The 57671-nt window shown below is 68.7% G+C and carries 46 protein-coding genes and 1 pseudogene (1 of these 47 running past the window's edge); 19 read left to right on the top strand and 28 right to left on the bottom strand.

Going from position 1 to position 57671, the window contains the following annotated elements; genetic code table 11:
* Window positions 1–808 carry the 3' portion of a manganese catalase family protein gene (locus tag FZN60_RS15205; RefSeq protein ID WP_158874347.1) on the top strand. It extends 74 nt beyond the left edge of the window, so the window shows 808 of its 882 coding nt (coding positions 75–882); the start codon falls outside the window, past its left edge; the stop codon is at window positions 806–808.
* Window positions 809–882: 74 nt separating this feature from the next.
* On the opposite strand, the gene FZN60_RS15200 is transcribed toward FZN60_RS15205, so the two are convergent.
* The 4 genes from FZN60_RS15200 to FZN60_RS15185 form a co-directional block, all read right to left on the bottom strand.
* A complete protein-coding gene (locus FZN60_RS15200) occupies window positions 883–2574 on the bottom strand; it encodes an MHYT domain-containing protein (protein ID WP_158874346.1) in 1692 nt (563 codons plus the stop codon).
* Between the two features lie 182 nt (window positions 2575–2756).
* The gene (locus tag FZN60_RS15195) at window positions 2757–4382 is read right to left on the bottom strand and encodes a phytoene desaturase family protein (RefSeq protein WP_158874345.1); all 1626 of its coding nucleotides are present in this window, start codon (window positions 4380–4382) and stop codon (window positions 2757–2759) included.
* Between the two features lie 257 nt (window positions 4383–4639).
* Window positions 4640–5134: a methylated-DNA--[protein]-cysteine S-methyltransferase gene (locus FZN60_RS15190; RefSeq protein ID WP_158874344.1), complete on the bottom strand. Its 495-nt coding sequence runs from the start codon at window positions 5132–5134 to the stop codon at window positions 4640–4642.
* Window positions 5131–6072 carry a DMT family transporter gene (locus FZN60_RS15185; protein WP_422570279.1) on the bottom strand — a complete coding sequence of 314 codons (942 nt, stop codon included), beginning with the start codon at window positions 6070–6072 and terminating at the stop codon, window positions 5131–5133. The genes FZN60_RS15190 and FZN60_RS15185 overlap by 4 nt, the downstream gene beginning before the upstream one ends.
* A gap of 118 nt (window positions 6073–6190) precedes the next feature.
* On the opposite strand from FZN60_RS15185, the gene FZN60_RS15180 reads away from it, so the two are divergent.
* Window positions 6191–6841 (top strand): bifunctional transcriptional activator/DNA repair enzyme AdaA, encoded by a 651-nt coding sequence (locus tag FZN60_RS15180; RefSeq protein WP_158874343.1) that lies wholly within the window; start codon window positions 6191–6193, stop codon window positions 6839–6841.
* Here the strand turns inward: FZN60_RS15180 and FZN60_RS15175 are convergent.
* From FZN60_RS15175 to FZN60_RS15160, 4 genes are all read right to left on the bottom strand, one after another.
* Entirely contained in the window at window positions 6780–7601 is an 822-nt protein-coding gene (locus tag FZN60_RS15175; protein WP_246726859.1) for an ABC transporter permease, read from the bottom strand. The genes FZN60_RS15180 and FZN60_RS15175 overlap by 62 nt on opposite strands.
* Window positions 7602–7627: 26 nt before the next feature.
* Window positions 7628–8302 (bottom strand): ABC transporter permease, encoded by a 675-nt coding sequence (locus FZN60_RS15170; protein ID WP_158874443.1) that lies wholly within the window; start codon window positions 8300–8302, stop codon window positions 7628–7630.
* Window positions 8303–8373: 71 nt separating this feature from the next.
* Entirely contained in the window at window positions 8374–9156 is a 783-nt protein-coding gene (locus FZN60_RS15165) for a transporter substrate-binding domain-containing protein (RefSeq protein WP_158874342.1), read from the bottom strand.
* A gap of 26 nt (window positions 9157–9182) precedes the next feature.
* Entirely contained in the window at window positions 9183–9968 is a 786-nt protein-coding gene (locus FZN60_RS15160; protein WP_158874341.1) for an ABC transporter ATP-binding protein, read from the bottom strand.
* 161 nt (window positions 9969–10129) lie between these two features.
* Here FZN60_RS15160 and FZN60_RS15155 point away from each other — a divergent pair, with 161 nt between their 5' ends.
* The gene (locus FZN60_RS15155) at window positions 10130–10978 is read left to right on the top strand and encodes a dimethylarginine dimethylaminohydrolase family protein (protein ID WP_158874442.1); all 849 of its coding nucleotides are present in this window, start codon (window positions 10130–10132) and stop codon (window positions 10976–10978) included.
* Between the two features lie 117 nt (window positions 10979–11095).
* Complete coding sequence (locus tag FZN60_RS15150) at window positions 11096–11875, top strand: class II aldolase/adducin family protein (protein WP_158874340.1); 780 nt, start codon at window positions 11096–11098, stop codon at window positions 11873–11875.
* A 34-nt stretch (window positions 11876–11909) separates the two neighbouring features.
* On the opposite strand, the gene FZN60_RS15145 is transcribed toward FZN60_RS15150, so the two are convergent.
* The 3 genes from FZN60_RS15145 to FZN60_RS15135 form a co-directional block, all read right to left on the bottom strand.
* Entirely contained in the window at window positions 11910–12551 is a 642-nt protein-coding gene (locus FZN60_RS15145) for a cupin domain-containing protein (RefSeq protein ID WP_246726830.1), read from the bottom strand.
* 73 nt (window positions 12552–12624) lie between these two features.
* Window positions 12625–14100 (bottom strand): carnitine 3-dehydrogenase, encoded by a 1476-nt coding sequence (locus FZN60_RS15140; protein ID WP_158874339.1) that lies wholly within the window; start codon window positions 14098–14100, stop codon window positions 12625–12627.
* A 5-nt stretch (window positions 14101–14105) separates the two neighbouring features.
* Window positions 14106–15011: a beta-keto acid cleavage family enzyme gene (locus tag FZN60_RS15135; RefSeq protein ID WP_158874338.1), complete on the bottom strand. Its 906-nt coding sequence runs from the start codon at window positions 15009–15011 to the stop codon at window positions 14106–14108.
* 95 nt (window positions 15012–15106) lie between these two features.
* On the opposite strand from FZN60_RS15135, the gene FZN60_RS15130 reads away from it, so the two are divergent.
* From FZN60_RS15130 to FZN60_RS15100, 7 genes are all read left to right on the top strand, one after another.
* A complete protein-coding gene (locus FZN60_RS15130; RefSeq protein WP_158874337.1) occupies window positions 15107–16096 on the top strand; it encodes a GlxA family transcriptional regulator in 990 nt (329 codons plus the stop codon).
* Window positions 16097–16382: 286 nt separating this feature from the next.
* Window positions 16383–17972: an ABC transporter substrate-binding protein gene (locus FZN60_RS15125; RefSeq protein WP_158874336.1), complete on the top strand. Its 1590-nt coding sequence runs from the start codon at window positions 16383–16385 to the stop codon at window positions 17970–17972.
* The gene (locus FZN60_RS15120) at window positions 17972–19093 is read left to right on the top strand and encodes an ABC transporter permease (protein ID WP_158874335.1); all 1122 of its coding nucleotides are present in this window, start codon (window positions 17972–17974) and stop codon (window positions 19091–19093) included. The genes FZN60_RS15125 and FZN60_RS15120 overlap by 1 nt, the downstream gene beginning before the upstream one ends.
* 10 nt (window positions 19094–19103) lie before the next feature.
* Entirely contained in the window at window positions 19104–19934 is an 831-nt protein-coding gene (locus FZN60_RS15115) for an ABC transporter permease (RefSeq protein WP_158874334.1), read from the top strand.
* A complete protein-coding gene (locus FZN60_RS15110) occupies window positions 19934–21565 on the top strand; it encodes an ABC transporter ATP-binding protein (protein WP_158874333.1) in 1632 nt (543 codons plus the stop codon). Before FZN60_RS15115 ends, FZN60_RS15110 begins: the two co-directional genes overlap by 1 nt.
* 3 nt (window positions 21566–21568) lie before the next feature.
* Window positions 21569–22411, top strand: a complete 843-nt coding sequence (locus tag FZN60_RS15105) for an alkaline phosphatase family protein (protein ID WP_158874332.1) — start codon at window positions 21569–21571, stop codon at window positions 22409–22411.
* A gap of 79 nt (window positions 22412–22490) precedes the next feature.
* Window positions 22491–24485, top strand: coding sequence for a CocE/NonD family hydrolase (locus tag FZN60_RS15100; RefSeq protein ID WP_158874331.1), 1995 nt, complete (start codon window positions 22491–22493; stop codon window positions 24483–24485).
* Here FZN60_RS15100 and FZN60_RS15095 read toward each other — a convergent pair.
* Window positions 24478–25386 carry an alpha/beta hydrolase gene (locus FZN60_RS15095; RefSeq protein WP_158874330.1) on the bottom strand — a complete coding sequence of 303 codons (909 nt, stop codon included), beginning with the start codon at window positions 25384–25386 and terminating at the stop codon, window positions 24478–24480. The two genes, FZN60_RS15100 and FZN60_RS15095, sit on opposite strands and share 8 nt — an antisense overlap.
* A 143-nt stretch (window positions 25387–25529) precedes the next feature.
* Here FZN60_RS15095 and betC point away from each other — a divergent pair, with 143 nt between their 5' ends.
* Window positions 25530–27044: a choline-sulfatase gene (gene betC / locus FZN60_RS15090; protein WP_158874329.1), complete on the top strand. Its 1515-nt coding sequence runs from the start codon at window positions 25530–25532 to the stop codon at window positions 27042–27044.
* Window positions 27045–27047: 3 nt separating this feature from the next.
* Here the strand turns inward: betC and FZN60_RS15085 are convergent, their stop codons facing one another.
* Window positions 27048–28319, bottom strand: coding sequence for a DUF5996 family protein (locus tag FZN60_RS15085; RefSeq protein WP_158874328.1), 1272 nt, complete (start codon window positions 28317–28319; stop codon window positions 27048–27050).
* Window positions 28320–28491: 172 nt separating this feature from the next.
* Between FZN60_RS15085 and FZN60_RS15080 the strand changes: the two genes are divergently transcribed.
* The 4 genes from FZN60_RS15080 to FZN60_RS15065 all read left to right on the top strand — a co-directional run bounded on the left by FZN60_RS15080 (window position 28492) and on the right by FZN60_RS15065 (window position 32675).
* Window positions 28492–29340 (top strand): SDR family NAD(P)-dependent oxidoreductase, encoded by an 849-nt coding sequence (locus tag FZN60_RS15080; RefSeq protein ID WP_158874327.1) that lies wholly within the window; start codon window positions 28492–28494, stop codon window positions 29338–29340.
* Between the two features lie 34 nt (window positions 29341–29374).
* The gene (locus tag FZN60_RS15075; RefSeq protein WP_158874326.1) at window positions 29375–30367 is read left to right on the top strand and encodes an aldo/keto reductase; all 993 of its coding nucleotides are present in this window, start codon (window positions 29375–29377) and stop codon (window positions 30365–30367) included.
* An 81-nt stretch (window positions 30368–30448) separates the two neighbouring features.
* Entirely contained in the window at window positions 30449–31432 is a 984-nt protein-coding gene (locus FZN60_RS15070) for an SMP-30/gluconolactonase/LRE family protein (protein ID WP_158874325.1), read from the top strand.
* A 31-nt stretch (window positions 31433–31463) separates the two neighbouring features.
* Entirely contained in the window at window positions 31464–32675 is a 1212-nt protein-coding gene (locus tag FZN60_RS15065) for an SMP-30/gluconolactonase/LRE family protein (protein WP_158874324.1), read from the top strand.
* A gap of 15 nt (window positions 32676–32690) precedes the next feature.
* On the opposite strand, the gene FZN60_RS15060 is transcribed toward FZN60_RS15065, so the two are convergent.
* From FZN60_RS15060 to FZN60_RS15030, 7 genes are all read right to left on the bottom strand, one after another.
* The gene (locus tag FZN60_RS15060) at window positions 32691–33590 is read right to left on the bottom strand and encodes an MBL fold metallo-hydrolase (RefSeq protein ID WP_158874323.1); all 900 of its coding nucleotides are present in this window, start codon (window positions 33588–33590) and stop codon (window positions 32691–32693) included.
* Window positions 33591–33664: 74 nt separating this feature from the next.
* The gene (locus tag FZN60_RS15055) at window positions 33665–34633 is read right to left on the bottom strand and encodes a cation diffusion facilitator family transporter (RefSeq protein ID WP_158874322.1); all 969 of its coding nucleotides are present in this window, start codon (window positions 34631–34633) and stop codon (window positions 33665–33667) included.
* 223 nt (window positions 34634–34856) lie between these two features.
* A complete protein-coding gene (locus FZN60_RS15050; protein WP_158874321.1) occupies window positions 34857–35537 on the bottom strand; it encodes a sugar transferase in 681 nt (226 codons plus the stop codon).
* Window positions 35538–36083: 546 nt separating this feature from the next.
* Window positions 36084–38360: a polysaccharide biosynthesis tyrosine autokinase gene (locus tag FZN60_RS15045; protein WP_158874320.1), complete on the bottom strand. Its 2277-nt coding sequence runs from the start codon at window positions 38358–38360 to the stop codon at window positions 36084–36086.
* Window positions 38361–38486: 126 nt separating this feature from the next.
* Entirely contained in the window at window positions 38487–39020 is a 534-nt protein-coding gene (locus FZN60_RS15040) for a hypothetical protein (RefSeq protein WP_158874319.1), read from the bottom strand.
* A gap of 104 nt (window positions 39021–39124) precedes the next feature.
* Entirely contained in the window at window positions 39125–40369 is a 1245-nt protein-coding gene (locus tag FZN60_RS15035; RefSeq protein WP_158874318.1) for a glycosyltransferase family 4 protein, read from the bottom strand.
* 75 nt (window positions 40370–40444) lie between these two features.
* The gene (locus tag FZN60_RS15030) at window positions 40445–41503 is read right to left on the bottom strand and encodes a polysaccharide pyruvyl transferase family protein (RefSeq protein ID WP_158874317.1); all 1059 of its coding nucleotides are present in this window, start codon (window positions 41501–41503) and stop codon (window positions 40445–40447) included.
* A 432-nt stretch (window positions 41504–41935) separates the two neighbouring features.
* On the opposite strand from FZN60_RS15030, the gene FZN60_RS15025 reads away from it, so the two are divergent.
* Entirely contained in the window at window positions 41936–45712 is a 3777-nt protein-coding gene (locus FZN60_RS15025; protein ID WP_158874316.1) for a S8 family serine peptidase, read from the top strand.
* A gap of 96 nt (window positions 45713–45808) precedes the next feature.
* Here the strand turns inward: FZN60_RS15025 and FZN60_RS15020 are convergent, their stop codons facing one another.
* The 8 genes and pseudogenes from FZN60_RS15020 to FZN60_RS29425 form a co-directional block, all read right to left on the bottom strand.
* Window positions 45809–47296, bottom strand: a complete 1488-nt coding sequence (locus FZN60_RS15020) for a lipopolysaccharide biosynthesis protein (protein WP_158874315.1) — start codon at window positions 47294–47296, stop codon at window positions 45809–45811.
* Between the two features lie 174 nt (window positions 47297–47470).
* Complete coding sequence (locus FZN60_RS15015) at window positions 47471–48898, bottom strand: HlyD family type I secretion periplasmic adaptor subunit (protein WP_158874314.1); 1428 nt, start codon at window positions 48896–48898, stop codon at window positions 47471–47473.
* A gap of 20 nt (window positions 48899–48918) precedes the next feature.
* Window positions 48919–50619: a type I secretion system permease/ATPase gene (locus FZN60_RS15010; protein WP_158874313.1), complete on the bottom strand. Its 1701-nt coding sequence runs from the start codon at window positions 50617–50619 to the stop codon at window positions 48919–48921.
* A gap of 137 nt (window positions 50620–50756) precedes the next feature.
* Window positions 50757–52232 (bottom strand): hypothetical protein, encoded by a 1476-nt coding sequence (locus FZN60_RS15005; RefSeq protein WP_158874312.1) that lies wholly within the window; start codon window positions 52230–52232, stop codon window positions 50757–50759.
* 201 nt (window positions 52233–52433) lie between these two features.
* Window positions 52434–53540: a glycosyltransferase gene (locus tag FZN60_RS15000; protein ID WP_158874311.1), complete on the bottom strand. Its 1107-nt coding sequence runs from the start codon at window positions 53538–53540 to the stop codon at window positions 52434–52436.
* Between the two features lie 128 nt (window positions 53541–53668).
* Entirely contained in the window at window positions 53669–54949 is a 1281-nt protein-coding gene (locus FZN60_RS14995; RefSeq protein WP_210253419.1) for a polysaccharide biosynthesis/export family protein, read from the bottom strand.
* Window positions 54950–55069: 120 nt separating this feature from the next.
* A complete protein-coding gene (locus FZN60_RS29430) occupies window positions 55070–55546 on the bottom strand; it encodes a glycosyltransferase family 2 protein (protein WP_422570322.1) in 477 nt (158 codons plus the stop codon).
* A gap of 120 nt (window positions 55547–55666) precedes the next feature.
* Window positions 55667–55894, bottom strand: a pseudogene (locus tag FZN60_RS29425) (glycosyltransferase family 2 protein); the annotation flags it as partial.
* 582 nt (window positions 55895–56476) lie between these two features.
* Between FZN60_RS29425 and FZN60_RS14985 the strand changes: the two are divergent.
* Both FZN60_RS14985 and FZN60_RS14980 read left to right on the top strand, forming a co-directional pair.
* Window positions 56477–57301 (top strand): metallophosphoesterase, encoded by an 825-nt coding sequence (locus FZN60_RS14985; RefSeq protein ID WP_158874308.1) that lies wholly within the window; start codon window positions 56477–56479, stop codon window positions 57299–57301.
* 246 nt (window positions 57302–57547) lie between these two features.
* On the top strand, window positions 57548–57671 hold a 124-nt coding region (locus FZN60_RS14980), incomplete at its 3' end, for a sugar phosphate nucleotidyltransferase (protein ID WP_158874307.1).

Below are 57671 nucleotides of genomic sequence, written 5' to 3'. Positions count from 1 at the left end.
CCAGCAGGCCATCGGCGGCGTCGAGGGCGAGATCCGCGTCGCCATGCAGTACATGTTCCAGGCCTTCGGCGCCCGCGGCCCGTCGAAGTACCGCGACATGCTGCTCAACACCGCGACGGAGGAGCTCGGCCACATCGAGATGCTCGCGACCGCCGTCGCGCTGAACCTCGAGAACGCGCCCCTGTCCTTCCAGGAGGAGGTCTCGGCCGACCCGATCGGCGGCGCGATCCTCAACGGCGTCGACATGCGCCAGATCCTGTCGACGGGCCTCGCGGCGCTGCCTTCCGACGCCAACGGCGTGCCCTTCGACGCGTCCCACGTCTACGCGTCGGGCAATCTGGCCGCCGACATGTACGCCAACGTCACGGCGGAGAGCTCCGGCCGCGTTCTCGCGGTGCGGCTCTACAACATGACCGACGATCCCGGCATGAAGGACATGCTGTCCTTCCTGATCGCCCGCGACACCATGCACCAGCAGCAGTGGCTCGCCGCGATCGAGGACATGGGCGGCGAGGCGATGAACCTGCCGATCCCCAACTCCTTCCCGCAGAGCCAGGAAGCGCAGGAGTTCTCCTACGCCTATTTCGGCCACATGACGGACGGCACGATCCCGCAGGGACGCTGGAGCGAAGGCCCCTCCATGGACGGCAAGGGCACCTTCTCCTCGCAGGTGTCCAAGCCCATGGGCGGCAAGCCGAGTCTTGCCCCGGCGCGGCCCGACGGCGGCGGCCAGGTGCAGCAGACCTCGAAGTCGGGAGCCGGCGGCCTCCTCGGCCAGATCGAGGGCGCCATCGAGCGCAACATCTGATCCGGCCCGACGCCGGCGATCGCGCGAAGCGGTTCCGCCGTCGCGTGCCCGGCTGAGACGATCCGGCCGGGCCGCTACCCCGCGGCCCGGCCGAGATGCTGCTCGACGTCGAGCGGCACGCAGAAGCGGCAGCAGAAGCCGTTCGGCTCGAAATCGAGCTGCACCTTGCCCTCCAGCTCGTCCTCGACGCTGCGGCGGATGAGGCGCGAGCCGAAGCCCGCCCGGAGCGGCGCCGCCTGCAGCGCCGCCACGCCCTGCTCGCTCCATTCGAAAACGAGCGCCTCGCCCGCAGGCCGGAGCTCGACGCGCCAGCCGATCCGGACATGGCCGTCGGGGCCGGCGAGCGCGCCGTGCCGGGCGGCATTGGCGGCCAGCTCGTGGATCACCATGCCGAGCGCCAGGGCGTGGCGGGCGCTGAGCGCCACGTCCTCGCCGGTCAGCGTCACCTGCGTCGCGGGATAGGCTTTCAGCTCCCCGACGACGATTTCCGACAGGCTCGCCTGCTCCCAGCCATGCCGGGTCAGCGCGTTGTGCGTGGCCGACAGCGCCTGCAGCCGTGCCTCGAAGCTGCGGTGGAAGGCGGCGGCCGACTGCGTGCCGCGAGCGGTCTGGCGCGAGATCGACTGGACGGTCGCGAGCGTGTTCTTCACCCGGTGGTTCAGCTCGTCGACGAGGAGGCGCTGGCGCTTCTCGCTGGTGATGATCCGCTCCACCGCCTGCCGGCGCTCGGTGACGTCGATCACGACGCCGACCATCCGCGCCGCCCGCCCGCCGCCGGCCCGCACCGTGCGCCCGCGCGCGTTGACCCAGCGCCCGCCCCCCGCCAGCGGATATTCCACGTCGTAGTCCGTGCCGGTGCGGATCGCCTCCATCAGCCGCGTTTCGCGCGCCGCCCGGCTGTCGGGGGCGATGCGGCTCAGCGCCTCGGCATAGGTCAGCCCCTCCTCGGGCGGGAGGCCGAAGATCGCCTTGCCCTTGGGCGAGATGTGCAAGCGCCAGCTCCTGAGGTCGAGCTCCCAATAGCCGACGCCGCCCGCTTCCAGCGCGGCCAGGATGTTGCCGCGCTGATCGTAGAGCGAGGCCATGAGCGCGAGAAACAGGATCAGAACCGTGGTGCCGGCGACGCCGAAGGCGAGCGGCAGGGGGGCGGGCCCCACCGGATGGACGTCGGCGCCCTCGGCGGGTGTCAGGCGCAGCGCCGCCATGGCGGTGTAGTGCATGCCGACCACCGCGAGGCCCAGGACGAGCGCCGCGACCCCGCGCAGCTGGGTCGAGCGCTCGCCCCGCGCGACAAACAGCGCGGCCGTCGAAGCGACCACGGCGATGCCGAACGACAAAGCGACGAGCGGCGCGTCGTAGCCGAGCGAGACGGCGGTCACCACCGCGGCCATGCCGACATAGTGCATGGTGCAGATGCCAGCGCCCATCAGGACGCCCGCCGCCGCGACCTGGGGCGCGCCCGCACGCTCGGACGCCGCGACGAAGAAGGCGACGGCCGTCGCGCCGATCGCCAGAAGAAGGGAGGCGACCGTAAGCCACGGGTCGTAGCTGACGGCCGAGCCGGGATCGAAGCCGAGCATGGCGACGAAGTGCATCGACCAGATGCTGAGCCCCATGGCGAAGGCTGCGGCCGCCAGCCAGCCGGCCCGCGCCCGCCCGAAATTGCCGGTGACGCGCCGGAACAGGTCCAGCGCCGTCCAGGAGCCGAGCACAGCGACGATCAGCGATAGGACCACGAAGACGGGACTGTGATGGCTATGGGACATCCAAGCTCGTTCCGGCTTGCGGGCGTACGAAACGTTCGCCCTGCCATGAAACAAGTAAGAGGCGCTGGCAACAGAAAAGAGCCAGCGAAATCAGCCCGCTATGTCCACATGCCTGGAAATTCCCGCGGAAGACCGTGCGGGATCAAGGTCCTGCGACCGAACATTGCGGTCGCGCGAACGCATCAGCGTCCGGCAGCCCTCGCGCCCGGCTTCGTCTTGAGGTCCTTCAGGATCTCGCGCGCAGCGTTGGCGCCCGGGATTCCCGAAACGCCCCCGCCCGGATGCATCGACGAGCCGCAGACGTAGAGGCCCTTGATGGGCGTGCGGTAGTCGGCGTAGCCCGAGACCGGCCGCTGGAAGAAGAGCTGGTCGGCCGACAGCTCGCCATGGAAGATGTGGCCCTGCGGCAGGTTGACGATCCGCTCGATATCGGGCGGCACGAGGAGCTGCGCCTCGATCACGTCGTCGCGGAAGCCCGGCGCGAACTCCTCGATCGTGTCGAAGACGGTGTTCTTGAAGTTCTCCTTCTCGCTTGCCCAGTCGTCGCCCTTCAGCTTGTAGGGCGCGTGCCCGCCGAAGAGGTTGACGACGTGCTTGCCGGCGGGCGCCAGCGTGTCGTCGACGATCGTCGGCACCACCGGCGTGAGAAAGGGCCGGCTCGAATACCGGCCGTACTTCGCGTCGTCGTAGGCGCGCTCGAGATAATCGATGTCGGGCGCGATGTGCATGTAGGTCGGATAGGGAAAGCTGCCGATCGCCCCGTCGGCGCGCACCTTGTCGAGGATCCTGTATTGCGGCGGGCGCTCGCAGGCGATGTTCATCTTGAAGGCGGTCGAGAAGGTCCGGTAGTTGTCGATCTCGCGCTTCACCTCCGGCGGCACCAGGGCCGGATCAAGCATGTCGCGGTAGAGGAGCTTGGCGTTGACGTTCGAGGCAATGGTCTTCGCCTTGTAGGTATGCCCGTCCGCCGTCACGACCGAAACGGCGGCGTTGCCGGCCACCTTGATCTCGCGGATGTCGGCATCGGTCACGATCTCGACGCCGAGCTTCCGGTCGGCGTCGGCCAGCGCCTGCGTGATCGAGCCCATGCCGCCCCGAACGAAGCCCCAGCCCCCAGCCCCTTCGTGCTCGCCCATGACGTGGTGCATGATCACGTAGGCCGAGCCCGGCGTCTTCGGGCCGGCAAAGGTGCCGATCGAGGCGTAATAGGCGAGAACCGCCATGATGCGCTCGTCCTCGAACCATTCGGCGAGGAAGTCGTAGGCGCTCATCGTCATGAGATCGGCGATGCGGTACATCTTGCGGCCGATCTTGCGGTACTTCCACAGGAGCTGCGCGCCGTCCTTGAAGGTCTTCCAGTCGCGTTTCGTCGGGTCGACCGGCGTTTCCCACAGGAGCTTCCTCACGATCGCGGCCGATTCCATGAGGTAGGTGTCGAACTCCGGGTAGATGGCCGCGTCCGCCTTCGAGAACTTGGCGAAGGAGGCCTGCGTCCTCGCGATATTGTCGGAGAACAGGATGTAGTCGTCGCCGCCGACCGGCGAGACCATGTCCGAGCAGGGCAGCACCTCCAGGCCATGGGCTTTCAGGTCGAAGTCGCGGATGATGCGGGGATGGAGGAGGCTCATGAGGTAGGAGAAGATCGAGGCGCGGAAGCCCGGCGCGATCTCCTCCGTCACCGCCGCTCCGCCCACCACGTGCCGGCGCTCCAGCACCAGGACCTTCAGCCCCGCCTTGGCGAGGTAGCCGGCGCAGACGAGCCCGTTGTGACCGGCGCCGATGACGATCGCGTCGTATTCTGCCGACATGAAAACTTCCCGACCCACCGCGCGGCGCCGATTCTCCAGCCCGCGACGTCTTCACCTATGTGAAATCGTGTCCGAGACGCGTCGCCCGTGCAAGCCAAATCCAGGCAGACGGCTCGATGCTGCGCAGCGAAGTCGGCCGATGCGCGATCCAGGCCCAATATTTTTCATTAATGTGAAAACGACGCTCCTCTCGCGTCTTAGAACCGCGAGCTGGTCCGGGCGCGTCCGGCTTGGCCAAGCGGCTTCGCCCTGGGCTTTCAGAGCATGGCGGGCAGGATGCCGCGCTCGAGGTCGAGGAGCCGGCGCTTGGTGTCCAAGCCGCCGCCGAACCCCGTCAGGGTGCCGTTCGCGCCGATGACGCGGTGGCAGGGCACGACGATCGGCAGCGGGTTGGCGCCGTTCGCCGCGCCCACCGCCCGGCTCGCGGCCGGTCGGCCGATCCGTCGCGCCAGCTCGCCGTAGCTGATCGTCTCGCCGGCCGGAATGTCGAGGAGCGCGCGCCAGACTTCCAGCTGAAAGGGCGTGCCGACCGGATCGAGGGCGAGGTCGAAGGCGTGGCGGCGTCCGGCGAAATAGTCGCCGAGCTGCGCCCGCGCGCTGGCAAAGGCGCCGTCCGCCCGCCGCCAGTCCGGCCGCGGCGCGACCACACCCTTGCCCGAGGGAAAACCGATCCGCGACAGGCGCTCGCCGTCGCCGGCGAGCAGCAGCGGCCCGATCGGGCTGTCGAGAAAGGTGAAGAGCGTTTCGCTCATGCGCGTCCTCCCGCGGGCGGCTGCGACCGGACGAGGCGCAGCATCCGCCCGTCGATGACGAGAAGGCCGAGCGCGATCAGCGCCATGCCGGCGAAGTGGTTGGCGGTCAGGCGCTCGTTGAGGACGAGGGTGCCCAGAAGAATCGCGCTGACCGGGATCAGCAGCGTGACGAGCGAGCTGTTGGTCGCCCCGCCGACCGCCAGGATGCGGAAGAACAGGACGTAGGCGAGCGCCGTCGAGAGCAGCGCGAGGCCGGCGAGCGCGGCGAGCGTCGCCGGTCCCGGCGCCGGCAGGGTCCAGGGCGCGTCGACCGCGGCGGCGATGGGGATGGCCAGGAGCGTGGCGCAGGCGAGCTGGCCGAAGGCGACCACGACCGGCTCGACGCCCATGCGCCGGAAGCGCCGGCCGTAGACGCTGGCGAAGCCGTAGGACAGCGCCGCGCCGAGGCAGGCGAGGAGCGCCCAGAGCGGCGGCGCGTCGCTGACGAAGGCGTTGCCGCCCATCAGCACCGCGACGCCGGCGAGTCCGAGCCCCACCCCCGTCAGCTTGGCGCGGGTCATCCTCTCGTCGGCGGTCAGGCGATGGGCGATGAGGATGGAGAAGATCGGCGTTGTCGCGTTGAGGATCGAGGCGAGGCCGCTCGGGATCGCCGTCTGGGCGAGGAAGATCAGGCCGAAGGGTACGATGTTGTTGAGGAGCGCCATGCCGAAGAAGGCCGTCCACACCGCCCTGCCGCGCGGAACGACGCGCCCCGTCGCGGCGAGGAAGACGAAGAGCGCCAGGGCCGCGAGGCTCACCCGCGCCAGCACGACGGTGAAGGGCGGCAGCTCGCCGAGCGCCACCTTGGAGAAGAAGAAGGCGCCGCCCCAGAGGATCGAGAGGATCAGGAGAAGCGCCCATTCGATCGGGCCCATCTTCGGGGTGTCGCTCATGCTCATGCTCATGCCGCCGGCCTTCGCGATGTCACGCCCGACCATCGCCCCTCCCCGCCCTGCCGGCTCGCCGGATTCGGACGCCGATGGGCGCGCAGGCTAATTCATCGGCTAGGATGCCGCCATGGTTCTCGACATCGCCCTCTGCGAAGCCGCCTGGCGCTCGCGCGATCCCGCCTTTGACGGCCGGTTCTTCGTCGGCGTGCGCTCCACCGGCATCTATTGCCGCTGCATCTGCCCGGTGCGCCCGCCGCTGCGACGGAACATCGAATTCCTGGCGAGCGCCGCGGCGGCCGAGCGCGCGGGCTTCCGCCCCTGCCTTCGCTGCCGGCCGGAGAGCGCGCCCTTCTCGCCGGCCTGGAAAGGGTCTCTCGCGGCCGTCGAGCGCGCGGCGCGCCTCATCCGCGAGGACGGCGCGCTCGACGGCGAGGGGCGGAGCGTCGAGGCGCTTGCGGCGCGGGTCGGCATCGGCCCGCGCCACCTCTCGCGCCTCTTCGCCAAGCATCTGGGCGCGAGCCCCGGCGAGGTCGCGCGCAATGCTCGTGTGGCGCGCGCCAAGCGGCTGCTCACCGAAACCGATCTTCCGATGACCGACATCGCCCTCCAGGCCGGCTTCGGCAGCCTCAGGCGCTTCAACGCCGTGTTCCAGGAGGTCTACCGGCGCCCGCCCTCCGCGATCCGCCGCGCCGCCGATCCCGCCTCCGCCAAGCCGATCACCGCCGTGCCGGGATGCGGTTCTCCAGAACACGGAAGAGCGACACGAGAATCGCGGTGAGGACGAGGTAGATCAGCGCGAGGAGGAGAAGCGGCTCGTAGGTGAGGAAGGTGTCCTGGCGCACGCGCGAGAAGACGGCGTAGAGATCGACGACGGTGATCGTCGCGACCAGCGGCGTCGCTTTGAGCTGCAGCACCGTTTCGCCTGCGAGGGTCGGCAGCGCGCGCTGGACGGCGCGCGGCAGCCAGATGCGCCGGAGCAGCGTCCAGCGCCCCATGCCGTAGGCCCGGCCCGCCTCCAGTTCCCCCCGCGGGACGCCCTTGAAGGCCCCGCGCATCACCTCGCCCTCGTAGCCGGCGAATGACAAGGTGAGGGCGAGCACCGCATAGGGCCAGGCCTGGCGCAGATATGGCCACAGGAACGAGTCGCGAATCTCCGGGATCAGCGGAAAGAGCGAGCCGAGGCCGTAGTACAGGAGCCACATCTGCAGGAGCAGCGGCGTGCCGCGGATCACCGTGCAGAAGGCCGTGGCGGGCGCGGCGAGGAACCAGGGCCCCGCGGCCTGGGCGAGGCCGAGGGGCACGGCGAGAAGGAAGCCGAGGATCGTCGTCGAGACAAGGATCAGAAGCGTCTGCCACAGGCCGGCCGCGATCATCGGCGCGTAGGTCGCCAGCCAGTCCCAGCGCATCGAGAGCGCGGCCCAGACGACGAGCCCGAGCGCGACGAGGATCAGGACGATGCGGTGCGGCTTGAGGAGCGCCGAAGCGTCGAGGCGCCGGCTCGGCGTCGGGGCGAGCGACTCGACGGGCGGCGCCTCGATCGCGGGAAGGCCGGGGCTCGGCGCGCTCACGACGCGCCCGCCTCCCGGCGCTGGCCGCGCCGGGCGTAGGCCTCGATCCGGCCGAAGAGGAGGTTCGAGCCGAGGGTGAGGAGGAGGTAGAGAAGGCCCGCGGCGCAGAAGAACAGGAAGTAGGCCTTGGTCGCGCCCGCCGCCTGACGCGTCGCGAGCGTCAGCTCGGTGAAGCCGACGACGGCGAGAAGCGCGGTGTCCTTCGTGGCGATGAGCCAGAGGTTGGACAGGCCCGGAATCGCGTGGGCGAGCATCGCCGGCAGGACGATGCGCCGCGCGAGCAAGCGCTCCGACATGCCGAAGGCGCGGCCGGCCTCGACCTCGCCCGCCGGCACCGCCTGGATCGCGCCGCGGATCACCTCGGTCGAATAGGCGCCCTGGACGACGGCGATCACGAAGACGCCGGCGGCAAAGCCGCTGAGCTCGACCGGCCCGGCCCCGAACAGGGCGAAGGCCCGGTTCAGGAGGTCGCCTCCGGCATAGTAGAGAAGGACGATCAGGACGAGCTCCGGCACCGCGCGAACGAGCGTGGTGTAGCAGGCGAGAAGGTCGCGGACGACCGGCCCGCCGTTCAGCTTGCCGAGCGCGCCGGCCATGCCGATCAGGAGGCCGCAGCCGAAGCCGCCGACAGCGATCTGGATCGAGGCCCAGAAGCCGGCCAGGAGGGTCATGCCCCAGCCGGGCGGCCAGGGCGAGAGAAGTTCGAGGCCGCTCGGCACGGATCGCGTCCTGGTTTGCCGGCTCAGCTCCCGTAGATGTCGAAGTCGAAGTAGGGCTTGGCGATCGCCTCGTAGGTGCCGTTGTCGCGGATCGCCTTGATCGCGGCGTTCAGCTTCTCCTTCAGCGCCTCGTCGCCCTTGCGCAGGCCGAAGCCGACGCCGGGACCGAGGACGTCGACGTCCGGCGCGACGTCGCCGGCGATCTTGCAGCAGGCCGAGCCGTCGGGCGAGGACAGGAAGGCGTCGAGCGCGATCTTGTCGGCCTGGGTGGCGTCGATGCGGCCGGCGACAAGGTCCTGGTTGGCCTCGTCCTGCGTCTGGTAGACCTTGATCTCGGCGTCCGTGAAGTGCTTGCGGGCATAGGCCTCGTGGACGGTCGAGACCTGGACGCCGACGATCTTGCCGGCGAGGCCCGCGGGGCTGGCGTCGAAGTCGGCGTCCTTGGCGGCGGCGACCGAGGTCGGCGTGTTGTAGTACTTGTCGGAGAAGTCGATCGTCTGCTGACGCTCGGCGGTGATCGACATCGAGGCCGCGATCATGTCGATCTTGTTCGAGGTCAGCGCGGGGATGATGCCGTCCCAGGACACCGGCGTGATGACGCAGTCGAGCTTGGCCTCGGCACACACCGCCTTGGCGAGGTCGACCTCCCAGCCCGTCCAGTTGCCCGATGCGTCGGGCGAGGCGAAGGGCGGGTAGGGCTCGGCGGCGATGCCGACGCGCACCTGCTCCTGCGCGCCCGCGCCGGCGGCGAGCCCCAGGAGCGCCGCGCCGGCGAGAAGAACGATCGACCTCAAGGTGGCTTTCATCGGCGACTTTCCCGTTCAGCTTCGGATCAGTGGATGGACTGGATGAAGCGCTTGAGGCGCTCCGACTTCGGGGCGCCGAAGACGGCGTCCGGCGGCCCCTCCTCCTCGACGAGCCCGCCATGGAGGAAGACGACGCGGCTCGCGACTTCGCGGGCGAACTTCATCTCGTGGGTGACGAGGATCATGGTGCGCCCCTCCGCGGCCAAATCGCGGATGACGGCCAGCACCTCGCCGACGAGTTCGGGATCCAGCGCGGAGGTCGGCTCGTCGAACAGCATCACGTCCGGCTGGATGGCGAGTGCCCGCGCGATCGCCGCGCGCTGCTGCTGGCCGCCGGACAGGAAGGCGGGATAGCTGTCGCGCTTGTCGTAGAGGCCGACGCGGCGCAGCAGCGCCTCGGCGCGCGCGCGGGCTTCGTCCTTCGGCACTTTCAGGACATGGATCGGCGCTTCGACCACGTTGCCGATCAGCGTCATGTGCTGCCAGAGATTGAAGCTCTGGAAAACCATGGCGAGGCGCGTGCGCACCCGCCGTACCTGCGCGCCGTCGGCCGGCGTCAATCCGCCATGCCCGTCGCTTTTCAGCTTCAGAACCTCGCCGTCGATGGCGATCTCGCCGCTCGTCGGGGTCTCCAGGAGATTGATGCAGCGCAGAAGCGTCGACTTGCCCGATCCGGATCCGCCGATCACCGCCACGACCTCGCCACGCCCGGCCCGGAGCGACACCCCCTTCAGCACCTCGAGCGCGCCGAAGCGCTTGTGAAGGCCGGTGACGGCGACGGGTATGGGGTCCGCGGTTGAGACCGGGGCCATGGCTGCTCCGCTGCTCCGAGTGCCTGCCCAAATCGCGATCAGGCACCCCATTTGCCGGATTAATGCACTTGCGCGAAGCGGATGCAATCGGCCATTTTCACTTCGGTGAAACGGGGAGATCTCTGATGGACGTCGCGCTTCCGCTTTTCGGTGCCCAATCGATGGCCGCGCCGCTGCGCCGCGTGCTGATGCGCCGGCCGGGCGCGAGCCTGTCCGGGGCGGATCCGAAGGCTTGGCATTACGGGGCGGGCTTCGACGGTGCGAAGGCGATCCGCCAGCACGCCGCCTTCGCGGAGCTGGTGGCGGCGAGCGGCGCCGAGATCCTGTGGGTCGAAGACGAGGGCGATGGCCTCGCCGACGCCGTGTTCACGCACGACCCCTCGCTGGTGACCGAGAGCGGGGCGGTGATCTTCGCCATGGGGAAGGCTCTGCGCCGGCCCGAGCCCGCGCTTCACGAGGCGGCCTATGCCAAGGCCGGCGTGCCGATCCTCGGCCGGATCGAGGCGCCGGGCACGGTGGAGGGCGGCGACTGCGTCTGGCTCGATGCGCAAACGCTCGTCGTCGGCCGGGGCGTTCGCACCAACGAGGCGGGGATCGTGCAGCTGCGCGCGATTTTGTCGCCGCTCGGCGTCGAGGTGCTCGGCTTCGACCTCCCCTTCTGGCAGGGCGAAGAGGCCTGCCTCCACCTCATGTCGGTGATCAGCCCGCTCGCCGACGACCTCGCCCTCGTCCACGCGCCGCTCCTGCCGGCACCCTTCTGGCAGCTCCTGCGCGCCCGCGGCATCCGGCTCGTCGAGGGCGACCCTCAGGAGTTCGCCGAAAGCTTCGGCCTCAGCCTCAACGTCCTGCCGCTGAGCCCCCGCGACCTCGTCGCCGTCGCCGGTTTTCCGAAGACCCGCGCCGCCATGGAAGCGGCGGACTGCCGCGTTTCGACCTTCGAGGCCGACGCCCTCTGCATCGCCTGCGAGGGTGGCCCGACCTGCCTGACGCGGCCCGTCCTGCGCGGGTGACGGCGCGGGTCACCTTCATTCTGGTGAATACCGCCGCCGCTAGACGCCGCGTTCTCGTGGCAAACCGTGCAACTCAGGCCGGATGCCGCTCACCTGCGTGAAACGAAGGAAGATCTCATGTCGAGCCTCGCCACGGCGACAAACACCGCGCCCGCGGCATCCATGTCCGACGCGGAATGGCGGACGCGCGTCGAGCTCGCCGCCTGCTACCGGCTCGCCGCCCATTACCGGATGACCGACCTCATCTACACGCACATCACGGCCCGCGTGCCGGACGAAGACGGCCGCTTCCTGATCAATCCCTACGGCCAGCGCTGGGAGGAGATCACGGCCTCCTCGCTGTTGAAGATCGACGTCGACGGGAACAAGGTGGACGGGTCGGCGGCGCGGGTGAACCCGGCCGGCTTCACCATCCATTCGGCCGTTCATCGGGCCCGGCACGACGCGGCCTGGGTCATGCACACGCATACCCGCGCCGGCGTGGCCGTGGCCTCGATGGAGGAGGGTCTCCTGCCGCTGAACCAGACCTGCCTGCAGTTCTACGACCGGATCGGCTATCACGACTTCGAGGGCATCGCGCTCGACCACGAGGAGCGCGAGCGGATCGTCGCCGATCTCGGCTCCCATTCCGCCCTGATGCTGCGCAATCACGGTCTTCTTACCGTCGGGCGCACCGCCGGCGAGATGTTCAACGCCATGTTCTATCTGAACCAGTCCTGCGAGATCCAGGTCGCGACGCTGTCCATGGGGCGGCCGGTGCGCCTCGTGCCGGCCGACATCGCCGCCAAGGTCGGCCGGCAGTTCGACCAGATGGCCTATGACGACGGCGACCTTCTGCTCGAATGGGCGGCGCAGATGCGGCTCGTCGAGTCCCTCGACCCCTCCTATCGGAGCTGAGTGTTCCGTGGTGAGCCGGCGATGCTCACCACCCTCAATAGGTCGGCGGCGTGATCGCCCAGACGAGCTTCAGCGGTTCCGCGCCGGTGTTGCGATAGCGGTGGGGCTCGGTGGAAGCGAAGGCGAAGCTGTCGCCGGCCTTCAGGTGGTAGCGCCGCTCCGACACGAAGAGCTCCATCTCGCCTTCGAGCACTAGGCCCGCCTCGGCACCCTCGTGGGTGTAGGCTTCCGGGCCGCTGCCCGAGCCGGGCTCCAGCGTGCAGTGGAGAAGCTCCAGCGGCCCGTCGAGGTCGGGCACAAGGAGCTCGTCGACGAGGCCGAGGCTCGGCATCTCGATGCGGCGTCGCTTGTCCGCTCTGACGACGACGCGGCCGTCCTCGTCGTCCGGGCCCCGCTCCTCCTCGCCGCGGAAGAACCAGCCGATGGTGACGCCCATGGTCCTGGCGATGGCCTGGAGCTGGCGGATCGTCGGCGTCGAAAGCCCGCGCTCCACCTGACTGAGATGCCCGACGGAGAGGCCGGCCTGCTCGGCGACCTCCGACAGCGTCATCCCCTTGCGCCGACGCAGGTCGCGCATCTTCGGCCCAAGGGCGTCCACCGGATCCTCGCCGGCGCCCACCGCGGGGCCGTCATGCTGATCGAGGGCTTCGGCGATCTCGGCGCGCGGATGCTCCACGGGACGCTCCGTTTTTCACGTCCGTGAACCTTATGCCCAGGGGCCGCCGCGAGGCAAGCGAGGCGGCGGGACCCTACACCGGCTCGCCGACCCGCCGCCCCGCCGCGGCCGGCACCGCCAAGGCGCCGTGGTCGCGCGCGAGCGCTTCGAGCCGCGCCGCCATGGCCTCGCCCGCAGGGGCGGCCCGGCCGCTCGCGGCGTCGACGTGGAGGAGGAGGTGCTCGCCCGTCGCCACCACGGTGCCGGTGGTCTCGTTCGAGATCGTGTGGAAGAGCTTCAAGCGCTTGGCGTCGGCGGCGAGCACCTGCGTCTCGACCGCCAGCACGTCGCCCTCACGTGCTTGGCCGAGGTGCCGGATGTGGCTTTCCACCGTGTAGAAGCTGTGGCCGCCCGCGACGTAGTCCTTGTCGAGGCCGAGCTTGAAGAGAACCGCGTCGGTCGCGTCGCCGAGCACCTGGAGGTAGCGGAACTCGGTCATGTGGCCGTTGTAGTCGATCCAGTCCGGCGAAACGCTCGCGCGGTGCAGCCGCAGCGGCTCGGCCTTGGTGTCGCCCTCGCCGCCGCGCAGCCGCGCCTCGTAGGCGTTGAGCAGCTCGCCCGCGCCCCAGCCGGCGCCCTTCTGCGAGCGGGCGAGCGATCGCATGATCGAGACGAGGTTGTCGTCGCGGATGCGCTCCAGCTCGCGGATCGACAGGCCGCGCGCCTGCGCGTCGGACTGCTCCGCGATGGTGTCGACGAGTTCGTCGGTCAGCTCCGGCACGTCGGTCAGCTTCGTCCAGGGCCATTGGAGGCATGGGCCGAACTGCGCCATGAAGTGGCGCATGCCCGCCTCGCCCCCGGCGATGCGGTAGACCTGGAAGAGGCCCATCTGGGCCCAGCGCAGGCCGAAGGAATAGCGGATGACGTCGTCGATCTCCTCGACCGTCGCGATCCCGTCCTTCACCAGCCACAGCGCCTCGCGCCACAGCGCTTCCAGGAGCCGGTCGCCGACGAAGGCGTCGATCTCCTTGGCGATCACGATCGGCTTCATGCCGAGCGAAGCGTAGAAGGCCCGCGCCCGCTCGACGGCCTGCAGTGCCGTCTTCTGCCCGCCGACGAGTTCGACCAGGGGCACGAGGTAGACGGGGTTGAAGGGATGGGCGACGAGCAGGCGCTCGGGATGCGCCATCGGCGCCTGGAGTTCGGTCGGAAGCAGGCCCGAGGTCGAGGAGGCCACGAGGACGTGCGGCGGGGCCAGCGCGTCGATCTGAGCGAACAGCCTCTGCTTGAGATCGAGGCGCTCGGGGGCGCTTTCCTGGACGAAGTCGGCGCCGGCCAGCGCCTCCTCCAGGCTCGCGCGGAAACGCAGGCGGCCCGGCGCCGGCTTCGGTCCCTCGATCAGACGGGCGAAGGCGCGGCGGGCGTTATCGAGGAGACCGCCGAGCTTGCGCTCGGCCTCGGGGTCCGGGTCGTAGACGTCGACGTCGATGCCGTTCTGGAGGAAGCGGGCGACCCAGCCGCCGCCGATGACGCCGCCGCCGACGACTGTGACCTTGCGGATGTCGGTCATGGCTCTCAGCCCCTCTTCTCGAGCTTCAGCTTCGCCCGCGTCTCGGCGGGGCTCAGCACCTTGGCGCCCATGCCCTCCAGCGTCTGCTTGGCCGCCACGACGAGGTCGCCGTTCGACGCCAGCACGCCCTTGGCGAGCCAGAGATTGTCCTCCAGCCCGACCCGCACGTTGCCCCCGGCGAGCGCGGCGAGCGCGGCGTAGGGCAGCTGGTTGCGCCCGATCGAGAAGGCCGAGAAGACCCAGTCCTTCGGCAGGTTGTTGACCATCGCCATCAGGGTCCCGATATCGTCCGGCGCGCCCCAGGGAATGCCCATGCAGAGCTGGACGAGCACCGGCCCGTCGAGGAGCCCCTGCGCGTGCAGCCACTTGGCGAGGACGAGATGGCCGGTGTCGAAGACCTCGATCTCCGGCCGCACGCCGAGGTCGCGGATCTGCCGGGCCATCTCCTTCAGCATGGCCGGCGTGTTGGTCATGACGTAGTCGCCCTCGCCGAAGTTCATCGTGCCACAGTCGAGGGTGCAGATCTCCGGGCGAAGCTCGGCGACGTGGGCGAGGCGCTCGGTGGCGCCGGCCATGTCGGTGCCGTCCTTGGCGGGAGGAAGCGGCTGCTCGACGGAGCCAAGCGTCAGGTCGCCGCCCATGCCGGCGGTGAGGTTGAGGATGACGTCGGTGCCGGACTCGCGGATCAGCCGCACCGCCTCGCGATAAAGGGCGACGTCGCGCGCGCCCTTGCCCGTTTCGGGATCGCGCACGTGGATGTGAGCGACGGCGGCGCCCGCCTTCGCCGCCTCGATCGAGGCCGCGGCGATCTCGGCCGGCGTCACCGGTACCTTGTCGGACCGTCCCGCCGTGTCGCCGGCCCCCGTGACGGCGCAGGTGATGAAGACCTCGCGGTTCATGGCGAGCGACATGGGGTGCCTCCTCTTCGGTCGATGTCGAGGCGCAGAGTGGCGCGCGGCGCGACCTTGAGCGATACCGATTGCGAAGCCGGTGAAACAGTTCGCGCATGGTCCCGTCGATCTTCCGCCCCGATCCAGCAGTGCTCGTGCTCGACATCCTCGTCCTGCCGGGCTTCTCGCTCCTCACGCTCGCCTCGACGGTGGAGCCGTTGCGCGCGGCGAACCGCCTCGCCGGCCGCCCGCTCTTCCGATGGCGCCTGGTTTCGCCGGACGGCGCCGAGGTCCCCGCGTCGAGCGGCCTGCGGCTCGGGGTCGACGCAGCCTTCGATCCGGCGGAAACGGCGGCCGAGGCCCTTCTCGTCGTCGCGGCCTTCGATTGGGAGAGCGCGGCGGGTCCGCCCCTTCTCGCGGGCCTGCGGGCGCTCGCCCGGCGCGGCATCGCGCTCGGCGGCATCGAGGCGGGCACCTGGGTTCTCGCCAAGGCCGGCCTCCTGGCGAATCGCCGCGCGACGACGCACTGGGAGGACTTCGAGGCCTTCGCCGCGGCCTTTCCACAGGTTTCGCTCGCTGTCAGCCGCTTCGTCGTCGATGGCGACCGCTTCACCACCGGCGGCGCCTCGCCGGCCCTCGACCTGATGCTGGAGCTCATCCGCGCGCGGCAGGGTCAAAGCCTCGCGCTCGGGGTCGCCGGCATCTTCGTCTACGACCCGCGCCATGCCGGCGAGGATCCGCAGGCGAGCCTTTCGCTGGCGCGGTTGGCCGCCCGCGAGCCGCGGGTGGCGGCCGTGCTCCAGGCGATGGAAGCGCGGATCGAGCGTCCGCTCTCCGTGGCCGCGCTCGCCAAGCGTGCCGGCCTGTCGCGGCGCCGTCTGGAAACGCTGTTCCGCGAACTCTTGAACCTGTCGCCCGGCGAGGCCTTCGAGCGGCTGCGGCTGGAGCATGGCCGGCGACTTGTGCTTGAAACTCGCGACGAGATCGCGTCTGTTGGCCAGGCATGCGGATTCGGGTCGGCATCCGCCTTCGCGCGCGCCTTCCGGCGCCGCTACGGCGAGAGTCCGACGCAGGCAAGACGGGCCCGCCGGGAGGGCACCTCATAGAAGAGCGCGAACGCTGCGACGACCCAGCAAGGATCGTTTCGGCGGCAGGATTCTATAGTCTTGATCATGCGATGATCAAGACGCGATCATCACAGCATCGGCAACTGGAGCGCCGCCCGCAGTTCTCAATATTTGCATGCGACACCGCATGTCGCAAAAATATGTTCTGCGGCAAACTTCCGCGCGCTAGCCTCGATGATAGAAATCGCGCAGCATTCTTCGACACGCCGGCGGGGGTCGGCGCGGATCATCGCACGCTTCGCGGCCGGGGCAGGAGTTTTCGAACATGAGCGATTTCACGAAGCATCTCGGCCACGAGGTCCGGCGCGGCGGCATGAGCCGGCGCGAGTTCATGGGCCGCGCGCTCGCCGCCGGCGTCAGCCTGACGCTCGCCTCGCAGCTCTACGCCACCAGCGCGGCGGCGCAGGAGCCCCAGCGCGGCGGCGCGCTCAAGCTCGGCCTCGAAGGCGGCGCGGCCACCGACGTGCTCGACCCGGCCAAGGCGCTCTCGCAGGTCATGTTCGTGGTCGGGCGCAACTGGGGCGACACGCTGGTCGAGTCCGACCCGCTCTCCGGCGCGGCCGTTCCCGCGCTGGCCGAGTCCTGGGAGCCCTCCGCCGACGCCAAGACCTGGACCTTCAAGATCCGTCAGGGCGTCACCTTCCACGACGGCAAGGCGCTCACCGTCGACGACGTCGTCGCCACCCTCAAGCGCCACACCGACGAGAAGTCGGAATCGGGCGCGCTCGGCGTCATGCAGACCATCGGCGACATCAAGGCCGATGGCGGCAACCTCGTGATCACGCTCGCCGAGGGCAATGCCGACCTGCCGCTGCTCCTGTCGGACTACCACCTCATCATCCAGCCGAACGGCGGCAATGACGATCCCAACAAGGCGGTCGGCACCGGCCCCTTCAAGCTCGCCAGCTTCGAGCCGGGCGTGCGCGTCACCTTCGAGAAGAACCCGAACGACTGGCGCCAGGACCGCGGCTACGTCGACTCGGTCGAGATCATCGTGATCAACGACGCCACCGCGCGCGTCGCCGCCCTGTCCTCGGGCCAGGTCCACTACGTCAACCGCGTCGACCCGAAGACCGTGTCGCTCCTGCAGCGCGCGCCCACCGTCGAGGTGCTCACCACCTCCGGCCGCGGCCACTACGTCTTCATCATGCACTGCAACACGGCGCCCTTCGACAACAACGACCTGCGCCTCGCGCTGAAATACGCCATGGACCGCGAGGCCATGCTGAAGACGGTCCTGTCGGGCTACGGCAAGATCGGCAACGACTTCCCGATCAACGACACCTACGCCCTCTTCCCCGAAGGCATCGAGCAGCGCGCCTACGATCCGGACAAGGCGACCTTCCACTACAAGAAGTCCGGCCATTCCGGTCCGGTGCTGCTGCGCACCTCCGACGTCGCCTTCCCCGGCGCGGTGGACGCCGCCGTTCTCTACCAGCAGACCGCGCAGAAGGCCGGCATCACCATCGAGGTGCGCCGTGAGCCGGGCGACGGCTACTGGTCGAACGTGTGGAACGTCCAGCCCTTCTCCACCTCCTACTGGGGCGGGCGGCCGACGCAGGACCAGATGTATTCCACGGCCTACTACTCCAAGGCCGACTGGAACGACACGCGCTTCATCCGGCCCGACTTCGACAAGCTCCTCCTGGAGGCGCGCGCCGAACTCGACGAGGCCAAGCGCAAGGACATGTACCGGACGATGGCCACGATGGTCCGCGACGAAGGCGGCCTCATCCTGCCGATGTTCAACGACTTCGTGAACGCCGCGCAGAAGCGCGTGAAGGGCTACGTCCACGACATCGGCAACGACATGTCGAACGGCTACGTCGCGACCCGCGTCTGGCTCGAAGCCTGATGGCCGCAGTGCCGGGTTCATCCCAGAACCTCGACGGGACCGCGCGCCTGCCGGCGGGCGATCCCCTGGCGGTGCCCGGCGCACCCGGCAGCCTTCTCGTCTCGGTCGACCCCGCGGTGCCCGGCACCGCGGGAAAGCGCCCGGCGCTCGGCCGCTTCGCCGCCCGCCATCCGCTGGCGGCGATGATCCTCCAGCGGCTCGGCATCTCCTTCCTGCTTCTGATCGCCGTCTCGGCCGTCCTGTTCATCGGCGTCGAGGCACTGCCCGGCGATTTCGCGCAGACCTATCTCGGCCAGTCCGCCACGCCCCAGGCGGTGGAGAACATCCGCCGCGACCTCGGCCTCGACCAGCCGGCGGCGACCCGCTACTTCGCCTGGCTCGGCAATGCTCTGACCGGCGATTTCGGCACCTCCTGGGCGAGCCGCAACTCGATCACCGAGCAGGTCGGCCGGCGCCTGGGCAACACGCTGTTTCTCGCCTTCTTCGCCGCCCTGATCTCCGTGCCGCTCGCCGTCGGCCTCGGCATGATCTCCGTGCTCTACCGCGACCGCATCGCCGACCGCCTCGTCAACGTCTTCTCGCTCGCGGCGATCTCGCTGCCCGAGTTCTTCATCGGCTACGTCCTGATCTTCGTCTTCGCGATCAACTTCGGCGTGGTGTCCTTCCCCTCCACCGTCTTCGACGGCATGCCGTTCCTCGACCGGCTGGAGGCGATCGCGCTGCCTTGCGCGACGCTCGTCCTCGTGGTCCTCGCCCACATGCTGCGCATGACGCGGGCCGCGATCCTCAACGTCATGGAAGCGCCCTATATCGAGACGGCGGAGCTGAAGGGCCTGTCGCGCGCCCGCACCATCCTGCGCCACGCCGCGCCCAACGCCCTCGCGCCGATCATCAACGTCGTCGCCCTCAACCTCGCCTATCTCGTCGTCGGCGTCGTCGTGGTGGAGGTCGTCTTCGTCTACCCCGGCATCGGCCAGTACATGGTGGACGCCGTGACGGTGCGCGACATGCCGGTGGTTCAGGCCTGCGGACTCCTCTTCGCCGCCATCTACATCTTCCTCAACATGGCCGCCGACATCCTGGCGATCCTGTCCAATCCCCGCCTGCGGCATCCCAAATGAGGCCCGCCCGATGAACTGGCGCTCCGTGCCCTTCAGCGCCTGGATCGGCATCGCCGGGCTCGCGATCGCCTTCGGCTGCGCCGTCTTCGCGCCGTTCATCGCGCCTTACGGCGAGAGCGAGATCGTCGGCGGCGTCTGGGAGCTGCCCGCCTGGAGCGGGGGCACGTTTCTCCTGGGTACCGACAATCTCGGGCGCGACCTCCTGTCCCGCCTGATCTACGGGGCGCGTACGACGATCTTCGTCGCGGCCGCCGCAACGCTCCTCGCCTTCTCCTTCGGTGTCCTCCTGTCCTTCACGGCGGCCGTGCTGAAGGGCTGGACCGACCAGGCCCTGTCGCGCCTCAACGACCTGATGATGGCGATCCCGACCCTCATCTTCGCCCTCGTCGTCCTCGCCGTCCTGCCCCAGCAGCTCTGGATCCTGATCCTCGTCATGGCGGTTCTCGATTCGACGCGCGTCTTCCGCCTCGGCCGAGCGGTCGCGACCGACATCGTCGCCATGGACTTCGTGGAAGCCGCGCGGCTTCGCGGCGAGCGGACCTCCTGGATCATCTTCCGCGAGATCCTGCCCAACGCCCTGTCGCCGCTTCTGGCCGAGTTCGGCCTGCGCTTCGCCTTCGCGATCCTGTTCCTGTCGACGCTGTCCTTCCTCGGCCTCGGCATCCAGCCGCCGGCGGCCGACTGGGGCGGCATGGTCAAGGACAACAAGGACGGCATCATCTTCGGCGTCTCGGCGGCACTCATCCCCGGCACCGCGATCGCCTTCCTCGCGGTCTGCGTGAACCTCGTCGTCGACTGGCTGCTCAACCGCACCGCCAGCCTCAAGGGAGGGCGCGCCTGATGGCCGAGGACCTGCTTCGCGTCCGCGACCTCAAGATCGAGGCCGAGATGCACACGCCCGGCGAGACGGCGCGCATGCTCACCATCGTCGAGGGCGTGTCCTTCGATCTGCCCAAGGGCCGCGTCCTCGGCCTCATCGGCGAGTCCGGCGCCGGCAAGTCGACCATCGGCCTTTCGGCGCTCGGCTACGGCCGCGGCTCGGTGCGCATCACCGGGGGCGAGGTGACGCTCGGCGGCACGCAGCTCGTCGGCCTATCGCAGCGCGGCCTCCGGCGCCTTCGCGGCGCCAAGGTCTGCTACGTCGCCCAGTCCGCAGCCGCCGCCTTCAACCCCGCCTTCCGGCTCGGCGACCAGATCGTCGAGGCGGCCCTCAAGCACGGCATCCTGACGCGCGCGCAGGCCCACGAGCGCGCCGCCGGCCTGTTCCGCACCCTCGGCCTGCCCGATCCCGAGAGCTTCGGCCGGCGCTATCCGCATCAGGTCTCGGGGGGCCAGCTTCAGCGCGCCATGACCGTCATGGCCCTCCTGCCCTCCCCCGACCTCATCGTCTTCGACGAGCCGACCACCGCGCTCGACGTCACCACCCAGATCGACGTCCTCGTCGCCATCAAGCGCGCGATCGAGGAGACGCACACGGCGGCGATCTACGTCACCCACGACCTCGCGGTCGTCGCCCAGGTCGCCGACGACATCATGGTGCTGCGCCACGGCAAGACGGTGGAATATGGACCGGTCGCGCAGGTGATGGAAAGCCCGCGCGAGGACTACACCCGCCGCCTCGTCTCCATGCGCCACCGCGAGAAGCCGCAGGCTCCCGACCAGAGCGACCGGCTCCTCACCGTCGACCACGTCGAGGCCGGCTATTCCGCGGTGAAGGTGCTCGACGGCGTGTCGCTGCACCTGCCCAAGGGCCAGACGCTGGCCGTCGTCGGCGAGTCGGGCTCGGGCAAGTCGACGCTCGCCCGCGTCATCACCGGCCTGCTTCCGCCGCGCCACGGGCGGATCACCTTCAAGGGCCGCGAGCTGCCGGCCCGGCTCGACGCGCGCTCCAAGGAGCAGCTGCGCCAGATCCAGATGATCTACCAGATGGCCGACACGGCCATGAACCCGCGCCACACGATCGGCGACATCCTCGGCCGGCCGCTGACCTTCTATTTCGGGCTGCGCGGCGCAAAGAAGGCGACGCGGGTGAAGGAGCTTCTCGGCGCAATCGAGCTGCCCGAGCACTTCGCCGGCCGCTACCCGGCGGAGCTCTCGGGCGGGCAGAAGCAGCGCGTGGCGATCGCCCGCGCGCTCGCCGCCGAGCCGGAAGTGATCCTGTGCGACGAGCCGACCTCGGCGCTCGACCCGCTGGTGGCCGACGGCATCCTGAAGCTCCTCCAGAAGCTCCAGGCGGAGACCCACGTCTCCTACCTCTTCATCACCCACGACATCGCCACCGTGCGCGCCATCGCCGATTCCGTGGCGGTCATGCATCGCGGGCGCCTCGTGCGCTTCGGGCCGAAGGATCAGGTGCTCTCGCCGCCCTTCGACGACTATACCGACCTTCTCCTGAAATCGGTGCCGGAGATGCGCATCGGCTGGCTGGAAGAGGTGCGCGACGCGCGCCGCATGGCCGCGGCCGGCAACTAGGAGATGGGCGTCCGGCTCGTTCTCGTCGTCCTCGACGGCCTGCCCTGTCGCAACGCCCGCCGCCTGATGGGCAACCTCGAAGGCTGGGTGGAGAGCGGCGAGGCGCGGGTGTGGCGCATGCGCTCGGTGCTGCCCTCGACCTCCGCCTCCTGCTACGCCTCGCTCCACACCGGAACGCTCCCGCAGCGCCACGGCGTCTTCGGCAACGAGGCGGTGCGCCGGCTCGACGTGCCCGACATCTTCTCCGAAGCCAACAGGGCGGGCCTCGTCACGGCGGCCGTGGCCCATTCCTTCTTTTCGGAGCTGTTCGTCCGGGGCCCCTTCGACCCCGTCCGCGACCTCGAACTGGACGAGCCCGGCGCGCCGATCCGGCATGGGCGCTTCTACACCATGGCCGGCTACAACCGGCACAACTACATGATCCCGTCCGATGCCGACCTTCTGGCGCTCGCGACGCGGCTGATGGAGCGAAACGGGGCGGACTACGCCCTCCTCCACACCTGCACGCCCGACTCCCTCGGCCACATGTACGGGCCGGACGGGCCGGAGATGGAGGCGGCGCTGTTCCGCCTCGACGCGCAGCTCGCGCCCTTCATCCGGCGCTGGCGCGCGGCCGGCTGGGAGGTCATCGTGACGAGCGACCACGGTCAGAGCGCGACCGGCCACCATGGCGGCACCGACCCCGACATGCGCGACGTCGCCCTTCATTATTTCGGCGCGGCGGAGGGTCCGTCCCCGGACGCGCTCCTGTCGCAGCTGCAGCTGGCGCCGAGCATCCTGCAACGGCTCGGCGTTCCGCTGCCGACCTCGATGGCGTCTCCACCATTCCTGGTTGATGCGACCTAAAGTCCAACCTTCTCAGACGTGCATTATCGGCGACTCCCTGTATAGGGAACCGATACAATCGATTGGAGTGCCGGAAATCATGACGTCGTGCGGCTTCGAGGTGTCGGAAAACGAGTGGATCCGTCTGAAGGACGGTACCCGGCTCGCCGCACGGATCTGGATGCCCGACGGCGCGATGGCCGACCCGGTGCCGGCGATCCTGGAGATCCTGCCCTATCGCAAGAACGACGGAACCTGCGCTCGCGACGATTCGACCTATCCCGTCTTCGCCGCGGCCGGCTATGCCGGCGTGCGCGTCGACCTTCGGGGCTCGGGCGAGTCGGAAGGGGTCATCGACGGCGAATACACGCCGCTGGAGCTGTCCGACGCCTGCGAGGTGATCGCCTGGATCGCCGCCCAGCCCTGGTGCACGGGCGCGGTGGGCATGATGGGCATTTCCTGGGGCGGCTTCAATTCGCTGCAGGTCGCGGCGCTGAAGCCCCCGGCGCTGAAGGCCGTGATCTCCATCGCCTCCACGGTCGACCGCTACAACGACGACATCCATTTCAAGAACGGCGGCCATCTCTCGGCCAACCTGTCCTGGGCCGCGACCATGCTCGCCTATCAGAGCCGCGCGCCCGATCCCGCGCTGGTGGGGGAGCGCTGGCGGACCCTATGGCTGGAGCGGCTGGAGAACGAGCCCTTCTTCCTGGAGGAATGGCTGCAGCATCAGCGCCGCGACGGGTTCTGGCGCCACGGCTCCATCAGCGACGACTTCGCCGGCTTCGACGTGCCGGCCCTCGTCATCGCCGGCTGGGCCGACGGCTACCGCAACACGCCCTTCAAGGCGGTGGAGGGTCTGGGGCCGACGGCCAAGGCCATTGTCGGGCCCTGGATCCACAAGTACCCGCATTTCGCCTGGCCCAAGCCCCGGATGGACTTCCACGCCGAGGCGATCCGCTGGTGGGACCGCTGGCTGAAGGGGACCGCGAACGGCGCCGAGGACCTGCCGCAGATGCGCGCCTACGTGCTCGACGGACCGCGCCCGCTGCTTCGCCGCGACGCCGATCCCGGCCGCTGGGTGGCGCTGGACCGCTGGCGCGCGCCGGACCGCGCCCGCTTCGGCGTCGGGGCGGACTTGCGGCTGCGGCCGGGCGAGAGCCAGGGGCCAGGCGAGCGGCTGCGCCTCCTGTCGCCCCAGGACACCGGCATCATGTCCGGCGAATGGTTCACGCTGAAGCCCGACGCCGAGATGGCGGGCGACCAGCGCCTGGACGATGCCGGCTCGCTGGTCTTCGAGACGGAGGTGCTGGACGCGCCGCTCGAGCTTCTCGGCTTCCCCGAGCTGGTTCTCGCCGTCGTGCCCGACGCGCCGGTCTCCAACCTCGTGGCGCGGCTCGTCGACGTCCATCCCGACGGCGCCGCGACGCGCATCAGCTACGGCGTCCTCAACCTCGCCCATCGCGGCGGCAACGCCGCGCCGGCGCCCGCCGTGCCGGGCGAAACGGTCGAGCTGCGGCTGCAGCTCGACGCCTGCGGCTACCGGCTGCCCCCCGGCCATCGCCTCCGCCTGTCGCTCTCGACGGCCTACTGGCCGACGATCCTGCCCTCGCCCCATGCGGGCGGTCTTCTCGTCGAGACCGGCTCGATCCGCCTTGACCTGCCGCTTCTGGGGGCGGCGGAGACCGTTCACGTGCCGGAGCCGGAGAACCCGGACCCGCTGCCGCGCTACATCGAGCACGCGCCGGGCTCGACACAGCGGCGCGTCGAGCGCGATCTCCAAACGGGGACCACGCGCTACGTGATCTTCGAGGACACGGGCCTGACGGAGCGACCGGGGACAAGCCTCGCGACGCGCGAGACCCGCAACGAGAACTGGTCGATCCGCTCCGACGACCCGCTCTCCATGCGCGGCGAAGCGCACTGGACAACGGAGTTGCGGCGCGGCGACTGGGCGATCCGCACCGTTGCGACCGCCCGCATCGCCGCGACCGCGACGGACTGGCTGATCTCGGCGCGGGTCACCGCCAGCGAAGGCGACGAGGAGATCTTCGCGCGCGACTGGGAAAGGACGATCCCGCGCGACCTCATGTGAGCCGGGCGAGCCGCCCCAGCTCGGTGACGAGGGCGGCGAAGCCGGCCCGGGCTCCCGGGCTCATGTGCCGGGCCCGCAGCCAGGCGTGGATCATCTGCGGCTCCTCGCGGAAGGATACGTCGACGCCGGCCGCCGCGAGGCGGCCGGCGAAGAGCCGTGCATCGTCGCGCAGGGGGTCGAAGCGGGCGGCTGAAACGAAGGTGGGGGGCAGGCCGGCCAGGCTCTCCGCCCGGAGGGGATGGGCGACGGGATCGGTCTCGGGCGCGGCGTAGAGCTCGCGGTAGTAGCGCACGTCGGCGGTCGACAGGCCCGGCGCCTCGGCCATCTCGGCATAGGAGCCGGAGGCGAGGTCGCCGCCGAGGCCGGGATAGATCAGCGCGAGGCCAACGATGCCGCAGACGCCCTCGTTGCGCGCCCGTACGGCGAGGCCCGCCGCGAGGTTGCCTCCGGCGCTGTCGCCGGCCAGCACCACGTGCCGCCCTTGCGCGAGAAGCGCCGAGAGCGCCGCCCAGCCGTCCTCGAAGGCGGCCGGCCAGCGGTGCTCGGGCGCGAGCCGGTAGTCGATCGCGACGAGCTCGGCGCCGGTCCCCTGCGCGAGCTCCGCGCAGACCGTGTCGTGGCTGTCGAGCGAGCCGACGACGAAGCCGCCGCCGTGGAGATAGAGGATCGTCGCGTCCGTCGAAACATGCGCCGGACGGTAGAACCGCGCGGGGATGGCGCCGAGCGGCCGGTCCTCGGCCGCGACGCCCTCGGGCCGGCCGGGATCGAACGCGGCGCACAGCGCGTCGTACCAGCGCCGCTGCTGCTCGACGGAAGCGGACACCGCGTCGGGCGGATAAAAGGCGTCGCAGTGCGCCTGGAAGTCGAGGATCTCCGCTTCCTCCGGTGTCGGCCCGCTCATCCCGTCTCTCCCGCTTCGCTCTCGGATGTCCCGTGTTGCCATTGCGGCGGCTCCCGGCGCAATGAAGCGGGCGGCGCGGCGCGGGAGGCTGACACTCTGCGCGCTGCCCGCTCCCTCATCACGCTTCCGGCTGCCGCACTCCGATGACCCGTCCCAACATCCTGATCCTGATGGTCGACCAGCTCAACGGGACGCTGTTCCCGGACGGGCCGGCCGCGTTCCTCCACGCGCCGAACCTGAAGCGGCTGGCGGCACGCTCGCTGCGCTTCCCCAACGCCTACACGGCGAGCCCGCTCTGCGCCCCAGCGCGCGCGAGCTTCATGTCGGGGCAGTTGCCCTCGCGCACCGGCGTCTACGACAACGCCGCCGAGTTCGCCTCGGCGATTCCCACCTATGCCCACCACCTGCGGCGGGCCGGCTGGTACACGGCGCTGTCGGGCAAGATGCACTTCGTCGGTCCCGACCAGCTCCACGGCTTCGAGGAGCGGCTGACCACCGACGTCTACCCCGCCGATTTCGGCTGGACGCCCGACTACACCAAGCCGGGGACACGGATCGACTGGTGGTACCACAATCTCGGCTCGGTGACGGGCGCCGGGGTCGCCGAGATCACCAACCAGTACGAATACGACGACGAGGTCGCCCACTTCGCCACCGCCAAGCTCTACGACCTGTCGCGGGGCAAGGATGCGCGGCCCTGGTGCCTGACGGTCTCCTTCACCCATCCGCACGACCCCTACGTGGCGCGTCGGAAATACTGGGACCTCTACGAAGACTGCCCGGCGCTGGCGCCGCCCGTCGGCCGCATCGCGCGCAAGGATCAGGACCCGCATTCGCGCCGCCTGATGGACGCCTGCAACGACGGCGAATACGCCATCACGGACGAGGAGGTGGCGCGCTCGCGCCGGGCCTACTTCGCCAACATCTCCTATGTCGACGACAAGATCGGCGAGATCCTGGCCGTCCTGGACAGCTGCCGCATGGCGGAGAACACGGTGGTGCTCTTCACCTCGGACCACGGCGACATGCTGGGCGAGCGGGGCCTCTGGTTCAAGATGAACTTCTTCGAGGGCTCGGCCAACGTGCCGCTGATGGTGGCCGCGCCCGGCATCGAGAGCCGGCGGATCGACGCGCCCGTGTCGACCCTCGACGTCGTGCCGACGCTGGGCGCGCTGGCCGGCATCGACCTGTCCGCGATCATGCCCTGGACGGACGGGCTGTCGCTCCTCGATACGGCGCGCGCGGGGACGCGGGCCGAGCCCGTGCCGATGGAGTACGCGGCGGAAGGGTCGGTGGCGCCGCTCGTCGCGATCCGGGATGGTCGCTGGAAATACGTCGCCTGCCGCGCCGACCCGGAGATGCTGTTCGACATGGAGGCCGACCCGCGCGAGCTGACGAACCTCGCCGGCGACCCGACCCACGCCGAAACCCTGTCCCGCCTGCGGGCGACTGCGCAGGCGCGCTGGAACCTCGACCGCTTCGACGCCGAGGTGCGCGCCAGCCAGGCGCGGCGCCACGTCACCTACGAGGCGCTGCGCAACGGCGCCTACTACCCCTGGGACCACCAGCCCCTCCAGCGGGCGTCCGAGCGCTACATGCGCAACCACATGGACCTCAACGTCCTGGAGGAGCAGCAGCGCTTTCCGCGGGGGGAATAGGCGTCAGCGGCGCAGCACGTCCTGCCATTCGGCGTGGCGGGCGAACTGCGCGCGGGCGAAGGGGCAGAGCGGCAGGATGCTGCGCCCCGTCTCCCGCGCGTCCTCCACCGCCCGGCGCACCAGCGCCTCGCCGACGCGCCGGCCGCGCAGCGCGTCGGGAACCTCGGTGTGGTCGATGATGAGAAGGCGCTCGCCGGCCCGGCTCACCGTCATCTCCGCCTCGTGCCCGTCGAGCCGGGCGAGGTACCGACCCTTGGCCGGCCCTTCCTCGTAGGCGATGTCGGGGCTCGCCCCTGCAGGCGCCGGCGCCTGAGCACTACCGGCTTCCGGCGCCTCGTGCAGGGGCCGCGGCCGGCGCGGGGCGCCCGGCCGGCATTCGAGGACCGACCGGTCCCAGCGGGCGAGATCGGCGGCCGCGGCGTAGGTCGTCTCGAGGAAGCTGAGGAGCGCCGCGTCCGGATCGGCGCTCTCGCGCACGGCCGCGTAGGGAAGGACGAACTCGCCGAGATCCTTGTGCCAGAAGGCGGCGTCCGGCTGGACGCCGGCCTGCGCGTAACCCTGCGGGGCGGGATAGGCATAGGCGTAGAAGGCGGGGTAGTCGACGCCGCCGCTGCCGCCCGGCCAGAAGCCGGCCGAGGAAACCTCCTGATCGTATGCCTCCTGCGCGACGTCGTCGGGCAGTGCCGGAACGCCGCCGGGATGCAGCGGCGCCGCGCGCCCCGAGAAGCGCGTGGCGGCGAGGTCGAAGGAGCCCCAGAACAGATGCACGGGGCTCGCCTTGCCGATGAACGAGGTGCGGAAGGCCTTGAAGACCCGGTCCGCCGCGGCGAGCGCGCGGAAGAAACGCGTGACCGCCTCCGCGTCGTAGGGGCGGTCGCGATGATCCTCGGCGAAAGGCACGGGATCCGCCACCTCGTTCGGGCTGCCGTGAAAGTCGGGCGTGCCGCCCACGGCCGCGATCAGGTCGCGGAACTCGGCGTGGAACGCCGCCACGGTGGTCGGACGCTGCGCCATCTCCGCCCGGCGCCCGTCGCCGCTCTCGGCGATCACCTTGTGACCGACGAGATCGAACAGGACCTCGATGCCCGGCCCGTCGGGCACGAGCGTCGTCGTCAGTCCGCGCGCCCCGACGAGAAAGGTCGCGTGCCAGGAATGGTTGATCCAGGGCGTGTGGGCCAGGCGGTACTTGCCGCCGACCTGGAGATAAAGATGGAGCGCGGCGCAGGTCTCGCGCCAGGACAGGTAATCGAGTTCCGGCCAACGCGCATCGGTCATCGGTGATCTCCATTCTGGCAAGCTGATCGCTCGATAGCACGAGCGGATGGAGCCCGGTACGGCGACCCTGCGTTCGCTGTCCGGCAACAGCCCCCTGGACGAGCCCGGCCGCCCGGCCATATCGCTGCCGGACCCGGCCCGCCCGAAAATCGCGTTTCCGAAGGAACATGCCATGCCCCATCCTGCCCTCGTTCCCGGCAACGTCGCCGTCGTCACCGGCGGCGCGTCGGGCATCGGCCTCGCCTGCGCCAAGCGCTTCGCGGCGCTCGGGCTGAAGGTCTGCATCGCGGATGTCGGCGGCGAGCGGCTGGAGGCGGCGGCCGAGGCGCTGGCGAGCGTCGCGCCGGGCGGGACAGCCGACGTCATGGCCTCGGCCACCGACGTCGGGGATCGCGAGGCGCTCGCCGCTCTGGAGCGCAGCGTCGCGGAGCGCTTCGGGGGCACGGACGTCCTCATGAACAATGCCGGCATCCAGCCGGGCAGCGCGCTGTTCGGGCCGGTGGAGAACTGGGAGCGCGTGCTGCGCGTCAACCTGTGGGGCGTGATCCACGGGACCCAGGTCTTCGTGCCGGGCATGGTGGCGCGCGAGAAGCCGGGGCTCGTCATCAACACGGGCTCCAAGCAGGGCATCACGACCCCGCCGGGCGACCCCGCCTACAACGTGTCCAAGGCGGGCGTGAAGGTCTTCACCGAGGCGCTGCAGCACGAACTGCGCAACTTGGGCAGCGCCCAGGTGACGGCGGCGCTGCTGATCCCCGGCTTCGTCTTCACGCCGCTCGCGGCTGGCGGGCGCACCGAGAAGCCGGCGGGCGCCTGGACGGCCGAACAGACGGCCGACTTCATGCTGCAGAAGCTGGAGGCCGGCGACTTCTACATCCTCTGCCCCGACAACGACGTGCCGCGCGAACTCGACGAGAAGCGCATCCTTTGGGCGGCCGGCGACATCACCGACAACCGCCCGCCGCTGTCGCGCTGGCATCCGGACTACGCGGAAGCCTTCGCGGCGCACCTGAAGGCGTGAGGACGCCTCGGGCCATCATCTGGGAGAACCGAGCATGAGCATTCCCGAGCGGCGCTTCGGGCGCACCGGCTGGAACGTGTCCGCGATCGGCTTCGGCGCCTGGGCCATCGGCGGCTCATGGGGAGAGGTCGGCGAGGAGGACGCCAAGACGGCGTTGAACGCCGCCCTCGACGCCGGCATGACCTTCATCGACACGGCCGACGTCTACGGCGACGGGCGATCCGAGCGCATCATCCGCGACGTCTTGAAGACGCGCGGAGGCGAGAGGCCGATCGTCGCGACCAAGGCCGGCCGGCGTCTGAACCCGCACGTGGCGGACGGCTACACGGCGGAGAACCTCGAAGCCTTCGTCGACCGGAGCCTGGGCAATCTCGGCGTCGAGACGCTCGACCTCGTGCAGCTGCACTGCCCGCCGGTCGAGGTCTACTACCGGCCGGAGGTCTTCGAGGCGCTGGACGGGCTGGTCGCCAAGGGCAAGATCCGCTTCTACGGCGTTTCGGTCGAGAAGGTCGAGGAAGCGCTGAAGGCGATCGAATTCCCGAACGTCGCCTCCGTCCAGATCATCTACAACATGTTCCGGCAGCGGCCGGCGGAGCGGTTCTTTGCCGAGGCCAAGCGCCGCGACGTCGGCGTGATCGTGCGCGTGCCGCTGGCGAGCGGCATGCTGACGGGCAAGATGACCGCCGAGACGCAGTTCCCGGCGAACGACCACCGCAACTTCAACCGGCACGGCGAGAGCTTCGACGTCGGCGAGACCTTCGCGGGCGTGCCCTACGACGTGGCCCTGGCCGCGGTGGAGGAGCTGCGGGGCATGGTCCCGGCGGGGGCGACGATGGCGCAGGCGGCGCTGCGCTGGATCCTGATGGAGGACGCTGTGTCGGTGGTGATCCCCGGCGCCAAGAACCGCAGCCAAGCCGAAGGCAACGCCGCGGCGGCCTCCCTCCCGCCGCTGCCGGCCGAGGCCATGGCGCGGGTGCGCGAGGTCTACGAGCGGCTGATCGCGCCGCACGTGCACGGGCGCTGGTAGGATTTTCGACAACCGGAGCGGGATCGTTTTCCGCTCCGGCGACTTGCTCTCCGCGAGTTCCTGAGACGGGGAGAGCATCGCATGACCGACCTGTCGCGCCGCGGCGTTCTTGCCGGCGGGCTCGCGCTCGCGGGCGCGGGGCTCTTGCCCGGCCGCGCCGGGGCGGCCTCGGTGGTTCAGGCGATGGCGCCGGGCTTCGAGGCGGTGGTCGCGCCGGACGCGCGGCTGGACACGCTCTATTCCGACGGGCGCTGGTGCGAGGGGCCGTGCTGGGTGCCGCGGCTCGGCGGGCTCGTCTTTTCCGACACGCGGTTGAACCGGATGAGCCTCCTTCGCGACGGCGGCCGGGCGGAGCCCTATCGCGACCCGTCGAACAACGCCAATGGCAGCTGCCTCGACGCGCAAGGCCGGCTCGTCACCTGCGAGCACCGGACGCGGCGCGTGGTGCGCGAGCGCGAGGACGGATCGATCGAGGTTCTGGCCGACCGGTTCGAGGGCAAGCGGCTGAACGCGCCCAACGACTGCGCGCTCGGGCCGGACGGCGCGATCTGGTTCACCGACCCCGTCTTCGGCATCCGCCAGCCCGACGAGGGACTGATGGCCGAGCCCGAGCAGGCCATGCGCCGCGTCTACCGCATCGCGCCGGACGGGCGTGTGGAGGCGCGGGTCGAGGACATGGACCAGCCGAACGGCCTCGCCTTCGCGCCCGACGGCCGGACGCTCTTCGTCGCCGATGCCGGCGGCGGCCTGAACCCGGAAGGGCCGCGGGAGATCCGGGTCTATTCCGTCACGCCGGATGGCGGCGTCGAAGCGGGACGGGTCTTCGCGCGACTGGAGAGCGGCGTGCCGGACGGGCTGGAGACCGACGCGGACGGCCGGCTCTACGCGGCCTGCGAGGACGGCGTTCGGGTCTTCGCCCCGGACTGCACGCTTCTCGGGCGCATCGCGACGCCGACGACGCCGGCCAACATGACCTTCGGCGGGCCGGACGGACGGCGCCTGTTCATCACGGCCGGCAAGGCAGTCCACGCCATCACCACGCGCGCCCGCGGCCGCGGCTTCTGATCCCATCCCCTTCCAAGGAAAGGCGCCGATCATGCTTCCTCGCCGACGCTTCCTCGCGGGCACGCTGACCGCGGCGGCCGCCCTTCCCCTGGTCCGCGCGGCGGGCGCGCAGGAGTCGTCGGGCGCGGCCTCCGTCGCGCCAGTGCCGGAGGGCGCGAACCGCCTGGAGGCGAGCCCGGCGCGCGGCGCGGGGGCGATGGAACTCGCCCATCTCGCCGATGCGCCCTCGACGCCGACGGGCCTCGCCATCGCGCCGGACGGCCGCGTCTTCGTGATGATGCCGCGCTTCTCGGCCGACGTGCCCTTCACGCTCGGCGAGGTGCCGCCGGACGGGTCGGTGGTACCGTACCCCGACGCCGAGACCAACGTGCCCGATCCGGCCAAGCCGCAGGAACGGCTGTTCCACGTGCCGAACGGCGTCTTCGATCCGGAGGGCCAGCTCTGGGTGCTGGATGCGGGGCTTCCCGACGGCTCGGGGCCGCCGGTGGCGGGGGCGGCGAAGCTCCTGCGCATCGACATCGCTTCCGGACGCACGACCCGCACCGTGCCGCTGGAGCCCGGGATCGTGCCGACCTCCTCGCTCAACGACCTGCGCGTCGACCTCGCGCGAGGCCGCGCCTTCGTCACCGACCAGGGCCAGGACGGCGCGGGCGCGATCCTCGCCGTCGACCTCTCCAACGATCGCGTCGTGCGGCGGCTCGACGGGCATGCGAGCACGAAGTCGCAGGAGAAGCTGGTGAAGTTCGTCGAGCACCGACCGGTGATGCGGACGCAAGGCTCCGGCCCGCCGCGCTTCGTGAAGGGCGGGGCGAACGGCATTGCGCTCGGCCCCGGCGGCACGCGGCTCTACTACGCGCCGCTGATTGGGCGGCACCTCTACGCGGTCGACGCTGCCTCGCTCGTCGATCCCGAGGTCTCCGATGCCGAAGTCGCGGCGGGGGTCGAGGACCTCGGCGAGAAGGGCATGACCGGGGGTCTCGCCTGCGACGCGGAGGATCGCGTCTACCTGACCCTCCAGGAGCAGAACGCGGTGGGCCGGCGAATGCCGGACGGGATGATCGAGGTGATCGGCTTCGATCCGCGCCTCGTCTGGGCCGACACGATGGTGATCACGCCGGACAACTGGCTCTACGTCTCTGCCGCGCAGGTCAACCGCCGGCCGGAATACAATGCCGGCAAGGACCTGCAGAAGCCGCCCTACGCCGTCCTGCGGATCCGGATCGACGCCGGGCCGGCGGCCTGAGCCCCGTCCGCTCCCTCACGGGTGGACGTAGGCCTCGCCCGTCTCGGCGCGGGCGGGATGGGCGAGGTAGCGCCCCTGCGCGGGAACCGCGACCTCGTCGAAGCGGGCGGCGAGCTCGCTCAAGGCCGCGCGCATGGCGGGGCCGTGCATGGCCTGGCCGTGACCGGTGACGACGATCTCGGGCTCCAGCGCGGCCAAGTCCTCGACGGAGCGCTTCGCCTTGTCCCATTCCACCGTGTAGTACATCGGCGGCCCGTGCATTTCCGGCGCCTGCGTGATCGCGGCGTAGGCGGACTCCTGCCGCGTGGTGACGAAGGCGTCGCCGGCGATCAGCGTCCGGTCGGCCTCGCGGAAGAACGACACGTGGCCGACGCTGTGGCCCGGCGTGTGGATCCAGCGCCAGCCGGCGAGCGGGGGAACGCTGCCGTCGGCCGGCAGCTCGCGCAGGCGCTCCGACACGTCGACGGGCCCGCGCGGATAGAAGCGGGCGAGAGCGGCCATCAGCCCGCCCCCGACGCTCGGATCGCCCGGCGGATAGCTCGCCGAGCCACCGAGATAGGGACGCTCCAGCGCGTGGGCATAGACCGGCGCGTCCCACTGCGCGGCGAGCAGCTCCAGCGCGCCGACATGGTCGAAATGAGCGTGGGTCATCAGGATCGCGGCCGGCCGGGCGCCCTCGCCGAAGAGCGCGGCCGCCGCCGATTCGATCATCCCCTTGGTGCCGGGAAGGCCCGCATCGACGAGCACCCAGCCGCGGTCGCCCGCGTCCGGCGACCCTACGAAGACGACGTTGACGATGCCGAGGCGCCGGTAGGCGACGCCGGACGCGACGGGATGCGTCCCGTCGCGCCGCGCGGCATCGAGCACGGGATCGGTGGCCAGAGCCTCGTCGGCGATGGGAATCTGCTGCGTCATTGGTTCGCGCCTCTGCCGTGTCAGAGGCGAATGCGCGGGCGGAGCCCTCGGCTCCCGGCGAAGCTCGGTCCTGTCTAAAGGTCGCGCGCGCCGGCGGCCGCGACCGCTTCGGCCCGCGCCTTCCAGGTGCCGGCGGTCTGCGGCTTGACGAAGATCGTCGTCACCTGCGGCTGCTCCTCGCGGATGCGGGCCTCGATCACCAGGACGCAGGCCTCGATCTCGGGCGCGGTCATGGCGTCGTCGAACTCGACGCTGAGGGCCGCGACGACCTGCTCGGGGCCGAGATGGACGGTGAGGACGCCGTTCGCCCGATGAAGGCCGGGCTGGCTTTCCGCGATGCGCAGGAGGGCCGCCTGGACCCCGGGCACGGCCGCCTCGCCGATCAGGAGGCCCTTGCTCTCGCGGGCGAGCACGATCGCCGTCGCGGCGAGGATGAGGGCGATGCCGATCGAGGCGACGCCGTCGAGCTCGGGAATGCCGAGGCGCTCGGCGAGGAAGATGCCGGCGAAGGCGATCAGGAGGCCGAGAAGCGCGGCGGAGTCCTCGAAGAGCACGGTGAAGGTCGTCGGATCCTTCGAGCGGCGGACGGCCTCGATGTAGCCGAGCGGCCCTTTCTGGCGGCGAAAGGCCTTGAGCGCCACGACCCAGGAGAAGCCCTCGAAGAGCATCGCGAGGCCGAGCACCACGTAGTTGACGAACGGGTCCTCCACCGGCTCGGGATCGAGGATGTGGAGGACGCCCTCGTAGAAGGACACGCCGGCGCCCAGCGCGAAGACGAGGAGCGCCACGACAAAGGTCCAGAAGTAGAGCTCCCGCCCGTGGCCGAGCGGATGGGCGCGGTCCGGCGGCCGGGCCGCGCGGCGCATGCCGTGAAGGAGCAGGAGCTCGTTGCCCGTGTCGACCAGCGAATGGACGCCCTCGCTCAGCATGGCCGAGGAGCCGGTCATGGCGGCGGCGACGAACTTCGTCACGGCGATGAGGAAGTTGCCGGCGAGCGCGGCGTAGACGACCGTCTTCGACTCACCTTGCGACTGCGAGGCCATGGCTGATCCCCCCTGCCCTGTCCAAACGGGTTGCCGGATCGAAGGTAGGCAGAAGGCTACGTTTGTCGCCGCAGGTCAGGCCGCAACGCCCTTAGCCGGAAGCGGATCCGGACGCTCGGGACGGCGCTGGGAAACGACGACGCAGCCGGCATACAGAAAAGGGCCGAGCTTCGCCGCTCGGCCCTTCCACGAAGACGTCATCCGAGTGTCCGATCTTCGAAGCTCAGTAGCTTCCGCGGGACAAGCAGACGGCAGGCACCGTCTTGAGAATGATCATGATGTCGGATCCGAGCGACCAGTTCTCGACGTACTGGCGATCGAAGGCGACGCGGGCGTCGTAGGACACGTCGTTGCGGCCGCTCACCTGCCACAGCCCGGTCAGGCCCGGCCGGGTCGACAGGTAGACCGGAGCGTTCGAACCGTAATAATCGAGCTCGGCGCGAACGACTGGGCGCGGGCCGACGATGCTCATCTCGCCGCGCAGGATGTTGATGAGCTGGGGAAGCTCGTCGAGGCTCAGCTTGCGCAGCACCGAACCGATCGACGTCACGCGCGGATCGTTCTGCAGCTTGCGCGTGGCCAGCCACTCGGCCTCGGCTTCCGGGTTCTCCGCCAGGTAGCGCTGGAGGACCGCGTCGCCATCCTGCACCATCGTCCGGAACTTTAGGCACGCGAAGTCCCGTCCCCCGCGTCCGACACGCTTGTGGCCGTAGAAGATGCTGCCGCCGTCGGTGACCTTGATGACCAGCGCGACGAGGAGAAAGAGAGGAGACAGGATGATCAGGCCGAGAAGGGCTCCGGCGACGTCCATCCAACGCTTGGCCGCATAGACGGAGCCCGGCGTCCGACGGGGCCGGACGCGCGTGGGGCGAGCAGAACCGAGAGTGTCACTCTGCAGAGTCATGGCACGTCCTTCCGTCCAAATGAACAGCCGCAGGTTACAGCTTATTAATGGTGCGCCGCAATATGAAAGGGCAACAATCTTCATGCGCGTCTTGCATGGCTCGCCTTTTGGGGGCGCATACCTGGCCAGCTAAGCACGTGTTGACGGGCGCGAAGCGTGCACCCGCCGCCAGCCGAAGGTTGGTCTCGGGAGGTCGTCCAGCCGGCGGACGAAACAGGAGCGGGAGGCAACTATCTGGGCTCAGCCACACCGCGCTCGCTGGGGTGTGGATCACGCGGCTTGGCTGGTTCGACCGGACCGTAGAAGCCCTGGATGCACGGCACCCGCCGCGCCTCGAAGCCTGATCAAGAACGCGCGGGCAGCTCTCGGCTTCCGACGACCGATCCCGTCGCCGGCCGACTGCACTCGGCAGTTTCGGGTCGATCCTGTCGAAGCTCGACGGACGAGCCTCGCCGGCCGCGGGGAAGCTTCCCCTCGCGGCGGCTGCGGGCGAAGCCGCCGAGCGAAGGCGAGAGGCGCCTCGCCCTCGCCTTCGCCGGTTGGGTCTCAGGCCGTGTGATAATAGTCTTTGTACTGCGAGATGTAATAATCCGGCGAGTCCATGGTCTTGTAGAGCTTCATGCGGGCCTCGTCGGCCTTGTTGAAGATCGCGCCGAGGCACTTCTCGTACAGGGCCGGATTGTCCGCCATGATGTTGCGCACGAGCTTGCGCGACGTGCGGCCCCATTCGACCACCATGATGAAGCCGTCGATGCGATTCGCCATGGCTCGCGCGTCGATGACGGGCCCGAGCGGCGGCAGGTCGATGACGATGTAGTCGAAGCTGCCCCGCAGACGCTCGATCAGGTTCGCCATTCCGGACGAGGTCAGGATCTCGCTCGAATGGTAGACTCTCTGGGTAAGCGAGACCGGAAGAACCGCGAGCTTGCCGTTCGGGCTCCAGACGAGGCAGTCCTCGATAGGGCTGGTGCCGTAGGCGGCCTCGACGAGGCCGACCGTCGGCTTCGAGTTCAAAGACCGCGACAGGTTGGGATTGCGAAGGTCGCCGTCGATCAAGAGGACACGGCTGTCCTGCGAGGCGAGCAGGGACGCGAAGTTCGCGGACAGGGTGGTCTTGCCCTCCCGCGGCAGGCACGAGACCATCCCGATGACTTTGGCCTGACGGTCGGCGAGATAGGTGTTCGCCGCGAACCGTGCATTGCGCAGGGTTTCGGTAAACGGCGAGAGCGGGGCCGTCGCGGCCCGATTGTTGAGGCTGCCGGCGCGCCAGATGTCGGCCGAGGCCGCGCCGTCGACCTGGGGGTCGGATTGGGCGAGATTGCCGACCGAGCCGAGGAACTCGACGCCCAGTTCGCTGCGCACCTGGCTACCAGTGCGGAAGAAGCGGTCGCGATGCTCGCGGAGCGCAGCGGCTCCGACACCCGACGCCGCTCCGAGCACGGTCGCAAGCGCCAGGATGATCGGCACCCGCGGATAGCTGGGGCGCGACGGCGGCTTGGCCGGCGTGATGACCCGGGCTTCCGTGATCGGGAAGGACTGCTGCTGGAGCGTCTCGTGATAGCGCTGGAGGAAGACGTTGTAGAGGTTGCGGAAAGCGTCGGCTTCGCGCTCGAGCTCGCGAAGCTGGACACTGGACGTGTTGGCCTCGACGTTCTCGCCGGCAACGCTTTTCAGGCTCGTGGACAGCGACTCTTCGCGGCGCTGGGCGACGTTGTAGGAACTCTCGTAGCTTTCCGCGATCCGCCCGAGCTCGTCGAAGATCTGGGTCTGGTACTCCGCCATCTCGTCGCGCAGCCGCACCGCTTGCACGTGCTGGGGGCCGAAGGAGCGCTCGACCTCGCTCAGGCGGCGGGACGCGTCGAGGTAGCGCTGGCGAAGGTTGACAATCGTCGCGTTGCCGAGCGCGTCGTCGACCACGGCGTCGGTGCGCCTGTTCTTGATGATGTCGCGGATCTGGTCCAGCCGCGCCTTGGCTTCGGCGGTGCTCGCGCGCGCCGCCACCAGCTGCGTGCTCAGCTCGCCCAGTTGCTGCTGGGAGACGAGCTGGTTGTTGGAAGACAGGAGGCTGTTCTCGTTCCTGTAGTTCTGCACCGCCAGATCGGCGTCGTAGGACTGCTGCCGGAGCTGGGCGAGACGCTCCTCGAGCCAGTCGCTGGCGCGTCGCGTCGCGCTGTACTTGGCTTCCAGCTGGTCGTTCAGATAGGCCTCGCCGTAGGCCTGCGCGATTCGGTTGGCAAGATGCCGATCCGCGGAGGTGTAGCTCAAGCGCAGGACGTAGGTCTTCTCCACCCGCTCGACGGCGAGGTTCCCCCGCAGAATGGCAGCAGCGGCGATGAGCTTCGCCTCGCGGCTCGGCCCGTCCGCCGCTTGGCTCGGGGACACCGACAGGACGCTCTGCGCGACGCTGGCGACGCCGCCCGTGATCCGGCCGAGCATCGACGGGTTGCCGGCCATGAACGTGGGATCATCCAGCAGTCCGATGCTTTCGACCACGGACCGGGCGAGTTGCTCCGATCGCAGGATCTCGACCTGGGTCATCATGTCCGAGTCGTCCTGGAAGACATCGGTGGGCACGGTCAGGGTGCCGATGACGTTGGAGGTCCCCTTGTCAATCATGAGGTCGGTGGAGGCCGTGTAGAGCGGGACAGCCAGCGACACGTAGCCCACGCCCAGAACAATGCCGGCAAGCGTGCACAAGCCGATGATCCAGGCCTGGCGGCGCAGGGCCGCCAGGATGTGGTTCAGCGCGATCGGCTCGAAGCCGGATCCGTCGTCGGGCGCGTTGCCCGCGAGCGCCAACGGCTTGTCGTTCGATTTGGACATCAAGGATCCGGGACGGTTTGCTTCTCGGGGGCGGCAGACACCCAATCTATGGCATATTTGCGTGCAGGTTTCAGCACACCGCCGGACAAGAGGACAAAAGCCGCAAAACCAGTGTTCAAATGCGCTTCATCTCGTCGTGACGGACGGGGGGCCGGTTAGGTGCTTGCCGCCGGCCGCTCCGAGACGCTCCATCAGGGCGCGGATTTCGTCGTCATCAAGGCTCGATCGCATGTCCCCGCCCGCGCGGCGCCAGAACCGCTCGCGATCCAGGTCGCGGGCGATCTCTTCCAGTCTCGCCTGGACCTGGCGCAGGTCGCCGTGCAGCCTCATGCGCCGACGACCCGCCCAAGACGCGTAGATGCACAGGAGAAGGGCGACCACCCAGGCGGCCGCCAGCTCCAGGAGACCAAGCGAAGGCGGCGCGGCCTCGAAGAAACGCGCGACGCCGAGCCAGGCGAGAATCGCGACCGCAACTACCAAAAGAACATCGCGCTGCAACGCCGCCCATAAGATCAGGACAACGAACGGAAGCGCCGTGACGATGGAGAGCGGAACCGACATGTCCAGCATCTCGAAGCTTCGCCCTGCCCATTCACGCACCAAAACCATCGCGGCATCGACGGCGGCGACGTCATAGGTCGAGTTCAGGAGGTCGCTCATCTTCGTCAAACCGGCTTCATCTCACGAAACTCGGATTTTGATGATCAACACCATTTCACGCCCGCGCCCCTCGCGCAAGCGCGAAAGCCCCGTCCACACCCTTGTCAGGCCGCCGATGGAAGAGGCGGCCTGACAAGGGTTGCGGAGTAGAGGCGCAGAAGCGCGTCGATCCATTCGTCGGGGGTTTGGGACAGGCTCGCCTCGCCTGAATGGCCGCGCTCGCTCATCGCCCGGACCTCCTCGGCGGGCAGATCGACGAGCGATCGAAGCGTCCCGGCGATGTCGGCGGGATCGTTGAGGTCGAAGGAGAAGCCGAGCCCGTTCGCCAGGATCTCCTCGCGCAGGAAGGCGGTCCGGGACACGAGCACGGGCAAGCCGCTCCCGGACGCTTCGGCGGCGACGAGGCCGTAGGGCTCAGGGTAGCGGGACGGCATAACGACGCCGCGGGCGCTCCTCAACAGCTCCGCGATCTCCTCGCGGTTGCGCCAACCGTGGAACCGGACGTCCGGATATTGCTTCGACAGCTCCTTCCTCAGGGGACCGTCGCCGATGACGGCCAGCGGCACGCCCGCGCTTCGGGCAGCCGCCAGGAGTTCGACGACGCCCTTCTCGGCCTCGACGCGACCGACGAAGAAGACGGTGCCGTTCGCCTCGCTCGGGATGCGGCTGCGCGAAAAAGGCTCGGCGGGGTTGCGCACGGTGACGAGGCGGCCGGAAGAAACGCCGCCCTTGACGAGATAGGGCGCCATCTTCTCGTGGATCATCGCGACGGCGGCCCAGGGCAGGCTCTGCGGGAAGGTGGAATCGAGCACCCTCTTGCGGGCCGAGCGCCAGAGCTTCTGCGCGTAGTTCCGCTTGTCGCAGTTCGTGGACAGGCACGAGGCGCTCAAGGGAACCCGCTCGCAGGGCTCGCCGCGCTTGTAGTCCATGAAGGCGCCGTTGGGGCATGCCAGGAAGAAGTCGTGAGCGTGGATGACCGTTCGCGCGGCCACGGGACCAAGGGCCGAGAAGATCGACGGCGTCAGGATCTTCGACCATCCGTGAACGTGATAAACGGTCGAGGGCGTGTCGCGGGTGCGGACCCAGTCGGCGACGGTCTTGCGGGCGGCCGGGTTGAAGGCGCCTCGGGCGAAGGCCGCCACGGGATTCTGCTTCACCAGCGGCGCCCCGCCCACCGACACGACTTCGACCCCGAGCCTTTCCAGCTCCTCGTTGTCCCCTTTGTCGCCGACGATGTAGGTCACGTCGAAGCCGCGCTGGCGCAGCAGGCGGATGGACAAGAGCGCCAATCCCGTCGCGCCGCCGCGCGCGATCGATGCGTCGTTCAGGATCACGATCCGGGAGATCACGGCGGGCTCAACTCCATGCAATGGCGACCAGTTATCGAAGCTCGCCGATCAGGTACGACGCCGACCACCGTCGCGCTAGTCGGACGAAAGGTTCCGCTTCGCCCGGGCAGACATGTCGTCGAGGGCGGCCGCCCGGACGTCGCGATCGAAGTCGAGCGCCGTCGCGACCGCCTCTTCCGCCCCACTCTCGTCGCCCCGTCCGATGGTCGGAATTCTGAAAGCCGTCGCCACGGCGGCGATCTTGCGCGAGCCGTCGTCGACGACGAGCACGGGGCGCTTCGACAGAAGGGAGAAGATGACGGAATGCAGCCGGTTGGTGATGACGATTCCCGCCCGGCCATACTCCTCGAGAAGCACGTCCAAGCGGTTCCCCGCGGACTTGCGGGCTCGAAGTCCGTGCCCTTCGATCAACAGATCGGAGGCCTTGGCATCCATCCCCGGACGTGGGTCGTGGCAGGCGAAGACCAGTTCGGCATCGGGAAAGCGTGTTCTCGCCGCCTCGAGCAGTCGGGGCAAGGCCGCGCCGTCGATTGAGCGCTCCTCGCTGCCGTCGATGCAGGGTGCGATCAGGATCGAAGGGGACGCGGCGGCAGCTCGGCTCTCATGTCCGTGGAGGCGGCTGGGATAGAAGGCCATGTCGGCCGTCTGCAGCACCTTGGCGCCGGGAACGATCCGGGCGGCGTTGACCGCCGACGCCTCGTCGCGCACCCGGATGTCGCCGGCCCGGCCAAGAACCTGCCGCCAGAGAAGGCGGAGCTTGCGGGAGCGGACCGCGCTGACGCCGAGCCCGCGGGTAGCCACCCGTCCGCCTCTGAGCTTGCAGGCTGTGACGCCCATCGCGAGAAACAGCAGGCTGCGCGTCGAAACGTTCTCCCGCACCAGCTGGCCGCCACCGATGACCATGTCGCACCGCGATGCGAGGGACAGGAAGCGCGGCAGATCCCGGCCATCCACGATGCGGCCTGCCGCTTCCGACACCTGCTCCTCGATCTCGGCAGGCAGAGGAGCCCAGCGGCGCACCCAGGCACGTCGCCCCTGGTCGCGCGCGATCTCCAGGTTCTGCAGGAGAAGCGCCAGATCGCCGAGGTTGCAAAGGTCGCCGCAGATAAAGAGCAGATCACGTGTGCCGGTCATCATGTCCTTCATGCGGCAGGAAGCGCTTGAGCAAGCTTCGAGGATGCAGGCGTCATAGAGCCTTTGCGGGATCTCCCCGGGCTCGGGCTTGGGTTCTTACAACAGTGCCGCGGGTCGAACCAGAGCAAATGCGGGGGGAAATGCTGCATTGCAAAAACGGCAGCGACTGGCCGGAGAAACGAGGCCGTGCCATGTCTCCCAAGCGGATCGCGCGCCTGCCGCCGACGAAGGATCCAGATGCGGGTGAGCCGAACTCGCCGCCGCCTGTCCGGCGCCATGCTCGCATTGCCGCATCGGCGTTGCGCGGCGCAATACAAGATGAGAGCAAGAAAAAGCGCGGATGCGTAAAATGCTTAGGAGCCCTTTAAACGGCCATTCCGACTCCACTGCTTCAATGTCCCGAGTGCATCAACCCACGCCCGGGATCGTTCAATGTCCTTCAAGAAGATCGTCGACCCCCTCTACGACCAGCAATGGCATCTGCGGTCGCTGGGTGGCGACATGGAGAAAATCTGGGCCGATTACGACGGCAGCGGCGTCCACACGGGCGTCTACGACGACGGGCTCCAGAAGAAGCACGAGGATCTTGCCGGAGCGTACGATGCGAGCCGCGAGATCCTGATCAACGGCGTCGTCGCCAACCCCGCAAGCGGTACGGGCTTCCACGGAACCAGCGTCGCCGGCCTCATCGCGGCTCAGGCGAATGGCCTCGGCGGGGTGGGCGTCTCCTACGGCGCGTCGATCACCGGCGTGAACGTCTTCAGCGGCATCGCCTCCGGCAACAACATGATCGCGGCCCTGGAGCAGACGAACAGCTTCGACACGGTCAACATGTCGTGGGGTTGGACGAAGAAGTATGCCGACAACGCGACCGAGAAGGGCAGCTTCGGCGACTTGTTGGTCGGAGCCTTCGAGAAGGCCGCGGAGACCGGGCGCGACGGGCTCGGCACGATCATCGTCAATGCGGCGGGCAACGACTGGGTGACCGCCCATCGCGACGCGAACGCCTCGTCCTTCAACCAGAGCCGGCACACGATCACCATCGGCGCGATGGGCAAGGACGGAGATGCCGCCGGCTACAGCAATCGCGGGTCCAGCATATTCGTTTCGGCTCCGTCCTCGGAAGCCAAGACGTTTCTGACGACCACCGACGCCATGGGCATCAGCGGCTACAATTCCTCGAACTACTCGAACACGTTCGGAGGAACCTCCGGCGCCGCGCCGATCGTCACGGGCGTCACCAACCTGATGCTCGACGCGAACGAGCAGCTCGGCTGGCGCGACGTGCAGAGCATCCTGGCCATCACCGCCGACCACGCCGGAAAGGCGGCCCTCACGGGCGGCACGGCCGGTCGCATGCAGTTCGGATGGACGAACAACGGTGCCCTCAACGTGGACGGCGGCGGCTACCACTACTCGAACGACGTCGGCTTCGGCCGCGTAGACGCCTTCGAGGCCGTCCGCTACGCCGAGGTCTGGGGGCGTTTCGGCGAGAGCCAGACGTCCGCCAACGAGAAGCACATCAACGTCGCGGGCTCGGCGTCGAAGGTGATCAACGGCAAGTCGGTCGCCGAATTCACCTTCACCGCGGACCAGAACATCGTCATCGAGCATGTCGACCTCAAGCTCACGCTGACCCATTCCAACATCGCCGACCTCCAGATCGAGCTGGTCTCCCCCGACGGCACCGTGACGATCCTGCAGAGCGCCGGAGGTTCGGGCGTCGCGGCAAACGGCATGTCGTGGATCTTCGGCTCGGAGGCCCTGCGCGGCGAGCTGTCGAAAGGCGAGTGGACGGTCCGCGTCTCGGATCCGAACGGCGGGTCCGGCGGCTCGGTGAGCGGCTTCTCCTTCGATGCCTATGGCAGCGCTCCGAGCATCGACGACGTCTATCACTACACGAGTGATTTCGCGAAGGCGGCCGCCGTCGACGGCCAGCGCCTGGTTCTGAGCGACACGGACGGCGGAACCGACTGGATCAACGCGGCAGGCCTGATCACCAAGACCACGATCGACCTGCGCGAGGAGGCCGTCTCGAAGATCGGCAACCAGTCGCTCGTCATCAAGTCCGGGACCGTGATCGAGAATGCCGTCACGGGCGATGGCAACGACACGCTGCGCGGCAACGACGCGGGCAACATCCTCGTCGGCATGCGCGGCGACGACGTCCTCGAAGGCGGCGGCGGTGCCGACACGCTCGACGGCGGCGCCGGCTTCGACACGGCCCGGTACGCCTCGTCGGCCAGCGGCGTGGACGTCCAGCTCATGCGGGACGTGCAAAAGGGTGGCGACGCGGACGGCGACCGGCTGATCTCGATCGAAGGCGTCGTCGGCTCGAAATTCGACGACATCCTGGTGGGCGACAAAGGTGCAAACCTCCTGTCGGGCGAGGCTGGAAACGACATCCTGTCGGGCCTCGGCGGCGACGATATCCTGACCGGCGGTGCCGGTGCCGACATCTTCGTGTTCAGCATCCCAAACTTCGGTTTGGACACGATCACCGACTTCGCCAGCGGCATCGACAAGATCGACCTGCGCGGCAGCGGCCTGTCCTATTCCCGGTTCATGTTCGAGCAGATCGGGAACACCCTGACGGCCTGGGTGGACAGCGCGGCGAGCAACACGGGAATCAAGTTCACCAACTTCAAGGGCACGCTCTCTCTCCTCGACGTCCTCGTGTCCGACAACGTTGACGAACAGCCCCAGGAGCCGGTGGATGGCGATCCCGAGGTGCCGGACGCACCAACGGACGAAGAGGACTCTGGCTCGCCCAACGACGACGGTGCCGACGGAGATGGCGAGACCGGGGGCGACGAGACGCCCGTGACGGATCCGGTCGACGGGGACGGCTCCTCGCCTCGCCCGGCGGTCAAGCAGACCACCTCCAGCGTCGACTACGCTCTGCGCGCCGGCGACCTGAACCTGACGCTGACCGGCGCAGCCATCTCCGGCACCGGCAACGAACTGGACAACAAGATCGTGGGCAACGCCCAGAACAACATCCTCGTGGGCGGCTACGGCAACGACTCCCTCCATGGCGGCGCGGGCAACGACACGCTGCGGGGCGATGACGGCAACGACAAGCTCCTGGGCGGCGACGGCGACGATGTCCTCGAAGGCGGCGAGGGCAAGGACACGCTCGACGGCGGCACCGGCGCGGACATCCTGCGCGGCGGCGCGGAAGCCGACAAGTACATCGTCGACAACATCGGCGACGTCGTCGACGAGGTCTTCGGCCAGGCCAAAGACGATGGCGCCGTCGACACCGTGCTCGCTTCCGTCAGCTACACGCTCGGGCAGAACGTCGAGAACCTGACGCTGACGGACGGCGCCATCTCCGGCACCGGCAACGCGCTCGCCAACAAGATCATCGGCAACGCCCAGAACAACATCCTCGTCGGCGGCGCCGGCAACGATACGCTCGACGGCGGCGCGGGCAACGACACGTTGCGCGGCGATGACGGCAACGACAAGCTCCTGGGCGGCGACGGCAACGACGTTCTCGAGGGCGGAGCGGGTAGCGACACGCTCGATGGCGGCAGCGGCGCGGACATCCTGCGGGGCGGTGCGGGAGCCGACAAGTACGTCGTCGACAACATCGGCGACGTCGTCGACGAGGTCTTCGGCCAGGCCAAGGACGATGGCGCAGCCGACATCGTGACCGCTTCCATCGACTACCAGCTCGGCAAGTACGTCGAGAACCTGACGCTCACCGGCACGGCCATCTCCGGCACCGGCAACGAACTCGCCAACAAGATCACCGGCAACGCCCAGAACAACATCCTCGTCGGCGGCGCCGGCAACGATACGCTCAACGGCGGCGCCGGCAACGACACGCTCTGGGGCGGCGCCGGACGCGATACACTGGTCGGCGGCGCCGGAGCCGATCGCTTCGCCTTCGACAAGACCAGCTTCGAGGGCGTCGACAAGATCACCGACTTCCGTGCCGATCACGGCGACCGCATCATGATCGTCGCCGAGGACTTCGGGTACTCGGCGGCCGTCCTGACGGGCGACAATGTGAGGACGATGGCGGCGGACTACCTGCAGATCGGCTCCAGCGCGACCTCGGGCCACGGCCAGTTCCTCTTCGACGCGAAGACAGCCACTCTCAGCTGGGATGCCGACGGGCAGCCGGGCGGCCAAGTGGCCATCGCCACCCTGACCGGCGTAACCAGCCTCTCCGCCAGCGACTTCCTGGTGGTCTGACGGCGGCGACGTCGAGAGGCGCGTCTTCTCCGAGCCCCTGCGCTCTCCCGTTCCCGAGTGATCCGGAGCGGGAGAGCGCTTTGGCGTCGGCCGGGGTCAGGCATCCTGGCTGCGAAGGCGCAAGGCGTTCGCCCTCGCGGTGACCCGGGTCAGCCGCCGACGGCTGGAAGGGACCGCCACGAGGACGAGGGCGAGGATGCCGTAGGTCGAGAACAGGGACAGGGCGATGGCGGCAAGGCCGCCCATGCCCTCCGCGCCATCGAGAAACGCGACGAGCGCGAAGGCAAGGATGGCGCTGACCACGACGGGCGCCAGCAGGCCGGCAAGATCGCGCGCGGCGACGGGGCCGGTGCGCCCGACGACGAGGAGCATCAGCGGGGCTCGGATCAGCAGGCTGATGAGACCGAAGGAAGCGGCGAGGCCGACGAGCCCCCAATGCAGGCCGACGAGAAACGAGACAAGCGCCATGAGGCTGGATACGGCGTTCCAGCCGAGCATCTCGCCTGTTCGATGCTGGCTGATGAACAGCCAGTTTCCCATCGTGAACAGGATCTGGCTGCTGCCGGCGAGCGTCAGCCAGGCGAAGATGGGCGCGGCGGACGACCATTTCTCGCCGAACAGGAGCGGAACGAGATCGTCCGCGGCGATCCCGAACGCCAGGATGCCGGGCGTCAGAAGCCATGTCATGGCGGATGCGAAGGTCAGATAGGTGTCGCGATAGGCCGAGGCGTCATCCTTCAAACGTCCGAGGATGGGAGCCACGATGCGGCCGAGGGGCGCCACGACGTGGCTGGAGGGCATCAGCTGCAGCTTGTAGGACAGGTCGTAAAGGCCGAGCTGCACCGGGCCGAACGCCTTCGCCACGATCACCTTGTCGAGATGCGCCCACAGGAAGCTCATGATGTTGGTGCCGCCGACATGGACGCCGAAGCGCAGGAGATGACGCGTTTCCGCCCCGACCCAGGGCCTCATCGGCCTCCATCCCGTCAGCGTCGCCGCCATGCTGAAGGCCATCAGCGATCCGGCCGTCACCGACATCCAGATCGCCCAGTAGCTTCGAAGGGCCAGCGCCGCGAGCACCGCCATGACCGTGGTGATGAGCGCCACGGAGATGTCGACGAATGCCAGCTCCCGAAAGCGCAGATCGCGATTCAGGAGGGCGATGTGATGAGAGGCGGCGGCGGAGGCGACAAGGGGGATCGCCCAGCTCCGGAAGAGCGCGGGGAGCCTGGGATCGCCGTAGAAGCGCTCGAGAAGCGGGGCGACGAGGACGAGCCCCAGCGCGATGAGCGAGGCCACGCCGATGTTGATCCAGAACAGCCGGCTTATCTGCTCGGGACCGATGCTGCGCGTTTGGACGAGCGTCTGCTGGAGCCCGAGATCCTGCACGAGGGTGACAAAGGCCACGATCGGCGTCACGGCGGCCACGAGGCCGAAGTCCACGGGCGACAAAATGCGCGACAGGGCAAAGAGCGAGACGAGCTGCAGGACCACCTTGCAGAATTGCGCCACGCCGATCGCGACAGTGCCCTGGAAGGCGAGACGCCCATATGCCCGTTCCGGGGCCTGCCTCACATCCGACACGCGACCTTCCAGCTCCGAACGGGCGCCACCGCGAAACGGCGGACGGACGGGAACGCCGCGCGTTCCCGTCTCCATCCTCTAGAGGCTGTCGCGCAGCGTGGATAGGTGTCGCGTCGGACGGACGGGCTCGACCGCCCGTCGGACCGCCAAGCCGGGACCGTTCCTCCGCCCGCTCTAGCGGAAGGCCCGATTCATCTGGTCCGTCAACGGCTTGGACAGATAGGAGATGATCGTCCGATCGCTGGTGTGGATGAAGACTTCGAGCGGCATGCCGGGCACGAGGTGCAAGTCGCCCAGTCGCGCCAGCTCCTCCGGGCCGACCGAAATCCGCGCCTGATAATAGGGCGCGCCGGTGCGCTTGTCGGTCTCGAGATCCGGGGAGACGCGACTCAGCGTCCCCCTGATCACCGGCGTCGTGCCGCGATCGAAGGCCGAGAAGTGGATCTCGGCGTCCTGGCCGGGATAGATCTGGTCGATGTCGGTGGGGCGGATGCGCACCTCGCCGACCAGGGCGTCCGCCTGCGGCACGACGACCATGATCGTCTCGGCCGGCTGCACGACGCCGCCGACGGTGTGTACGGCAAGTTCGTGCACCGTGCCGTCCTGAGGGGCGACGATGACGCTTCGATCCTTCGCTTCCTGAGCGATCACCCGGCGCTCGGCGAACTCGGACACCTCCTGCTGCGTCTGGGCGATCTGGTCCGTCAGCTCCGCCCGCAGCGTCTGGTCGATCTGGAGGATCTGGAGCTTGATCTCGGAGATGCGCCCCTTGTTGGCGGCCGTCGTCGCGGACAGGTCGGCCCGGCGGCCCTGAAGCTGGGACAGGCTGCGCTCGATGTCGGACAAGCGCTCGTAGTTGACGAGCTTGCGCTTGAAGAGCGCGCGCAACCCTTCGACCTCCTCGCCGATGATGCCGATCTCCTGGTCGAGGGCGGCCATCTGCGCCGCCTCGCCGTTCATCTGCTCCTCGATCTGCTTGATGCGCTCCTGAAGCTGCTCCCGCTCGCTCTGCCGGTTCTCACGCCGAAGTTCGAACTGCCGACGCTCGACGTCCAGGAACTGCTCGTATGCGGGCTGGAGCGCCAGAAGGTCCTGCGAAACGCTCGGAAAGGTCAGCTCGTCCAGGCCGTCGCGCTCGGCGATCAGCCGGTCGAGGCGGGCCTCCTTTTGAAGGAGGCTGCTGGTCGCGGCGCGCAGCTGCGCGTCGGCGACCACCTGATCGAGGACGACCAGGGGCTGCCCGGCATGGACCATGTCGCCGTTTTCGACCAGGAGCTCGCGGACGACGCCGCCCTGCTGGTGCTGAACCGCCTTCGGGCCGGTCTCGACGACGAGCGTTCCCTGGCCGACGACCGCGCCGGCGATCACCGTCTTGAACAGGAGGGCGCCCAAGGCCCCCGTGAAGGCCAGGATCACGGCCACCGTGTTGCGCATGTTCCTGCCGAGCCGCCGGAAGCTGTCCGTCCGGGACGCGCTCACCGCATCGAGGGTCAGCGGCGACAGCGCGCCGCCACCCATCCCCGATCCTTGCGGCGCGACCTCGGTCGAGCCCCGGCTCGACAGGGCGGTACCGCTGGAAGGCACGAGCATGTCGCTCTTCATGTTCTGGGTCCTGTTCTGACTCAAGCTGCGCTTGCCGCAGTGACCGGCGGCGCGGCGGGCCGACTCATCATGCTCTGGAGGATCTCGTCGCGCGGACCCATCTGCTGAACGCGTCCGTCGTGCATGACCAATACATGATCAACTGCCGAAAGGGCACTCGGGCGATGCGCGACGATGATCACGATTCCGCCGCGCGCGCGTGTCTGCATCATCGCGTTCTGAAGGGCGAGTTCGCCGTCGTGGTCGAGGTTCGAATTGGGCTCGTCGAGGACGAGCAGGAAGGGATCGCCGTAGAGCGCCCTGGCCAGTCCGACGCGCTGGCTCTGCCCTCCGGAAAGGCCGGTTCCCCCTTCCCCGATCATCGTGTCGTAGCCGTTCGGGAGGCGGGCGATCATCTCGTGGATGCCGCTGCTGCGGGCGACGGACACGATCCGGTCCGGCTCCGCATCCGGATCGAAGCGCGCGATGTTCTGGGCGATGGTGCCTTCGAAGAGGGCGACGCGCTGGGGCAGATAGCCGATGAACCGGCCGCGCTGGGTCGAGGACCACTGGTTCAAGGGGGACCCGTCGAGGCGCACGACGCCCGACAGCGGCGGCCAGAGGCCGACGAGAGAGCGCACGAGCGTCGACTTGCCCGAGCCCGTCGCGCCGATGATGCCGAGCCCCTCCCCTGCCCTGAGGCCGAAGGACACGTTGTGGACGATGGTTCGACCGACATTCGGAGGCGAGAGCGAGACCTGCTCGCATGTCAGCGTCCTTTGGGGCGCAGGGATGGCAAAGCTCTGATGCTCGGGCGGGTTGCTCTGCAGTAGCTCGTCCAGCCGGGTGCGGCTCTGACGGGCCGCCACGAAGCTCTTCCAGTGCGCGATGGACAGTTCGATCGGCGCCAGGGCCCGCGAGGACAGGATGGAGCTGGCGATCATGATGCCGCCCGTCGCATCCTGGTTGATCACGAGATAGGCGCCGACCGACAGGACGAAGGACTGCAGCACCATGCGGAAGGTGCGCGAGGTGGTGGACAGAACGGTCTGCATGTCCGCCATCACCCGGCTGACTTCGACGATTCGGCCGCTGACGGCGCGCCAGGAGCCCGACATGGCGAGCGTCATGCCCATGGCCTGCAGCGTTTCGGCATTGTTCTGGCTGGCCTGCATGAGGCTGAAGCGCCGGTTCTGCGCCTCATGAAGGTTCTTCGAGGGCTGCTTCGTCACGACCTCGCTCACGAGCGTGAGCGCCACGAGGATGAGGGCGCCCGCCACGACGGTCAGGCCGATGGCCCAGTGGAAGCTGAAGCAGATGGCGAGATAGATCGGGATCCAGGGCAGGTCGAAGAGAGCCGTCGGCCCCATGGAGGAGAGAAAGCCGCGCACCTGATCGAGGTCGCGCACCACGCCGGACGCCTCGTTGCTGCCCGACGCCGCCTTGCGCACGAGCAGGTCGTAGGTGCGCCCGGTCAGAGACTCCTCGATGATCAGGCCGATGCGGGTCAGCATCCAGCCGCGGGCGATGTCGATGAAGGCCATGAAGACGTAGACCAGGAGGGCGATAAGCCCGAGCGAGACCAGAGTGGGCACGCTTCCACTCGGGATGACCCGGTCATACACGGCGAGCATGAAGATCGAGCCGGTCAAAGCAAACACGTTCGCGACGCCGCTCAGAGCTGCCAGCGAAATGAACGCGCGCCGACACTGGCTGAGGCACTGCGAAATCTCTGAGCGCATGAAGTCCAGTCTTTCCACTTCGGAAACAGAGCCCCGCCTCTAGGGGAGGCGGAGCTCTAAGCTGAAAATTACGATATACAGGCAAGAAATGCTATGAGGGACCGCAAGCATGATGAATGTGCGCGGCCGCGTGGCGATCAACCGCGCGTGTCTGCGACATTTCCCAACGGCATCGCCGAAAACCGCGGCTCCGACGACGGGTCGGCGACCTCCCGGCGGCGCGCCCGTCGCAGGGTTTCCGCGCGGGTGCCGACGGCGATGAGGCAGCCGTACTGGAAGGCGACGAACAGGCCGAAGTCGGCACTCGTTCCGATCAGGAAGCCCACGATGAAGATGGGCAGAAACGCCCATCGCACCGCGCTGACGACGACGGCCCCCTCCTTGTCGTCGGGATGCGCGTTGCGGGCGAGAAGCTGGACGACGAAGCCGTAGTAGAAGAGCGTGCCGAGGATCCCGACGCTGCTGAGAACGGCGACGAAGGCGTTGGAGGGACGCGTCGATCCGACCCCGACCCCGATGCCGTAGGTGTCGATCATGGCCTGAAGCGACACCGCGGTCCACATGTTGCGCTCTTCGAAGGACTGCGAGCCGGTCTTCTGGAGCACCATCCGATCGAACATGGCCGTGATGGGATCGAACAGGGAGGGAATCATCAGGAGGATGAACAGGACGGCCGAGACGCCGCCGAAGGCCAGCCAGAATTCCAGCTTGAGCCCGCGCGTCCTCGCGCGCCGGATGTTGGAACCGTAGGCGCGCCACAGCCACTCCGCCCCGGCCAGCCCGGCGAGCAGCACGAGGCCGACATAGGTGGAGGAGGACGTCGAAAGCCAGCAGAAGAGAACGAGGAGCCCGAGGAGAGACAGGAAGATGCGGCGGTCGACGACGTCACCGCTCATCCAGTGACGGAGGAAGACCATGAGCGTGAGAAAGCCCAGGCAGAGATTTCCGAAGCTTGAAGCCTCCGGCATCAGGCCGATCACGCGCTTGGCGCCGAGCACCTCGACCTCCGTCAGGAGCGCGTAGGTCGCCGTGCGGAACGGCTCCAGGAGCGGCGCGATGGGCGCGTACTGGCTGGCGAAGTCGAGGAAGCCGGTGAAGACGGCGATCGCCGCCCCGAGACAAAGGCCCAGAAGGGCGTGCCGCCGCATCGCCTCGTTCTGCAGCACCCGCCCGAAGGCCACCACCGTCATGATCGAGATGGTGAGATAGGCCAACTGGGAGATGTTCTGAGGGGTCGGGTAAAGGGGGTAGGACGCGTTGAGCGTGCCCCGGACAGGGATGATGTCGACCTGGCCGAGAAACACGCGCGGCATGAAGAGGGTCGTGAAGACCGCGATCAGCCAGAACAGGAACAGGAGCAAGCCCCGGCTCGGCATGAGGGCCGTGGCGATGACGAAGTTCACGCCGCGCAGGTTGGCGAGCGAGCGCGCCGCGATCAGGAGGGCGACGATGGGCGTCGGCGTGAAGGTCAAGCCGGCCGTCATCGGCGGCGGAAGGGCCGCTAGCGAGCCGAAGGGCATGGTCGCGAAGAACAGGTAGATCAGGACCGGCTTGCGGCTGAAGAGCCCCCAGAGCGCCAGACCCCAGAAAATCAGCATGGGGACGACGAACATGAACCGCCTATCCTTCGGCTCGAAACCCGATCCAGCCGCGCGTGGCCGCGGAAGCACGGAACCGGTCGCGGCACACAACCGCTCCCGCCGTTCTATCCTGCCATGTCGCTGCAGCGCAACAAAGTCTTAAGCATGCCCAAAGGGCATGATTGAGGCGGATTCACGCTGGAGACCGTTCGGGCAGGCTTTGATTCCGCCGCATCATCCGGCGGTCGGCGCGGCTCGCTCCGCTTGCAGCCGCGTGATCAGGTCGGTCATGCGCCGGCGGAACTCGTCGGCGCTGAACGCCTGCGCGTGCCGGCGCAGGCCCGCCGGATCGAAGCCCTGCGGCATGGCCTCGAACCGGTCGAGCGCCTCGTTGAGGCTTTCTACGCTCTGGTGGGGGAAGCGGATGCCGGCGGCCTCGACCACCGTTTCCCGCGCGCCGCCCGAATCGTAGGCGATCACCGGTGCGCCCGCGGCCATGGCCTCCACGGGCAGGATGCCGAAGTCCTCCTCGCCGGGGAAGATCAGCGCCCGGCAGCGCTGAAGGTGGTCGCGCAGAACGGGAAAGGGCTGATAGCCGAGAAAGGTGACGTTCGGTCCGGCCGTCCGTTTCAGCCGTTCGGCCTGGGCGCCATCGCCGATCACGACGAGGCGCCGGCCGCTCCGGTTGAAGGCCTCGACGGCGAGATCGACGCGCTTGTAGCGCACGATCTGCCCGGCGCAGAGATAGAAGTCGTCGCGCGGCTGCGTCGGGTCGAAATCGTCGACGGCAACGGGCGGATGGATGACGGTGGAATCCCTGTTGTAGAACTTGCGGATGCGTCGGCCGACATGGGCGGAATTGGCGGCGAACGCGTCGACGCGCGCCGCGGTGGTGACGTCCCAGACGCGAAGCGGCGGGGCGAAGACGTTCATCATCGCCTTGCCGACGCGGCCGAGGTCGCCCTTGTAGATATGGAAGTGATCCCAGATGTAGCGCATCGGGGAGTGGCAGTAGCACACGTGCAGGGCGTCCGGACGCGTGATGACGCCCTTGGCCGGCCCGGATTCGCTGGAGATCACGAGGTCGAACGACTGGAGGTCGAACTGCTCCAGCGCGAAGGGCATCAGCGGCAGCATCTTCGTGTAGTTCCGCGTCGCGCCGGGAAGCTTCTGAAGGAAGGATGTGTGGATCGTCTTGCTTTGCAGGAGAGGCGAAAGCTTGGAACGATCACAGACGAGCGTGAAGATCTCGGCCTCAGGATACAGGCGGCAGAGTTCTTCGACGACCTTCTCGCCCCCGCGCATCGTGACCAGCCAGTAGTGAACGATTGCGACTTTCATCAGGACTCACGTCGACCAGGAGCGTTGAACACGAAGGCGGACACCGTCGCGGGCCCTGCTCGGCCCGCCAGGCAGATCAAGGGAGGCGTTCGGGCAAGCCGTCCGATAGGCGGAAACGAGACGAGGCCTCAGCGCGCGGTTGCCCCCGCGCCGGGTGTCTGCGCCGGCTCGGGTGCCGCGGCGGCCTGGCGGTCGTCCGGAAGACCCGTTGTCGGCGCGTCGTTGAGCCGTACCACGACGGTGTCGCCCGGCAGCAGGGTCGTATCCAAGGTCGCGGCGACGCGCTCGGACCGGCCGCCGCCGTCGCGCATGATCTCGACCGTGGGTTCCGTCTCGCGCGGAGAGAAGTATTGCAGTCGCTGGCTCAAGCGCTCGATCTGAGCGCGCGTGGCGACGAGCTCCAGCGAGGCGGCCTTCAGCTGCGCCAGGCTTTCGGAACGCCGCTGCGTGGTCGCCTCCTCGAGGGAGCTACGCATCTCGACGAGTTCGCGGTCGAGGCGGGCCAGCTCGGCGGACACGTCCAGCGACCGGCTCGCGACCAGGAAGACCGAGCGTTGCGCCTCGTTCAAGCGGCCGACCTGCACCAGCCCCTTGGCGTAGAGCCCTTCGACCCGCTTCAGCTCCTCCTGGTAGAGGCGCGTTTCCTTCTGCAGGTTCTCGTTCGACTCGGTCAGAAGGTCGCGGCGGGTCTCGATCGTCTCGATCCCCTGCCGGATCGTCGCGCGGCGCTCGTCCAGGTCGCGTTGGCGCGTGGAGAAAAGTTCCTGCTCGTTCCTGAGCAGTTCGTCGCGCTGGGCGGGATCGAGACCGTTGTCGCGGACCGACTCGAAAGCCGGCACGCCGCCGTCCTTCAACTCGGCATTGAGGCGCTCGATCTGCAACTCGATCCCGGTTTCCTGGGCGAGGAGCGCGCGCCGCTGCTCCTCGCTCCCGAGGAGTTCGAGCGCCGGATCCTGGCGGGTGCGGAACGGACTGGCGCCCCCTGCGACCGCGATGGCCTGCCGAACGCTGGTGCCGGAACGGAACGGCTGGCTCCCGGGAGTGAGGATGTCACCCGACACGTAGATCGGCCGGTACTCCGCGATGTCCAGAACGATCGCCTCCGGCGGTATGACGTCCCACACCGTGCGGCCGTTCTGGTCCGCGCCGATCGGGAACGAGCCGGACTTCAGCTTCTCGGCAACCTCCGCCTGCAGTTCCGCCACGGTGCGGCCCGCCGCTTCGAAGCGGCCACCGACGGGAACGCTGATCTGCCCGTCGAGATCGACCGCGATGCGCTGATCGATCCGGTTGGCGCCCAGGACGACGAAGTTCAGGACGTCGCCGGGCTGGAGACGATACTCCTGAGCCTGAGCTGATGCCGCGAAAAGCGCGACGCCAAGGCCAAGGACTGCAGTCAGCCGAATCAAATAACGCATAGCCTTCCATTTCGAATCGCGGGCGGCAGGGCGACACGCCCTGCTCCGCAGATCACAGGCCCTCAGGCGGCACCTTCACCTTCGGGAACACGCCCATTCACGGGCCAGCGGCTACAGCTTCATTACCCGCTCGGGGTCGACCCGTCCACGCAGAACGTCCCCGAGCGCGATCAGATTGCCCTTCAACCGGCCGGCACGATCGATGTGCGGCTCGGGCCGGAGGCTGCGCACAAGGTTCGACAAGAGATTCTGGCGCATGAGACGCAGCGCGAGGCTGCGCGGAACGCTCTTCTTCCTGAGAAGATAAACGGGATTGACGATCTGCGAGTAACCGAGACGCCGTCCCGACGTCCGTCCGCCCTTCACGCCCATGTGCACGCCTGAAAAGGCCTGAGACTTGACCAGCTTCCCACGCCGGGCGAGGCGGTGCGTGAAGTCGATATCCTCCAGCCAGCCGTAGAGCGGAAGGCGCTCGTCGAACTGCAATCCCTCGCAGGCCGACAGGCGCACGGCCATGTTGCAGCCGTAGAGCGCGGCGATGGGGCGCTCGGCGAGCGAGATCGGCGTCGCCATGGAGCGCTCCACCATATCGACGGCCTCGTCGAAGCCGAAGCCCCGGCCATGGATGCCGTCGGCGATCAGCCCGCCCGTCGCCCCGACCAGATCGGCCTCGCGGGCGAAGCGCGCTTCAAGCGCTTCGAAGTAATCGGGCCGCGGGACGAAATCGTCATCGAGGAAGATGACGATGTCCGCCCGCTCCCGGAGCACCTGGAGAGCACGATTGCGCTGACGGCAGAGTCCCGGCTCGGAAAATACGCATTCGACACCAGGCGCCAGAGAAGCGAGTCTTTCGACATCCCCCGGCTTCGTCGCAGAAACGACGACGCCGTCCGCCGGCCTCGTCTGCCGGCCCAGCCATTGAACGACGCGGGACACCGTTTCCGGACGACCGATCGTCGCGATGGCGACGTACAACCTAGCCACTCGCTCCAACTCCTCTTGCCGCCGCCTTCGCCGACGAAGCGATCGCTCCGACGCCCGGTCGGCCGCCTCGAAGGCCCTTCAGGCGGCGTCGGCAAGTTCGGGCACTTCGATCCCGATTTCCCGTCGCGGCCGCCGAAGGCAATCGCATCCGGCGTGCCTGCCGTCCGGCAGCTGCGCTGGCGGCGCCGAGCCCAACGCCACCTGCAACCGACCGGCAGCCTGATTTTCGTACGCATCCACTATCATGAGCGTCCGCCGCTTGAGAAGTGCTGCAATGCAGCATAGAACAGGTGCGGGTGCGCCGCGCCTCCCATCCTCCCCTTCACGTTCGGGTCAGACAGTTGCGGGACTGCGGGTCAGCCACCACATCGCGGCGTTGGTCGGCAGGCCAATCCGGGACGAGCATGAGCCCGGTTCGGGCGAGGCGGGGACCCCCTGCAACGCGGCTCGTCGCCATCAACCATACGACCAACAACTCGTGAGTGATCCTTCATCCGCGTGATAGGGTTCAAGCACAAGGAGGGCAGTTCCGAGATGCAGGTTCCGGGAAGCGAAAATTTGATCAGGCAGATCGCTTTTCGGATGCGTCAAAGGCCCGAGGCCAGGGACGACAACGCGGAGAGGCGGCGCCTTCAGCTCACGAGCGATCCCGATGTCATCTACGCCATCGGAGACGTTCACGGCTGCCTGGATGCACTTGTCAGGCTCGAGCGATTGATCGTTGAGGATGCCCGCGACCGGGCGGGCACGAAGCTCATCGTCATGCTGGGCGACTACGTGGATCGGGGTCCGGAAAGCTGCGGCGTCCTCGACCATCTACTGGCTGGTCCGCCCGCCGGGTTCAGGCGCGTCTGCCTGAGTGGCAACCACGATCAGGCGTTCCTCAACGTCTTCTCGCGGCCGGAGACCCTGCATCACTGGCTGGACATCGGCGGCTTCCAGACCCTGAAGTCGTACGGGATCGGCTCTCGGGAACTGCAGGAGCACCTTCGTTCGGGCTTGAAGCACGGGGTCCATTTCATCGCGGCCGCGGTGCCGGCGGAGCACCTCACCGGACTGCGGCAACTTCCGGTCAGCCTCGTGACGCCGACTTACTTCTTCTCTCATGCCGGCGCCCGGCCCGGCTATGATCTCGCCGCGCAGTCCGACGACGATCTGATGTGGATCCGCCGAGAGTTCATGACGGCTCTGCCGGGGACGTTCGACCGGATCATGGTGCACGGCCACACCATCGTGCCGAGACCCTGCGCCGATGCGGTGCGCATTTCGTTGGATACGGGCGCCTATCGCGGGGGCGGCCTTTCGGCGGCGCGCCTGGATCGCGATGGCGTGAGCTTTCTGTCGGTTCCGTCGGCTTAAGGGTCTCTCAAGCGCCGCCGGCAAAACCGCGAAGCGGGTCCGGTCACGAAATCCCTGCCGGAACAGAAGGATCGTGACGGAAGAGCCGCAACGGCGCTCGTCTACGCCCTCCGGCGGCTTGATTTGTGCAATGCAGCATAGGATACCGGACGGCAAGAGCCGACGACCTTCGAGGCCGGCCGGCATCGTCATGGATCGTCGGGCGGGCCCCATCCTTTCGAGACCTGAGAAATTGCGAGTAGGGCGATGACCTCACTGATTGTACCGATCATCATGGCGGGTGGTTCGGGCACGCGGCTTTGGCCTGTGTCGCGCGACACGATGCCCAAGCAGTTCATCCCGCTCTTCGACGAGGGGCGCTCGACGTTCC

The organism is Antarcticirhabdus aurantiaca (genome assembly GCF_009765365.1).
Classification (GTDB): domain Bacteria; phylum Pseudomonadota; class Alphaproteobacteria; order Rhizobiales; family Rhizobiaceae; genus Antarcticirhabdus; species Antarcticirhabdus aurantiaca.
Note: the sequence above shows the minus strand (reverse complement) of the source record. Positions and strands in the feature narration are given on the sequence as shown.

What these genes read in the sequence shown, in the direction of transcription:
- FZN60_RS15200 (WP_158874346.1), bottom strand. Translation starts at nt 2,574, where the DNA reads ATGTCCCATAGCCATCACAGTCCCGTCTTCGTGGTCCTATCGCTGATC.
- FZN60_RS15150 (WP_158874340.1), top strand. Translation starts at nt 11,096, where the DNA reads ATGTCGAGCCTCGCCACGGCGACAAACACCGCGCCCGCGGCATCCATG.
- FZN60_RS15000 (WP_158874311.1), bottom strand. Translation starts at nt 53,540, where the DNA reads ATGAAAGTCGCAATCGTTCACTACTGGCTGGTCACGATGCGCGGGGGC.
- FZN60_RS15115 (WP_158874334.1), top strand. Translation starts at nt 19,104, where the DNA reads ATGAACTGGCGCTCCGTGCCCTTCAGCGCCTGGATCGGCATCGCCGGG.
- FZN60_RS15055 (WP_158874322.1), bottom strand. Translation starts at nt 34,633, where the DNA reads ATGGCCTCGCAGTCGCAAGGTGAGTCGAAGACGGTCGTCTACGCCGCG.
- FZN60_RS15120 (WP_158874335.1), top strand. Translation starts at nt 17,972, where the DNA reads ATGGCCGCAGTGCCGGGTTCATCCCAGAACCTCGACGGGACCGCGCGC.
- FZN60_RS15015 (WP_158874314.1), bottom strand. Translation starts at nt 48,898, where the DNA reads ATGAAGAGCGACATGCTCGTGCCTTCCAGCGGTACCGCCCTGTCGAGC.
- FZN60_RS15070 (WP_158874325.1), top strand. Translation starts at nt 30,449, where the DNA reads ATGACCGACCTGTCGCGCCGCGGCGTTCTTGCCGGCGGGCTCGCGCTC.
- FZN60_RS29430 (WP_422570322.1), bottom strand. Translation starts at nt 55,546, where the DNA reads ATGGTGGAGCGCTCCATGGCGACGCCGATCTCGCTCGCCGAGCGCCCC.
- FZN60_RS15030 (WP_158874317.1), bottom strand. Translation starts at nt 41,503, where the DNA reads ATGACCGGCACACGTGATCTGCTCTTTATCTGCGGCGACCTTTGCAAC.
- FZN60_RS15185 (WP_422570279.1), bottom strand. Translation starts at nt 6,072, where the DNA reads ATGAGCATGAGCGACACCCCGAAGATGGGCCCGATCGAATGGGCGCTT.
- FZN60_RS15060 (WP_158874323.1), bottom strand. Translation starts at nt 33,590, where the DNA reads ATGACGCAGCAGATTCCCATCGCCGACGAGGCTCTGGCCACCGATCCC.
- FZN60_RS15135 (WP_158874338.1), bottom strand. Translation starts at nt 15,011, where the DNA reads ATGTCGCTCGCCATGAACCGCGAGGTCTTCATCACCTGCGCCGTCACG.
- FZN60_RS15050 (WP_158874321.1), bottom strand. Translation starts at nt 35,537, where the DNA reads ATGACTCTGCAGAGTGACACTCTCGGTTCTGCTCGCCCCACGCGCGTC.
- FZN60_RS15155 (WP_158874442.1), top strand. Translation starts at nt 10,130, where the DNA reads ATGGCCGCGCCGCTGCGCCGCGTGCTGATGCGCCGGCCGGGCGCGAGC.
- FZN60_RS15160 (WP_158874341.1), bottom strand. Translation starts at nt 9,968, where the DNA reads ATGGCCCCGGTCTCAACCGCGGACCCCATACCCGTCGCCGTCACCGGC.
- FZN60_RS15080 (WP_158874327.1), top strand. Translation starts at nt 28,492, where the DNA reads ATGCCCCATCCTGCCCTCGTTCCCGGCAACGTCGCCGTCGTCACCGGC.
- FZN60_RS14985 (WP_158874308.1), top strand. Translation starts at nt 56,477, where the DNA reads ATGCAGGTTCCGGGAAGCGAAAATTTGATCAGGCAGATCGCTTTTCGG.
- FZN60_RS15025 (WP_158874316.1), top strand. Translation starts at nt 41,936, where the DNA reads ATGTCCTTCAAGAAGATCGTCGACCCCCTCTACGACCAGCAATGGCAT.
- FZN60_RS15005 (WP_158874312.1), bottom strand. Translation starts at nt 52,232, where the DNA reads ATGTTCGTCGTCCCCATGCTGATTTTCTGGGGTCTGGCGCTCTGGGGG.
- FZN60_RS15170 (WP_158874443.1), bottom strand. Translation starts at nt 8,302, where the DNA reads ATGACCCTCCTGGCCGGCTTCTGGGCCTCGATCCAGATCGCTGTCGGC.
- FZN60_RS15095 (WP_158874330.1), bottom strand. Translation starts at nt 25,386, where the DNA reads ATGAGCGGGCCGACACCGGAGGAAGCGGAGATCCTCGACTTCCAGGCG.
- FZN60_RS15105 (WP_158874332.1), top strand. Translation starts at nt 21,569, where the DNA reads ATGGGCGTCCGGCTCGTTCTCGTCGTCCTCGACGGCCTGCCCTGTCGC.
- FZN60_RS15010 (WP_158874313.1), bottom strand. Translation starts at nt 50,619, where the DNA reads ATGCGCTCAGAGATTTCGCAGTGCCTCAGCCAGTGTCGGCGCGCGTTC.
- FZN60_RS15100 (WP_158874331.1), top strand. Translation starts at nt 22,491, where the DNA reads ATGACGTCGTGCGGCTTCGAGGTGTCGGAAAACGAGTGGATCCGTCTG.
- FZN60_RS15045 (WP_158874320.1), bottom strand. Translation starts at nt 38,360, where the DNA reads ATGTCCAAATCGAACGACAAGCCGTTGGCGCTCGCGGGCAACGCGCCC.
- FZN60_RS15195 (WP_158874345.1), bottom strand. Translation starts at nt 4,382, where the DNA reads ATGTCGGCAGAATACGACGCGATCGTCATCGGCGCCGGTCACAACGGG.
- FZN60_RS15130 (WP_158874337.1), top strand. Translation starts at nt 15,107, where the DNA reads ATGGTCCCGTCGATCTTCCGCCCCGATCCAGCAGTGCTCGTGCTCGAC.
- FZN60_RS15125 (WP_158874336.1), top strand. Translation starts at nt 16,383, where the DNA reads ATGAGCGATTTCACGAAGCATCTCGGCCACGAGGTCCGGCGCGGCGGC.
- FZN60_RS15165 (WP_158874342.1), bottom strand. Translation starts at nt 9,156, where the DNA reads ATGAAAGCCACCTTGAGGTCGATCGTTCTTCTCGCCGGCGCGGCGCTC.
- FZN60_RS15040 (WP_158874319.1), bottom strand. Translation starts at nt 39,020, where the DNA reads ATGAGCGACCTCCTGAACTCGACCTATGACGTCGCCGCCGTCGATGCC.
- FZN60_RS15180 (WP_158874343.1), top strand. Translation starts at nt 6,191, where the DNA reads ATGGTTCTCGACATCGCCCTCTGCGAAGCCGCCTGGCGCTCGCGCGAT.
- FZN60_RS15065 (WP_158874324.1), top strand. Translation starts at nt 31,464, where the DNA reads ATGCTTCCTCGCCGACGCTTCCTCGCGGGCACGCTGACCGCGGCGGCC.
- FZN60_RS15085 (WP_158874328.1), bottom strand. Translation starts at nt 28,319, where the DNA reads ATGACCGATGCGCGTTGGCCGGAACTCGATTACCTGTCCTGGCGCGAG.
- FZN60_RS15140 (WP_158874339.1), bottom strand. Translation starts at nt 14,100, where the DNA reads ATGACCGACATCCGCAAGGTCACAGTCGTCGGCGGCGGCGTCATCGGC.
- FZN60_RS15190 (WP_158874344.1), bottom strand. Translation starts at nt 5,134, where the DNA reads ATGAGCGAAACGCTCTTCACCTTTCTCGACAGCCCGATCGGGCCGCTG.
- FZN60_RS15075 (WP_158874326.1), top strand. Translation starts at nt 29,375, where the DNA reads ATGAGCATTCCCGAGCGGCGCTTCGGGCGCACCGGCTGGAACGTGTCC.
- betC (WP_158874329.1), top strand. Translation starts at nt 25,530, where the DNA reads ATGACCCGTCCCAACATCCTGATCCTGATGGTCGACCAGCTCAACGGG.
- FZN60_RS15110 (WP_158874333.1), top strand. Translation starts at nt 19,934, where the DNA reads ATGGCCGAGGACCTGCTTCGCGTCCGCGACCTCAAGATCGAGGCCGAG.